General features: G+C 64.0%; 47 protein-coding genes, 1 tRNA gene and 4 pseudogenes (2 of these 52 running past the window's edge). 25 read left to right on the top strand and 27 right to left on the bottom strand.

What is annotated here, in order from left to right:
* Window positions 1-172, top strand: the final stretch of a protein-coding gene (locus METLW3_RS0107235) for a hypothetical protein (RefSeq protein WP_134188041.1). 419 nt of this gene lie to the left of the window's left edge; the window shows 172 of its 591 coding nt (coding positions 420-591); the start codon falls outside the window, past its left edge; it ends in the stop codon at window positions 170-172.
* A 4-nt stretch (window positions 173-176) separates the two neighbouring features.
* A complete protein-coding gene (locus tag METLW3_RS0107240; RefSeq protein WP_024879293.1) occupies window positions 177-1,397 on the top strand; it encodes an AAA family ATPase in 1,221 nt (406 codons plus the stop codon).
* Window positions 1,398-1,420: 23 nt separating this feature from the next.
* Here the strand turns inward: METLW3_RS0107240 and METLW3_RS28140 are convergent, their stop codons facing one another.
* Window positions 1,421-1,930 carry a hypothetical protein gene (locus METLW3_RS28140; RefSeq protein WP_157516528.1) on the bottom strand — a complete coding sequence of 170 codons (510 nt, stop codon included), beginning with the start codon at window positions 1,928-1,930 and terminating at the stop codon, window positions 1,421-1,423.
* Window positions 1,931-2,197: 267 nt separating this feature from the next.
* Here METLW3_RS28140 and METLW3_RS28145 point away from each other — a divergent pair, with 267 nt between their 5' ends.
* Together METLW3_RS28145 and METLW3_RS0107250 are read left to right on the top strand one after the other, a co-directional pair.
* Window positions 2,198-3,562: a hypothetical protein gene (locus METLW3_RS28145; protein WP_157516529.1), complete on the top strand. Its 1,365-nt coding sequence runs from the start codon at window positions 2,198-2,200 to the stop codon at window positions 3,560-3,562.
* A gap of 167 nt (window positions 3,563-3,729) precedes the next feature.
* Entirely contained in the window at window positions 3,730-4,512 is a 783-nt protein-coding gene (locus tag METLW3_RS0107250; RefSeq protein WP_036308732.1) for a hypothetical protein, read from the top strand.
* A 154-nt stretch (window positions 4,513-4,666) separates the two neighbouring features.
* Here METLW3_RS0107250 and METLW3_RS29055 read toward each other — a convergent pair.
* Window positions 4,667-4,848 (bottom strand): annotated as a pseudogene (locus METLW3_RS29055) (IS6 family transposase); the annotation flags it as partial.
* A 416-nt stretch (window positions 4,849-5,264) separates the two neighbouring features.
* Here METLW3_RS29055 and METLW3_RS0107255 point away from each other — a divergent pair.
* From METLW3_RS0107255 to METLW3_RS0107265, 4 genes and pseudogenes are all read left to right on the top strand, one after another.
* Window positions 5,265-6,641 carry a 3' terminal RNA ribose 2'-O-methyltransferase Hen1 gene (locus METLW3_RS0107255; protein WP_024879296.1) on the top strand — a complete coding sequence of 459 codons (1,377 nt, stop codon included), beginning with the start codon at window positions 5,265-5,267 and terminating at the stop codon, window positions 6,639-6,641.
* Window positions 6,638-7,306, top strand: a pseudogene (locus tag METLW3_RS28745) (AAA family ATPase); the annotation flags it as partial. The gene METLW3_RS0107255 and the pseudogene METLW3_RS28745, both read left to right, overlap by 4 nt.
* Window positions 7,307-7,383: 77 nt before the next feature.
* Window positions 7,384-9,201 carry a polynucleotide kinase-phosphatase gene (locus METLW3_RS29060; RefSeq protein ID WP_245267245.1) on the top strand — a complete coding sequence of 606 codons (1,818 nt, stop codon included), beginning with the start codon at window positions 7,384-7,386 and terminating at the stop codon, window positions 9,199-9,201.
* Window positions 9,202-9,542: 341 nt separating this feature from the next.
* Window positions 9,543-10,004 (top strand): annotated as a pseudogene (locus METLW3_RS0107265) (AAA family ATPase); the annotation flags it as partial.
* A 169-nt stretch (window positions 10,005-10,173) separates the two neighbouring features.
* Here METLW3_RS0107265 and METLW3_RS0107270 read toward each other — a convergent pair.
* A complete protein-coding gene (locus METLW3_RS0107270; RefSeq protein WP_024879298.1) occupies window positions 10,174-11,211 on the bottom strand; it encodes an aldo/keto reductase in 1,038 nt (345 codons plus the stop codon).
* Window positions 11,212-11,245: 34 nt separating this feature from the next.
* On the bottom strand, window positions 11,246-12,412 hold the full coding sequence (locus METLW3_RS0107275; protein ID WP_024879299.1) for an MFS transporter: 1,167 nt from the start codon (window positions 12,410-12,412) through the stop codon (window positions 11,246-11,248).
* A gap of 99 nt (window positions 12,413-12,511) precedes the next feature.
* On the opposite strand from METLW3_RS0107275, the gene METLW3_RS0107280 reads away from it, so the two are divergent.
* Window positions 12,512-13,417, top strand: a complete 906-nt coding sequence (locus METLW3_RS0107280) for a LysR family transcriptional regulator (protein WP_024879300.1) — start codon at window positions 12,512-12,514, stop codon at window positions 13,415-13,417.
* Window positions 13,418-13,589: 172 nt separating this feature from the next.
* On the opposite strand, the gene METLW3_RS0107285 is transcribed toward METLW3_RS0107280, so the two are convergent.
* Window positions 13,590-14,633, bottom strand: a complete 1,044-nt coding sequence (locus METLW3_RS0107285; RefSeq protein WP_024879301.1) for an NAD(P)-dependent alcohol dehydrogenase — start codon at window positions 14,631-14,633, stop codon at window positions 13,590-13,592.
* Window positions 14,634-14,734: 101 nt separating this feature from the next.
* On the opposite strand from METLW3_RS0107285, the gene METLW3_RS0107290 reads away from it, so the two are divergent.
* Window positions 14,735-15,658, top strand: coding sequence for a LysR family transcriptional regulator (locus METLW3_RS0107290; protein WP_024879302.1), 924 nt, complete (start codon window positions 14,735-14,737; stop codon window positions 15,656-15,658).
* A 279-nt stretch (window positions 15,659-15,937) separates the two neighbouring features.
* Window positions 15,938-16,956 (top strand): annotated as a pseudogene (locus METLW3_RS0107295) (transposase); the annotation flags it as partial.
* A 667-nt stretch (window positions 16,957-17,623) separates the two neighbouring features.
* Here the strand turns inward: METLW3_RS0107295 and METLW3_RS0107300 are convergent.
* The 4 genes from METLW3_RS0107300 to METLW3_RS0107315 all read right to left on the bottom strand — a co-directional run bounded on the left by METLW3_RS0107300 (window position 17,624) and on the right by METLW3_RS0107315 (window position 23,626).
* Entirely contained in the window at window positions 17,624-20,785 is a 3,162-nt protein-coding gene (locus METLW3_RS0107300; protein WP_024879304.1) for an efflux RND transporter permease subunit, read from the bottom strand.
* Between the two features lie 24 nt (window positions 20,786-20,809).
* Window positions 20,810-22,000: an efflux RND transporter periplasmic adaptor subunit gene (locus tag METLW3_RS0107305; RefSeq protein WP_024879305.1), complete on the bottom strand. Its 1,191-nt coding sequence runs from the start codon at window positions 21,998-22,000 to the stop codon at window positions 20,810-20,812.
* Between the two features lie 118 nt (window positions 22,001-22,118).
* Window positions 22,119-22,787: a TetR/AcrR family transcriptional regulator gene (locus METLW3_RS0107310; protein WP_024879306.1), complete on the bottom strand. Its 669-nt coding sequence runs from the start codon at window positions 22,785-22,787 to the stop codon at window positions 22,119-22,121.
* A gap of 191 nt (window positions 22,788-22,978) precedes the next feature.
* Entirely contained in the window at window positions 22,979-23,626 is a 648-nt protein-coding gene (locus tag METLW3_RS0107315; protein ID WP_024879307.1) for a TetR/AcrR family transcriptional regulator, read from the bottom strand.
* 211 nt (window positions 23,627-23,837) lie between these two features.
* Here METLW3_RS0107315 and METLW3_RS0107320 point away from each other — a divergent pair, with 211 nt between their 5' ends.
* A complete protein-coding gene (locus METLW3_RS0107320; RefSeq protein ID WP_051465389.1) occupies window positions 23,838-24,794 on the top strand; it encodes a nitronate monooxygenase in 957 nt (318 codons plus the stop codon).
* 150 nt (window positions 24,795-24,944) lie between these two features.
* Window positions 24,945-25,262, top strand: coding sequence for an NIPSNAP family protein (locus METLW3_RS0107325; RefSeq protein ID WP_024879309.1), 318 nt, complete (start codon window positions 24,945-24,947; stop codon window positions 25,260-25,262).
* A gap of 372 nt (window positions 25,263-25,634) precedes the next feature.
* Here the strand turns inward: METLW3_RS0107325 and METLW3_RS28755 are convergent, their stop codons facing one another.
* The 4 genes from METLW3_RS28755 to rpe form a co-directional block, all read right to left on the bottom strand.
* Entirely contained in the window at window positions 25,635-26,561 is a 927-nt protein-coding gene (locus METLW3_RS28755) for a hypothetical protein (RefSeq protein WP_198022753.1), read from the bottom strand.
* A 25-nt stretch (window positions 26,562-26,586) separates the two neighbouring features.
* Window positions 26,587-26,661 (bottom strand) — tRNA-Gln (locus METLW3_RS0107340).
* Between the two features lie 80 nt (window positions 26,662-26,741).
* The gene (locus METLW3_RS0107345) at window positions 26,742-28,229 is read right to left on the bottom strand and encodes a pyruvate kinase (RefSeq protein ID WP_024879311.1); all 1,488 of its coding nucleotides are present in this window, start codon (window positions 28,227-28,229) and stop codon (window positions 26,742-26,744) included.
* A 79-nt stretch (window positions 28,230-28,308) separates the two neighbouring features.
* Window positions 28,309-28,995 carry a ribulose-phosphate 3-epimerase gene (gene rpe / locus METLW3_RS0107350; protein WP_024879312.1) on the bottom strand — a complete coding sequence of 229 codons (687 nt, stop codon included), beginning with the start codon at window positions 28,993-28,995 and terminating at the stop codon, window positions 28,309-28,311.
* Window positions 28,996-29,171: 176 nt separating this feature from the next.
* On the opposite strand from rpe, the gene METLW3_RS0107355 reads away from it, so the two are divergent.
* A complete protein-coding gene (locus METLW3_RS0107355) occupies window positions 29,172-29,534 on the top strand; it encodes a hypothetical protein (protein WP_024879313.1) in 363 nt (120 codons plus the stop codon).
* 53 nt (window positions 29,535-29,587) lie between these two features.
* Here the strand turns inward: METLW3_RS0107355 and fba are convergent, their stop codons facing one another.
* From fba to METLW3_RS0107370, 3 genes are all read right to left on the bottom strand, one after another.
* Window positions 29,588-30,670: a class II fructose-bisphosphate aldolase gene (gene fba / locus METLW3_RS0107360; RefSeq protein WP_024879314.1), complete on the bottom strand. Its 1,083-nt coding sequence runs from the start codon at window positions 30,668-30,670 to the stop codon at window positions 29,588-29,590.
* 266 nt (window positions 30,671-30,936) lie between these two features.
* Window positions 30,937-32,937 (bottom strand): transketolase, encoded by a 2,001-nt coding sequence (tkt, locus tag METLW3_RS0107365; protein WP_024879315.1) that lies wholly within the window; start codon window positions 32,935-32,937, stop codon window positions 30,937-30,939.
* Between the two features lie 13 nt (window positions 32,938-32,950).
* Window positions 32,951-33,826, bottom strand: a complete 876-nt coding sequence (locus METLW3_RS0107370) for a phosphoribulokinase (protein WP_024879316.1) — start codon at window positions 33,824-33,826, stop codon at window positions 32,951-32,953.
* Between the two features lie 360 nt (window positions 33,827-34,186).
* On the opposite strand from METLW3_RS0107370, the gene METLW3_RS0107375 reads away from it, so the two are divergent.
* The gene (locus METLW3_RS0107375; protein WP_024879317.1) at window positions 34,187-35,188 is read left to right on the top strand and encodes an adenosine kinase; all 1,002 of its coding nucleotides are present in this window, start codon (window positions 34,187-34,189) and stop codon (window positions 35,186-35,188) included.
* 149 nt (window positions 35,189-35,337) lie between these two features.
* On the opposite strand, the gene METLW3_RS26785 is transcribed toward METLW3_RS0107375, so the two are convergent.
* The 3 genes from METLW3_RS26785 to ubiE all read right to left on the bottom strand — a co-directional run bounded on the left by METLW3_RS26785 (window position 35,338) and on the right by ubiE (window position 38,661).
* Window positions 35,338-36,246 (bottom strand): hypothetical protein, encoded by a 909-nt coding sequence (locus tag METLW3_RS26785; RefSeq protein WP_157516532.1) that lies wholly within the window; start codon window positions 36,244-36,246, stop codon window positions 35,338-35,340.
* Window positions 36,247-36,251: 5 nt separating this feature from the next.
* Window positions 36,252-37,820 (bottom strand): 2-polyprenylphenol 6-hydroxylase, encoded by a 1,569-nt coding sequence (ubiB, locus tag METLW3_RS0107385; RefSeq protein WP_024879319.1) that lies wholly within the window; start codon window positions 37,818-37,820, stop codon window positions 36,252-36,254.
* A 79-nt stretch (window positions 37,821-37,899) separates the two neighbouring features.
* On the bottom strand, window positions 37,900-38,661 hold the full coding sequence (ubiE, locus tag METLW3_RS0107390) for a bifunctional demethylmenaquinone methyltransferase/2-methoxy-6-polyprenyl-1,4-benzoquinol methylase UbiE (protein ID WP_024879320.1): 762 nt from the start codon (window positions 38,659-38,661) through the stop codon (window positions 37,900-37,902).
* A 302-nt stretch (window positions 38,662-38,963) separates the two neighbouring features.
* On the opposite strand from ubiE, the gene thyX reads away from it, so the two are divergent.
* From thyX to METLW3_RS0107405, 3 genes are all read left to right on the top strand, one after another.
* Window positions 38,964-39,644: an FAD-dependent thymidylate synthase gene (gene thyX, locus METLW3_RS0107395; RefSeq protein WP_024879321.1), complete on the top strand. Its 681-nt coding sequence runs from the start codon at window positions 38,964-38,966 to the stop codon at window positions 39,642-39,644.
* A gap of 4 nt (window positions 39,645-39,648) precedes the next feature.
* A complete protein-coding gene (mutM, locus tag METLW3_RS0107400) occupies window positions 39,649-40,521 on the top strand; it encodes a bifunctional DNA-formamidopyrimidine glycosylase/DNA-(apurinic or apyrimidinic site) lyase (protein WP_024879322.1) in 873 nt (290 codons plus the stop codon).
* A 119-nt stretch (window positions 40,522-40,640) separates the two neighbouring features.
* Complete coding sequence (locus METLW3_RS0107405) at window positions 40,641-41,516, top strand: FkbM family methyltransferase (protein WP_024879323.1); 876 nt, start codon at window positions 40,641-40,643, stop codon at window positions 41,514-41,516.
* Between the two features lie 58 nt (window positions 41,517-41,574).
* Here the strand turns inward: METLW3_RS0107405 and METLW3_RS0107410 are convergent, their stop codons facing one another.
* Window positions 41,575-41,823, bottom strand: a complete 249-nt coding sequence (locus METLW3_RS0107410) for a hypothetical protein (RefSeq protein ID WP_024879324.1) — start codon at window positions 41,821-41,823, stop codon at window positions 41,575-41,577.
* A gap of 163 nt (window positions 41,824-41,986) precedes the next feature.
* Between METLW3_RS0107410 and METLW3_RS0107415 the strand changes: the two genes are divergently transcribed.
* The 4 genes from METLW3_RS0107415 (at window position 41,987) to METLW3_RS26790 (ending at window position 45,891) form a co-directional block, all read left to right on the top strand.
* On the top strand, window positions 41,987-42,742 hold the full coding sequence (locus tag METLW3_RS0107415) for an ABC transporter ATP-binding protein (RefSeq protein ID WP_024879325.1): 756 nt from the start codon (window positions 41,987-41,989) through the stop codon (window positions 42,740-42,742).
* Window positions 42,739-43,566 (top strand): ABC transporter permease, encoded by an 828-nt coding sequence (locus tag METLW3_RS0107420; protein WP_024879326.1) that lies wholly within the window; start codon window positions 42,739-42,741, stop codon window positions 43,564-43,566. Before METLW3_RS0107415 ends, METLW3_RS0107420 begins: the two co-directional genes overlap by 4 nt.
* A 166-nt stretch (window positions 43,567-43,732) precedes the next feature.
* A complete protein-coding gene (locus METLW3_RS0107425) occupies window positions 43,733-44,413 on the top strand; it encodes a response regulator transcription factor (protein ID WP_024879327.1) in 681 nt (226 codons plus the stop codon).
* A gap of 56 nt (window positions 44,414-44,469) precedes the next feature.
* Complete coding sequence (locus METLW3_RS26790) at window positions 44,470-45,891, top strand: HAMP domain-containing sensor histidine kinase (protein WP_157516533.1); 1,422 nt, start codon at window positions 44,470-44,472, stop codon at window positions 45,889-45,891.
* On the opposite strand, the gene METLW3_RS0107435 is transcribed toward METLW3_RS26790, so the two are convergent.
* From METLW3_RS0107435 to METLW3_RS0107445, 3 genes are all read right to left on the bottom strand, one after another.
* Window positions 45,852-46,694, bottom strand: a complete 843-nt coding sequence (locus METLW3_RS0107435; protein WP_024879329.1) for a tRNA nucleotidyltransferase — start codon at window positions 46,692-46,694, stop codon at window positions 45,852-45,854. The two genes, METLW3_RS26790 and METLW3_RS0107435, sit on opposite strands and share 40 nt — an antisense overlap.
* A 56-nt stretch (window positions 46,695-46,750) precedes the next feature.
* Window positions 46,751-48,499 (bottom strand): SulP family inorganic anion transporter, encoded by a 1,749-nt coding sequence (locus METLW3_RS0107440; RefSeq protein WP_024879330.1) that lies wholly within the window; start codon window positions 48,497-48,499, stop codon window positions 46,751-46,753.
* A 70-nt stretch (window positions 48,500-48,569) separates the two neighbouring features.
* The gene (locus tag METLW3_RS0107445; protein ID WP_024879331.1) at window positions 48,570-48,839 is read right to left on the bottom strand and encodes a helix-turn-helix transcriptional regulator; all 270 of its coding nucleotides are present in this window, start codon (window positions 48,837-48,839) and stop codon (window positions 48,570-48,572) included.
* A gap of 132 nt (window positions 48,840-48,971) precedes the next feature.
* Between METLW3_RS0107445 and ung the strand changes: the two genes are divergently transcribed.
* The 3 genes from ung (at window position 48,972) to METLW3_RS0107460 (ending at window position 51,704) form a co-directional block, all read left to right on the top strand.
* On the top strand, window positions 48,972-49,637 hold the full coding sequence (gene ung / locus METLW3_RS0107450) for a uracil-DNA glycosylase (RefSeq protein WP_024879332.1): 666 nt from the start codon (window positions 48,972-48,974) through the stop codon (window positions 49,635-49,637).
* Between the two features lie 172 nt (window positions 49,638-49,809).
* Complete coding sequence (locus tag METLW3_RS0107455; protein WP_024879333.1) at window positions 49,810-50,871, top strand: phosphatase PAP2 family protein; 1,062 nt, start codon at window positions 49,810-49,812, stop codon at window positions 50,869-50,871.
* 305 nt (window positions 50,872-51,176) lie between these two features.
* Window positions 51,177-51,704 carry a hypothetical protein gene (locus tag METLW3_RS0107460; protein ID WP_024879334.1) on the top strand — a complete coding sequence of 176 codons (528 nt, stop codon included), beginning with the start codon at window positions 51,177-51,179 and terminating at the stop codon, window positions 51,702-51,704.
* 74 nt (window positions 51,705-51,778) lie between these two features.
* Here the strand turns inward: METLW3_RS0107460 and METLW3_RS0107465 are convergent, their stop codons facing one another.
* The 4 genes from METLW3_RS0107465 to METLW3_RS28155 all read right to left on the bottom strand — a co-directional run.
* Window positions 51,779-52,588 (bottom strand): GDSL-type esterase/lipase family protein, encoded by an 810-nt coding sequence (locus METLW3_RS0107465; RefSeq protein WP_024879335.1) that lies wholly within the window; start codon window positions 52,586-52,588, stop codon window positions 51,779-51,781.
* Entirely contained in the window at window positions 52,543-53,643 is a 1,101-nt protein-coding gene (gene opgC / locus METLW3_RS0107470; protein ID WP_024879336.1) for an OpgC domain-containing protein, read from the bottom strand. Before opgC ends, METLW3_RS0107465 begins: the two co-directional genes overlap by 46 nt.
* Before the next feature lie 107 nt (window positions 53,644-53,750).
* A complete protein-coding gene (gene recF, locus METLW3_RS0107475; protein ID WP_024879337.1) occupies window positions 53,751-54,914 on the bottom strand; it encodes a DNA replication/repair protein RecF in 1,164 nt (387 codons plus the stop codon).
* Between the two features lie 68 nt (window positions 54,915-54,982).
* On the bottom strand, window positions 54,983-56,436 hold the 3' portion of the coding sequence (locus tag METLW3_RS28155; protein ID WP_198022754.1) for a hypothetical protein. Its footprint extends 49 nt past the window's final position; 1,454 of the gene's 1,503 nt are visible here — the last part of the coding sequence; its start codon lies off the right edge, out of view; the stop codon is at window positions 54,983-54,985.

The raw sequence follows: 56,436 nt of genomic DNA on the forward strand, positions 1-56,436 counted from the left end.
GCCGGTCGCCGTAGCGATCCCCTTTCCCTCCGACGGGGTGGCGACGGTCATCGGCGTCGTCGATGGCGGCGGCGGCGGAGTCACCGTCGGTCTCGTCGGGCCGGACGGAGCCGCGCCTCTCGCCGTGCTGAGCGTTGGGCAGCAAATTTCAATCCCGGTGATTTTGGAATAGCGCCATGCAGCGGCTCCTCTCCGCGCTCACGCGTTACGCGCCATTGCTGTTGCTGCCCCTATGGATTTTGTCCACCCTCCAATTGGCGATTCAGTCCGGCGTCACCACGCAATCCGCCAATGCGTTCCTCACACGCGGCTCCTGGTTCTATTTTGCTGTAGCGACAATGGCCTGGGCCGCAGTTGTCGCCGGACTGCTCCACGCCGGGAGGGCGTGGCCTCGCTTTCTATCCCACAGGTGGATCATGGATATTCTCGACCGCCTCACCAACAAAAACGCGCTGGAGCGCCTCGTGGCCGGCGAAAGCCGAATATCGGTGCTGATCGACGCCAATGATCTGAGACAGCGGCTGAAAGCGAAGGTCATCGGGCAGGACGAGGTGTGCGACGACATCGCCGCGCAAATTCGTCGCCGTCTGGCGCTGAGCCTGCGGAACAGGCCGGTCGGCGTTTTCTTGTTCGCGGGCTCGCCTGGAACAGGCAAGACCTATCTCGGAAAATGTCTCGCGGTGGCGTTGGATCGGCCGCTGCTCCATCTGGACATGACGCAATTCTCCTCGCCTCTGGCGTCGACCCAAATATTCGGCTCGCCGCAAGGCTACGCCGGCTCCGACAGCTATGGAAAGTTGACGGCGATGCTGCGCAACCACCCGGAAGTCGTCGTTCTGCTCGACGAGTTCGAGAAAGCGCATGACGAGGTTCACAAGAAATTCCTCACCGCATGGAACGACGGTTTCGTGACCGAGGCGTCGGACGGACGCCAGATCTCGACGACGCGTGCGATTTTCATCGTGACGACCAATGCGGCGACGGAGCAGCTGACGAAGATCGCCAAGGCCGGCGCCGGCGCGCCCGACGAGATCCGCCGCGCCTCGGTGGAGGCGCTGAAAGCTGAAAGCTTCGCGCCCGAGGTTCTCAATCGGATCGATCGGATTTTCGTGTTCGCGCCGCTTCGAGGGCTCGATGTCGCGCGAGTGGCCGCGCTCGAGATCGAGGCGATGATCGCCGGCTATGGCCTTTCGGTCGCCGATGGCGGCATAGATGCGCATCTGCTCTTCGATATCATGCAGCGGCACGAGCGCCTCGGCGCGGCCGCATCGTCGCGCGATCTGGCGCGCGCGATAGAAGACACGATCAGCGATTCTCTGATCGAGGCGAAGCAGCGCAATGCGCAGCGCGTCATGCTCGTCAATGACGGCGGCAGAGTGGTGGTCGAACCCGCATGAGACGTCCGTTTCTCTCGACGCTCTTAGCAGCGCTCGTCGTGGTCCTTCTCGGGCCGGCGCCCGCGAGGAGCGCCCCATCGCCTCCGAAAGAAGGCGATGTCTATGTCGGCGCCATTCGCTTCGGCGACCGTGATTGGCCCCTGCCGGAAGGAAGCTGGGAGCTTCTGGCTTATGTGCCGAAGCTGAATCCCAACGGCGTCCGCGCCTTCCGCGTCGCGCTCGCCCGATATGACGAGCGGCGCAAATTCGAAGCGCTCGTCATGTTCGCCGTCGGCGAAGTCGGCGATCGACCCGGCTCCGATGCGAGCGCCTCGGGGGAATGCGATCCGCCGAAGGCCCGGTATCAAGGCGAGAAAGCGATACGAGACGCAGAAAGCGACTATAGCTGCTGGAAGCTCGGGATAATCGATCGGACGAATTTGCCGCCCGATCCGGTCTCCGATGTCATTCGGCTCAAAATTCCGTCTGAAGAGACGATCGGATTGCTGCCGGCCGTCTCGTCCGTCACCAAGCGAAATGGCGTCATAGCCCATACGTTCGTGTGGCTGCGGACAGAGCGGCTCTATTCGGGCGCTCGCGACGGAAAAGAAATTCCGCCCGCGCTCTGGCCTGGAGGACCACGCTCGAACGACGCATTCGAAGGGCTGAGGCTCAGCATCATGCTGATGCTGCGAGAATGGGCCATTCACTGGGACCATAGGGTGAGAGACGGATTGGCCGGCCCGGCCGCGAGCGCTGCGGAACCGACGGCTGCGCCCCTGCGGCTGCCCCGCCTCCGAAATCCGAGGAGCGACATTCCCATGCTGCCTGACCTGGGAATCCGGGCGGGCGAAGTGTTCTCGGACGTCGCGCCGATCGGCCCCTTTCTCGTGCCGTTGCCGCCGGGGAAGTGGAAAGACGTGCTGCGCAATCCGCAGGTCGATTCAGACGACGCCACCGCGATCGATCAAGTCACACTCGTACGCATCGCCGATCATGCGCTCGAGGGCGTGATCCAGATCGAAGCTCGTTTTCTCGATCCGCAAGAAGAGAGCTTGTGCGCGCAGAAGCGCTCGATCGACCTCGCATCTTATCGTGGCCCCGACGACTATTGCGCGGTCATCAATCCGACCGAGATTTCGCCGGAGGACGCCCGCTTTCCATTATATCGGGAGCTGGTCGCCCGCGGGGTGACGAACGTGCCGCCACAGCTCATCGGCTCCTTTTTCGCGTTTTCCGACAAGCTCATCAGCCTCTACGTCTTCGTCGGATTTTCGCCAGAGCGCGCCGGACTACCAGCGCCCAAATCTTACCGAGCGGGAGCTGTTCCCATCGAATGGACGCCCTTCGTCGAGAAGTGGCGCTGGTGGACGCGCCGCTGGGCGGAGGCGGTGCGCGCCGGACTGAGCGGAGAGCTCGATAACGGGCCGCTCCCCGCGAAATGGCGGAACTTCGATCTCAAAAGCGAAAGATTTCGTCCGGTCGCCAATCCGCGGATCGGCGAAACCTACATCGGCAGCGTGCCGCTCGGCGGCAACCGCTGGCCTCTGCCGCGCGGCGCCTGGACTCTGCTGGCGGCGGTTCCGCAATCCATCGACGACTCGATTGTCGCGGACGAGATCGTTCTGGCGCAGCTGTCGAAGGGCAAGCTCGAAGGCGTTGTCAGCATCGCCTATGCGCGGCCCGATTTGGCTTTACCGGTCGAAAAGGTTCGAAACACCTGCGCGCACGCTTCCGGCTTTTTCAGCGAACGCGAGCGCTTCGAGCTCGGCGCCATTCAGGACTGCTGGGAGATACACATCGACGACGGCGCAGGAATTCGGCGAGCCTTCCGCGGATATGAGGCGATCGAGGCGGAGCTGCGCGCGCGCGGGGTCTCTGCGCCCGAACTAATTTTGAACCCAGTGTTCGAGATCGGCGACCGTGATCGCACGGCGGTCCTGATGTACGGCTTCCCCTCGACCCGGCTCTCGGAAGAGCTGCCCGAGGCGGAGGCGAACGACAAGTCGAAATGGCTGCCGAGCCGAGGGCCGCTCGGCCCACGGCAAAAGGCCGTCTACGCCTCTTTGCGGACATGGATCAAAAGCTGGCACGGTTTCGTCCAAGCGGCTTTCGAGCGAAGGCTCGACGACGCATCCGCGCCCTGGGCCAGGCTCCATCCTCGCGTCCGACGATCGAAACACTGAGGCGGCTCCCCCGCAGAGAACAGGAAATCATGTCGGGCTTCCAACACCTCTGGCGAACCGCGCCCGCGTGGCGGACAGCGTTGATCATCGCGATCTGCGCCTCCGCACTCACTCTCGCCTATCCGCCGAGCTTCACGAGTCTTCGGGCGGGTTCGAGCGGATCGCCAATGACTCCGAGCGCTTATGTCTCGCCGAGCTCCGGCGCCACGCCGGCGACGGAACCGGAGCCGCCCATTTCCACCGTGAAATATGGCGATGTTCTCGAGCGCGAAATTTCTTTCAACGGCCGCGTCATCCCGCTCCCGGCAGGAACATGGCGCGTCGTCGCCTCCCTGCCGGGCACAGACACAAATCACGTCACCATCGATGTGAAGGCGCTGGCGAACGAGTCGGAAGGGAAGCTGCGCGGGCTGGTGCTGCTAATCGGAAACGACGAGACGACGCCGAGCCCGACCGGATTTCGCGCCGACGCCAATTGCGAGAGGAGCGACGTCATCTTCACCAAGCTCGTCCGCAACGAGGATTTTGGCGATCAGCGATGCTATTATGTCGACTTGCTCATCACCGACGCGCAGGAATCCTCGTCGCAGCAGCCAAACACTTTGTTGCGCGCCGCTTTCGGCGACCTCGACGAAAGGCGCGTCACTGTGCCGAGCACAATGCTCGGAGCCATGTTCCGCTATGCGAGCCACGAGCGCCTGCTGATCGCGAAATTCTTTTTCAATCCCGAGGTCGAGGGGATCACGCCATCGACAAAGGTCGCATGGCTGGACAATGACTGGAACAAATATAATCTCGCGCGAAATCTGGACAAATCACGATATGTTCAGCGTCTCGAAGCCTGGGCCGCAAAGTGGGACACTATTCTACAGTTGGTCTGGACAGGGCAGACATCCACAGCCGTAACGGAAACAGACCGCGCATTGCCCAAGAGTCCGCTTCGACCTTGAAAATTTAGCGATCATGCCGGTGCGAGCATTTTTCGGTGAGCAAGCCGGTTGCGGTGCAATTTTTGCCGATAACTACGCGATGGGTGGCCCTTTGATTTTGGCGCAGGTCTCATCGACGCGCCACGATCCGCCAGCCCGGCGCGAAACGGTTCCACCGCTTTTCGACCTCCGGAACGTAGCGCTGAACCCAGCGCATGATGGTCGTATGGGCCAACGACAAGCTGCGCTCCGCATCGTTTCCACGAGATCTCGGAAGCTGAGCTTGTATCGCAGATATCAGCGCACGCAGAGAACGATGACCCATTGAAAAGATCGTTCGCGCTCAGCATCGCCCATAACCCCGGCGTTCGGTTCCGCCCTCGGGGATTATGCCCTGCTCACGCCGTTCGCACCAGAACCCGACGCGCAAGGGCCACGTAGAGCCGACTACCAGCGGACGGCTAAAACATTGTACGGATAGGATTGTTTCGGCGTTACGGCGAGTGGTAGCGGAGGATGGACTCGCTACCAATAGGCGCGTAACATCGTGATTCTACCGGAAAACCCTATCCGGCAACACCGCCGTCCAACGGTGACACTGATACATCATGGTGGCGCCTGGACGCAAGACCGCGGACCATCGGCGTGGTGGTCAGCAGGTCAGCGGCGTCGATCTCCGCCTCTCGTTCGCCGCCCTCGGCCGAGACAAGTCGAAGCTCGCCTGCTATAGGCGTCCGCGCCGAACTCATTGCCGAGCAAACTCGATATCCGCCATGTATTTGTCCATCGCCACCACGCATGCGCCGGCCACCGATCTCGGCTTTCTGCTGATGAAGCATCCCGATCGCGCTCATGACCTCGAGCTGTCCTTTGGACGCGGAACCGTGTTTTTCCCGCAGGCCGACGTGGAGCGCTGCGAGGCGGCGCTGGTCCTCGACCTCGATCCGGTCGCACTCGTGCGCGGCCGCGGCGGCGCCGAAGGGGTCGCGGATCAATATGTCAACGACCGTCCCTATGCGGCGTCGTCCTTCCTCTCGGTCGCGCTCAACAAGGCGTTCCGCACGGCGATGACCGGCGTCTCGCGCGAGCGGCCGGAGCTCGCGGCGACGGCGATCCCGCTCGAGATCGTCGTCGCGCCTCTCCCCGCGCCGCGCGACGGCGATTTGCTGGAGCGTCTCTTCGGGCCGCTCGGCTGGACCGTGGAGGCGCGCCGAATCGAGGGGGCGGACGGCCCCTCGCGCTATGTCGAGCTGCGGCTCGCGGGGACGCTGCGCCTCGCCGATGCGCTCGGTCATCTCTATGTGCTGATCCCGGCGATGGACGCCGATAAGCATTATTGGGTCGGCGACGACGAGGTGGAGAAGCTCGTCGCCAAAGGCGGCGCCTGGCTCGTCGGGCACTCCGAGCGCGAGACGATCGCGCGGCGCTTCTTGAAGAACCGCCGCAGCCTCGCGCGCGCCGCCCTCGCGCGTCTCGCGCCGGACACCGAGGCTGAGGAGGGTCTGGAGGACGAAAAGACGCCGCCGCGCGAGGAGGCGCTGGAGGCGCCGCTGCGTCTGCACGATCGGCGGCTCGACGCCGTCGTCGGCCTGTTGAAAGAGGCGGGCGCGCGCAGCGTCGCCGATCTCGGCTGCGGAGAAGGCCGGCTGCTGCAACGTCTGGTCAAGGAGCGCGGCTTCGAACGTGTGATCGGCCTCGACGCTTCGACCCGCGCGTTGGAGCGCGCCAAGGAGCGCTTGAAGCTCGATCGCGCCGGAGGCCCTTCGATGGAGCGCGTGAGTCTGCTGCATGGCGCGCTCACCTATCGCGACGCGCGCTGGGCCGATGCCGACGCCGTCGCCCTCGTCGAGGTGATCGAGCATCTCGACGCCGACCGTCTGCCGACTTTGGTCGAGATCGTCTTCGGCGCAGCGCATCCGAAGACCGTGATCGTGACGACGCCGAACGCCGAATATAACGCTTTGTTCGATTCTCTGCCCGCCGGCGCCTTCCGCCATCCCGACCATCGCTTCGAATGGACCCGCGCGCAATTTCACGATTGGGCGCAGGTGATCGCCAAGAGCCACGGCTATTCGGTCGCCTTTTCCGGCATAGGCGAGGAGCATCCGGAGCTCGGCCCCGTCACACAGGTTGCGGTGTTCTCGAGATGAATGCGCCTCTCCCGACCCTCCTGGACATTCCCGACTTCTGCCTCGTCGTGCTGATCGGCGCGACGGGCGCGGGCAAAACGAGCTTCGCCTCGCGCTGGTTCAAGCCGACGGAGGTGATCTCCTCGGATCATTGCCGCGGTCTCGTCTGCGACGACGAGACCGACCAATCGGCCTCCGCCGACGCTTTCGCGCTCGTTGCCGCCATCGCCGAGAAGCGCCTGAAGAACCGCCGCCTCGCGGTGATCGACGCGACCAATGTGCGCGCCGCTGATCGCAAATCCTGGGTCGAGCTCGCGCGCCGCTGGCACGCGCTGCCCGTGGCGATCGTCGTCGATCCGGGCCTCGATGTCTGCATCGAGCGCAACAAGGCGCGGCTGGATCGCGATTTCGGACCCGGCGTTCCGCAGCGCATGATTCAGGAGATTCATCGCGGCCTGCGCGGGCTCGCCAATGAGGGCTTTCGGCAGATCTGGAAGCTGTCCTCGGTCGCGGCGATCGAGGCGGCGGTCGTCGAGCGCCGCCCCATGTGGACCGACAAGCGCGACGATACCGGCCCCTTCGATGTGATCGGCGACGTGCATGGCTGCCTCGACGAATTGCGGCGGCTGCTCGAATCGCTCGGCTATGTCGTCGAGGGTGAAGGCGAGGCCGTCGCCGTTTCGGCCCCGCATGGCCGCAAGCTGGTCTTCGTCGGCGATCTCGTCGATCGCGGCCCGGATGTTCCGGGGTATTGCGCATCGCGATGGCGGCTCAGGAGGCAGGCGTCGCCTATGTCGTGCAGGGCAATCATGACCGCAAATTGTCGCGCTGGCTCGAAGGCCGAAAGGTCACGGTCGGCCATGGGCTTCAGGAATCGATCGATCAGCTCGCCGAGGAGCCGGGCGAGTTCCGGGAGCGCGTGAAGACTTTCCTCGCGGATCTCCGCAGTCATTATTGGCTCGACGGCGGCAAGCTCGCCGTCGCCCATGCTGGGCTGAAGGAGGAAATGATCGGTCGCGGCTCGCCCGCTGTCCGCGAGTTCGCTCTGTTCGGCGAGACGACGGGCGAAACGGATGAGTTCGGCTTGCCGGTGCGGCTCGATTGGGCGGCGAACTACCGCGGCCGTTCGGCCATCGTCTATGGCCATACGCCGACGCCGGATGCGGAATGGGTCAACAACACCATCTGCGTCGACACGGGCTGCGTCTTTGGCGGCAAGCTCACGGCGCTGCGCTGGCCGGAGCGGGAGTTCGTCGAGGTCCCGGCGGCGCGCGTCTATTGCGAGCCGGCGCGCCCGCTCGTCGCCGCGCCGGAGACCGCCTTGCAGGCCGAGGCGGATCGGCTTCTCGATCATGCCGATGTGTCGGGACGGCGATGGATCGACACCACGCTGCTGCGGCGCATTCCCATCGCCGAGGAGAATTCCGCTGCGGCGCTCGAAGCGATGAGCCGTTTCGCCCTCGCGCCGCAATGGCTCGTCTATCTCCCGCCGACCATGTCGCCGGTGGAGACGAGCGCGCGCGACGGCTTTCTCGAGCGCCCGGAGGAGGCGTTCGCTTTCTTCCGCGAGCGCGGCCAAAAGGAAGTCGTGCTCGAGGAAAAGCACATGGGCTCGCGCGCCGTCGTTGCGCTCTGCCGCGACGCCGACGTCGCGCGCCGGCGTTTCGGCGTCCTCTCCGGCGAGAGCGGCCAGATCTGGACGCGCTCGGGCCGCGCCTTCTTCGCGGACGCCGCCGAATGCGAGGCGCTGCTCGCGCGGCTACGCGCCGCTTGCGACAGCGCCCGCCTCTGGGAGACGCTCGCGACCGACTGGCTCCTGTTCGATACGGAAATCATGCCCTGGTCCGCCAAGGCCTCGGCGCTGATCGAGCAGCAATATGCGCCGGTCGCCGCCGCGAGCCACGCCGGTCTCGCGCTCGCCCATGACGCCGCCGCGCGCGCCGCCGCTCGCGGCGTTTCTGTAGAGGCGCTGCGCGATCGGCTCGCGATCCGCGCCGAAAAAGCCGCGCGCTATGGCGAGGCCTGGAAGCCCTATGTCTGGCCGGTTCGCTCGCTCGACGATCTGCATGTCGCCCCATTCCATCTGCTGGCGAGCGCAGGCGCGACGCATTTCGACAAGGACCATCTCTGGCACATGTCGATCGCCGAAACATTGGCGGCGACCGGCGCGCAGAATGTGGCGACGACTCGCTGGCTCCGACTCGCTCTGGAGGACGCCTCGGCTTGCGAGAAGGCGACGCGCTGGTGGGAGGAGCTGACGGAAGCGGGCGGCGAAGGTATGGTCGTGAAGCCGCGAGATTTCATCGCGCGCGGCGCCAAGGGGCCGATCCAGCCGGCGCTGAAAGTGCGTGGCCCGGAATATCTGCGCATCATCTACGGCCCGGAATATGACCTGCCGGAACATCTCGAACGCCTGCGCCAACGCGGGCTCGGCAGCAAAAGGACCAACGCCCTTCGCGAATTTGCGCTCGGTCATGAAGCCCTGACGCGCTTTACCGCCGGCGCGCCCCTGCGCAAGACCCATGAATGCGTCTTCGCGATCCTCGCGCTGGAGAGCGAGCCGATCGATCCGAGGCTTTAAATTACAGGGCTTCCAACGCAGAATGGATAATCTCGCCACGTTTTTCACGGGTGATGCCGTCCAAGATGCGCCAGGAGCGCACCCTAGTGCGAGGCTCCAGACGGCTCCCACGCGATGTAAGTATGTATAAACGAAGTCCGCTGGAGAACCTACATGCTTGTGTATGCAAATAGTTTCATCCTCAACCCGGAAGCTGGCTCAAGAGCAGTGATCGATCAGGTTGCAGCGTGGTTCCAGAAAACTAGAAGCTATGTTGATTCTGAGCGGCTTTCGAAAGGGATACGGGAGTTAAGATTTGCTGATGGAGCATCTCTGAGTTCAATCGCGACCCTCGATGTAGAGCTCGCGGCCATGTCGTCGTGGAAGAACCCGGTCGCCGCATCATCGCCGAGGAAACGGCCAGCGGTGGCAGCGCATTGCCGTGGGGCGATCTCGCAATGTTTCTGCGTCGCGCGATCGACATAGCGTTGGCGGACCACGTGGCGGCGGTGGAGCATAAGGGCTGGGTGTTCTTCGATCGCGGCCTTGTCGACGCGGCATCAGCATTGGAAGCTTTGACCGGAGAACCGGTCCTGCGTCCGTTGTGTATGACGCATCGCTATCATCGCCGCATGTTCATGGCGCCGCCTTGGCCCGACATCTATGTGACTGATACGGATCGCAAGCACGGGTTCGATGCGGCGGTGGTGGAGTATCGCCGCCTCATGGAGACCTATCCGGCACTGGAGTATGAGGTGTTGCACCTGCCGAAGAGCACTACGGCGGCGCGTGCCGATTTCGTGCTGGCCTCCCTGGATGGCTGAACGCGGCGGACGGACGAAGCCAAGCGGCATCATAGGACTATCGTGCAGACGTAGTTTTCATCTTCGTCGGACACGGCCCGCCACCCTGCCGATTGCTCTCTATGGCGCGACACCCTGCGCCATGGCTACGCAAACACCGCTGATTTCCGTGCGTTTGGTAATGCATTCTCTATCCCGTGATTGGCGGATTGCGTCGCGCGAAGCCCTCCTGGATCCGATAGGGAAAATGGGGGTAGGGCGGCATGACGGCGCTCGCCGCGTCGAGCCGCGCGATCTGGTCGGGCGCCAGCGTCCAGCCGACGGCCCCCAAATTCTGCCGGAGCTGGGCTTCGGTCCGCGCGCCGACGATGATCGACGAAACCGTCGGACGCTGGATCAGCCAATTGAGCGCGATCTGCGGCACGGCCTTGCCGGTCTCGTTGGCCAGCTCGTCGAGCACGTCGATGACGCGATAGAGGCGTTCCTCGTCGACCGGCGGTCCGAACTGGGCCGTTTCGTGCAGCCGGCTCTCCGCCGGCAACGGCGCGCCACGCCGGATCTTGCCGGTCAGCCGTCCCCAACCGAGCGGGCTCCAGACGAGGGCTCCGAGGCCCTGGTCGGCCCCCAGCGGCATCAGGTCCCATTCGTAGTCGCGGCCGACGAGCGAATAATAGACCTGATTGGCGACATAGCGCGGCCAACCGTGGGCATCGGCGACGGCCAGCGATTTCATGATCTGCCAACCCGCGAAATTCGACACGCCGACATAGCGAACCTTGCCGGAGCGAACGAGCGCATCGAGCGTCGCCAGCACTTCCTCGACCGGCGTTCCGGCATCAAAGGCATGGAGTTGTAGGAGGTCGATGTAGTCGGCGCCGAGCCGCGTCAGCGCCGCTTCGACGGAGCGGATCAGGCGAAGCCGCGACGTGCCGGCGTCGTTGGGCCCGTCGCCGATTGGCAGGCCGATCTTGGTAGAGATCAGCACGGCGTCGCGTCGGCCCTTGATCGCGGCGCCGAGCACTTCCTCGGAAGCGCCATTGGAATAGACGTCGGCCGTGTCGAACAGGTTGACGCCGGCCTCGAGGCAAATGTCGACGAGGCGACGCGCCTCGATTGCATCGCTCGTGCCCCAATTGCTGAAAAGCGGACCGCTGCCGCCGAATGTGCCGGCGCCGAAGCTGAGGACCGGGACCTCGAGCCCCGAGCGGCCGAGAAAGCAAGTCTCCATGGCATGTCTTTCCTGAGAGGTGAAGGTGATAGATTCAGCAGGTGACGCGCCTGGCCGCGCGCTCCTCGCTAACCGCGAGACTTGCGACGAGGATCGCCGCGAGCGGAAACAGCGCCGCCCATAGCGGTATGGCGGCGAGACCGGCGCCGTGATCAATGACGAAGCCGCCGGCCCAGGCGCCAATGGCGTTGCCGAGGTTGAAGGCGGCGATGTTGAACGAGGAGGCGAGGCTCTGGCCGGCGCCTTCCGTCTTCGACAAGACCCACATCTGAAGCGGCGCGACGGTCGCAAACGCTGTTGCACCGAGCAAGCCGACGAGGACGACGGCGGTGAATGGCGACCGCAGGCCAGGCGCCATCAGGGCCAACACAACGGCGAGAGCGGCGAGCGTCGCGAAGACGGTCGGCACTAGCCAGCGATCCGCCAGCTTGCCGCCGAGGAGATTGCCGGCGACGAGCCCACCGCCGAAGACGAGGAGGATCGGCGACACGGCGACTTCCGAGAAGCCGCTGATCCGCGTCAGCATCGGCGCAATATAGGTGAAGACGGCAAAGACGCCGGCGTAGCCGAGAGCCGTTGTCGCAAGGCCGAGAAGGACGGGCGCCCGCAAAATGGCGGCGATATCCGCCCGCCAGTCGCTCGCCTCGACGGGGCGGTCGTCCTCGGGTACGAGGGCGGCGATGATGGCGAGCGCAATCAGTCCGACCACCGCCACCGCCCAGAAGGTGGCGCGCCAGCCCAGATGCTGACCGACAAGCGTGCCGAGCGGCACGCCGAGGATCGTGGCGACCGTCAGGCCGGTGAACATCACCGCGATGGCGGTGGCCTTGCGATCCGCGGCCACGAGGCCGGTCGCGACCACCGAGCCGACGCCGAAGAAGGCGCCGTGCGCGAAGGCGGTCAGCACGCGCGCCGCCATGAGGAAGCCGTAACTCGGCGCGATCGCACAGGCGGTGTTGCCGGCGACGAAGATCGCCATCAGCACGATGAGCACGGTCTTGCGCGGCAAGCGCGCCGTGACGACCGTCAGGACCGGCGCGCCGATGACGACGCCGAGCGCATAGCCGGAGATGAGCAGGCCCGCTGCGACGATCGTCACGCCGAAATCGGCGCTGACCTCCAGCAGAAGCCCCATGATGACGAATTCGGTGACGCCGATGCCGAAGGCTCCGGCCGTCAGGGCATAAAGCGCCAAGGGCATGATTTGTCCCGCGATGGTGTGTGTCGGGACAACAGATAGATGTTCGGCTTCAGGTGATATAGAATGCGGATTGGAACATCATTTATGAATTGAAAGACAATGGCGCGACCTGAGATCAATCGTTCCGGCGAGATGGAAGTCTTCACCCGCGTGGTCGAACGCGGTGGCTTTTCCGCCGCCGCCCGCATCTGCCGCATGACGCCGTCAGCCGTGAGCAAGCTCGTCGCACGGCTCGAGGCGCGGCTCGGCACTCGGCTCGTCAACCGATCCACGCGCGCCTTCCAGCTCACGCCGGAGGGCTGCGTCTTCTATGAGCGGGCGACCCGCATTCTGGCGGACATCGAGGACGCCGAGCGCAATGCCGGCGCCGGCGAGCGGCCGGTCGGCCGCATCCGGCTCAACACCAGCGCATCCTACGCCACCCATATCCTCGCGCCGATCCTGCCTGAGTTCCTGGAGCGTCACCCCGGCGTGACGCTCGATCTCGTCGAGACCGATCAGATCGTCGATCTCCTGGCGGAGCGCACGGATGTGGCAGTGCGCGCGGGGCCGTTGAAGAGTTCGAGCCTCGTCGCCCGCAAGCTCGGTGATACCGCGATGGTGATCGTCGCTGCGCCGTCCTATCTCGCCCGTGTCGGCGAGCCGAAGACAATGGAGGATCTCGACAGCCATAATCGCATCGGCTTCGGTTATGTCCGCTCCGTCGATGGCTGGCCGTTGAAGAGGGGCGGCGAAATGATTGTCGTGCCGACCGTTGGCCGCGTGCAGGCGAGCGACGGCGAGGCGCTGCGGCACTTGGCGCTCGGCGGCAGCGGACTTGCCCGTCTCGCCGCTTTCACGGTGCGCGACGACATCGCCGCCGGCCGTCTCGTGCCCGTGCTCGGTCACCTCAACCCTGGTGACCGCGAGGCCTTCCATGCCATCCATATCGGCCAGGGCGGACCGTTGCCCTCACGCGTCCGGGCGCTGCTCGATTTCCTCGCGGAGTGGGGGAAGGTCGAATAGCTCGAGACAGGCAGAAAGAGGGGCGTAGAGGGTTATAGCGTAGACGTAGCTCTCATCCGGGTCCCGCGTGGCCCGCCAGCCCCGCCGATTGCGCGCTGTGGCGCGATATTCTGCGACATAGCTATGCAAACGCCGCCGATCACCGCACGCCACGGCAAGGCGGAATTGAGAATCAGCTTCCAATTTCACTCTTGAGTCGAACCACAACCTTGCCGAACGGCCCGCGTTCGAGATGATCGAACGCCGCGCGCACGTCCTCAAATCCGTAGACCCTGTCGATCACCGGCTTGATGCCGTGTTCGTCGGTGGCGCGGTTCATGTCCTCGAATGCCCTCCTGTGGCCGACTGAAATGCCCTGGATAATGGCCCTCTTCAGCATCATGGGAACCGCCGACAGCACGATCTCCGATCCCTTCATGAAGCCGATCTGGGCGATACGCCCGCCACTCGCCAGTGCGCCGGCCGACTGGCTGATATTGTCGCCGCCGACCAGCTCGAGCACATGATCGACGCCCCGCCCGTCGGTCAGGTCCAGCGCTGCAGCGGACCAGTCCGGGTTTGCACGAGTATCGATCACGCCGAAGGCGCCGAGCGCCTTTGCGCGTTCAAGCTTCTCCGCGCTCCGGGAGGTGACGATCACGCGGGCTCCGAACGCCCGTGCAAACTGGAGCCCGAACAGGGCGACGCCGCCCGTGCCCTGCACCAGAACCATCTGGCCCGCTTTCAGATGACCGGTCTCGATCAGGGCGAACCATGCCGTCAGCGCCGCAACCGGCAAGGTGGAGGCTTCCTCGTCCGTCAGCGATGCGGGCGCCTTGACGGCGACGACCTCGCGAAGGCTCACATATTCGGCCAGCATGCCCGGAAGCGGTCCGCCGAGCGACAGGCCATGCCGGGTCATCTCCCGCGGTGGCTCGCCGTCGATCCATTGCGTCCAGAAGTTTCCGAGCACCCGGTCGCCGACCTTGAATCGTGACACATCCGCGCCGGTCGCCACGACCTCGCCCGCCATGTCTGATACCGGAACGAACGGCATGGTTGGCCTGTCGGGTAGTAACTCGCCTTCGACCACCAGCTTGTCGCGATAGTTGAGGGAGACCGCCGCAACCCGGATCAGCAGATCTTTGCTGCCCGGCGCCGGCACCGGCGCTTCGGCCAATTGCAGGTTCTTCACTCCGAATGACGGCAGCTGCCATCGTTTCATTATCTCGCTCATTGTCGATCCTTTCACGTGTTAAGCGAGGGATCTTATTGACAATCATATGGATTGTATTGTGACGTATTTTGCGAACATTTCCTCCATTTGGTCTTCAATTGATGAGCCTGAACATTCATTCCCACCTTCAAGGCATTTCCGCCTTCGTCCATGCGGCGGAGACAGGCAGCTTCACGGCAGCAGCCGCACGCATGGGCATGTCGAAGTCCGCGACCGGTAAGAGCGTCGCTCGCCTTGAAGAGCGTCTCGGTGTCCGGTTGCTGGACCGCACCACCCGCAGCCTGAACCTGACGGCCGAAGGGCAGGCCTATTACCAGAGCTGCCTCAAGGTCCTGGAAGAACTCAACGCAGCGGAGACGCTGCTGGCCTCACAAAAGCGCGTCGTATCGGGAACCTTGCGGATCAACCTGCCGATCTCGTTCGGCCGCTTGTGCGTCATGCCCGTCCTCAAGGAGGTCGCGGACAGGAACCCCGATCTCAATCTCGATATCTCATTCACGGACCGCCAGGTCGATCTCGTCGAGGAAGGCATCGACCTTGTGGTGCGGCTTGGCGATCCCGGAGATCACGCGAGCCTGATCGGGCGGCGCATTGGTGCGCAAGGGTCGATCATCTGCGCCGCACCGGCCTATCTGGACCGTTGCGGGCGTCCGGCCTCCGTAGAAGAACTCGTCAATCACGACTGCCTCGCCTTCGCCAAAGATGGCCGCCCGCTGCCATGGGCGGTTTGCGGCCCAGACGGAACGGTCAGGTGGTTCGTCATCCAGCCGCGCCACACCATCAGCCATGGCGAAGCCCTGCGGGACGCGACTGTGAACGGGTTGGGGCTAGCCTACCTTTCGACCTGGCTCGCGGCGGACGATCTCCGCAGCAGGCGGCTTGAAGTGGTGCCGATTCCCACCCCTGCGGAAGACGTCCCCATTACCGCGCTTTGGCCTCGCTCGCGGGACCTGGCGCCCAAAGTACGGGTGGTGGTAGATGCCCTCGTCGAGGCGTTCATACCTACGCACCTGACCGGCTCGTGAGAAAGGGCGGCGTTAGAGGGCTTTAGCGTAGACGTAGTGCTCATCTTCGTCGGGCGTGGCCCGCCATACCCGCCGATTGCCCTCTATGGCGCAATATTTTGCGCGGTAACTACGCAAGGATCGCCGCACTGGCTTATGAGAACGGAGGCTCGTCGGGCGCGCCGTCAAAACGCGGTTCGTCGTTTGGCATGGACCGCTTGACCACAAATTCCGGCACAGGCTAAATGGTTGTATGACACAACGTTTTGCGTCTATGCTCCCATGTCTCTAATGCGTTCCACCGTCGATTCTATCCGCGCCGCATCTCGGCAGCTTGTTCGAGAACTTGGCTTCTTGGGCGGCACTTTCGCCGGAACCGACTTGCCGCCTTCCGCCGTCCACGCCCTGATCGAAATCGACGCCAGAGACGGGATCTCAGCGCGCGATCTCGGCGGAATTCTCCGCCTTGAAAAGTCGAGTGTCAGCCGGATGCTGCGTAAGCTCGTCCTCTCTGGCGATGTCCTGGAGGAGCCGGACGCGGAGGATGCGCGCACCAAGAAGCTCTCTTTGACCGATCCAGACGGTCGATGGCGACCAGCGGCAAGGGCACGGGTATCGTCGGCTATAATGTTCAGATCGCCGTTGACGCCGAACACCATCTGGTCGTCGCGCACGAGGTGACCAATGTCGGCGCCGACCGCTCGCAACTGGCGGCTATGGGCGGCAGGGCGCGCGATGCGACGGGATGCGAGGAAGTCACCGTACTTGCAGACCGGGGCTATTACAATGGCGAGGAGGTGCTGGCTTGCGAGGGAAAGGGCGTGCTGCCTTACGTTCCCAAGACCCAGACCTCAGGCAACGCCAAACGCGGCCTCTTCACCGTGCAGGATTTCATCTACGACGCCGAGAACGACCGGTACGCCTGCCCGGCGGGCGAGTTTCTGACCAAGGGAAAAATACGCTCAGACCGCCGTGACGATATGGACCACTACCGCAACCTCACGGCGTGCCTGACCTGCGGGCTCAAACCCCAATGCACGACTGACAAGGTCAAACGGCAGAAACGCTGGGAGCACGAAGCGGTGCTCGACCGGATGCAAGCCAGGCTCGACCGCATGCCTGAGGCCATGATCATTCGTCGACAGACCGTCGAGCATCCTTTCGGAACCCTCAAGGCGTGGATGGGCAGCACCCATTTCCTGACCAAGACCCTTGAAAAGGTCAAAACCGAAATGAGTTTGCATGTGCTCGCCTATAACATGAAGCGGATGATCAATATCTTCGGCGTGAAGCCGCTCATGCAGGCCATCGCCGGCTGAACCCGTCGGCCGAATGCACGCGGCATCGTTTCTCGTGCCGGCCCGTGGCCAATATCCGGCAATCAGCTCACGCATCGCTTCAGAGCGCACCGAATTTTTCAGGTTAGATTACAGCGCTCTATTGGACTATGCGAGGGCGGCCAACGCGATCCGAACGGTTTCGGACTGAACGGCTGCACGGTCGTCCGGGCGAAGATAAAACATGGGTTGCCGCGGCCTGTATCACGCTTGGCGACAAACGCATTTTCATATCGAAGTCTTTCCTGAACTCGCCGGCTCGCGCGCCGTCGGACACAATCTTTAGAATATGCTCGAAGATGTCTTTGTGCTGCTCGGGAGGCGCTTCTGGATGGTTGTTGGTAAAGACCGCCTGACCCACGACGGCGCGGTAATTCCCGACCGCAAGCCAATTCAAAATGTGATCGCCCACCAAAGTGAGATGGTCCCGTGCCGGCAGGGCCCTCGCTGCGATTTCAGCCACGGACGAGGAGCATGAGGCGGGCATCGAAATCCGGCGTATCGAAGCCGGATTGGATTTACGCCGATTTCGCAATGCCGACGTATCAGTCGTCCAAGACCTAGAGATCGCCAGCATACGCGCGATGCGTCGACGTCGATGAGGCTCGAACCTCAGCGAGGCCTGCGCCCGTTTTGGACGGGCTAACCTTCACCATGAGTGCTCGCTCGATATTTCCCGCGTCACGGGAGCTCGAGGCTCGACAATTCGGTTCGGTCTGACCCGAAAAGCGCTCGAGACCGAGACGAAGAACGCCGGTACGAAAAAGATCGCGAGAAGCGTCGCGCTGAGCATGCCGCCGACGACCGCCGTGCCGATCGCGATGCGGCTGGCCGAACCGGCGCCGGTCGCGAAGACGAGAGGCAGAGTGCCGGCGACGAAGGCGATGGACGTCATCAAAATCGGCCGCAGCCGCTCGCCGGCGGCGGCGATCGCGGCCTCCGCCAGCGTTGCTCCATTGTCGAAGAACGCTTTTGCGAATTCGATGATGAGGATCGCGTTCTTCACCGCGAGGCCGACCGTCGTGAGCAGGCCGACCTGAAAATAGACGTCATTGGCCAGTCCGCTGCTCAATGTCGCCGTGATCGCGCCGATGACGCCGAGGGGAACGACCAGTATGACGGAAAGAGGGATCGCCCAGCTCTCGTAGAGAGCTGCGAGACAGAGCACGACGACCGTCAGGGAGATGGCGTAGAGCGCGGCTGTCTGCGAGCCGGATTTCTGTTCTTCATAGGAGAGGCCGGTCCATTCGTAGCCGACTCCCGGAGGAAGCTTCTCGATGAGGCGCCGCATCGCCGCCATGGCTTCACCAGTGCTGTGGCCGGGCGCGGGGGCGCCGAGAATTTCGAAGGATGTGAGACCATTGTAGCTTTCTACTTTTTGTGGGCCCAATGTCCATGCGCCGTCGAGGAAGGCGTCGAACGGAACCATTTTTCCCGACGAGTTGCGCACGCGCCAACGCGCGAGGTCGCTCGGCGACATTCGCGAAGCTGTGTCACCCTGGACATAGACCTGCTTCACACGTCCCGCTCGCAAGAACTGATTGACATATTGCGAGCCGAGAGCGCCCTGTATTGTCGCGTTGAGGTCGCTCACCGAGACGCCGAGCGCATTGGCTTTTTCGCGGTCGATCTTCAGCCGATACTGGGGCGCGTCTTCGAGCCCGTTCGGGCGCACGCCCGCAAGTGTAACGTCCTGTGCGGCCATTCCGAGCAGTTGGTCGCGCGCAGCGAGAAATTTGTCACGCCCGAGTTGGCCCCGGTCTTCGAGCTGGAGGTCGAAGCCTGTCGCATTGCCGAGCTCCATCACCGCCGGTGGCTGGAAAACGAAGACTCGGCCGTCGCGACTCCCGGCAAAATGTTGCATTGCGCGACCGGCGACGGCTGCGCCGCTCTGTCGGGGGCTCGGTCTTTCCGACCAATCCTTCAGCTTGATCGCCGCGAAGCCGGCGTTCTGGGCCTGACCGGCGAAATTGAACCCCGAGACGGTCAGCACCGATTCGACATTCTCCTTTTCGGCGGTCAGCAGGTAATCGGCCATCTGCTTGTTCAATGCCGCCGTTTGTTCGGCTGTGGCTCCAGGCGGCATCGTCACTTGGCCGAAGAGGAGCGCCTGATCCTCATCGGGAAGAAAGCCGGTGGGGATTCGGTTGAACAGCACGACCGCCGCCACGGTGATCGCCATGAAGATCAGACGGAACGCGCGCGGGCGCGCGATCAGATTGTGGACGCCATTTTTGTAGCGCTCGGTGAGGCGAGCGAATGTGCGATTGAACCATGCGAAGAAGCCGGCCCCGGGACCGCTTTCCCGCGCCGTCTCTTTCAACAGCGTCGCGCAGAGCGCCGGAGTGAGAATCAATGCGACCAGCACGGAGAGCGCCATTGCCGACACGATCGTGACCGAGAACTGACGATAGATCACGCCGGTCGAGCCGCCGAAAAAGGCCATAGGCAGAAACACCGCCGAGAGCACCAGAGCGATGCCGACGAGCGCTCCCGATATCTCGTCCATCGACGCGCGCGTGGCGTCTCGAGGCGACAAACCTTTTTCGCTCATGAGCCGTTCGACGTTTTCGACGACGACAATGGCGTCATCGACGAGGAGGCCGACGGCGAGCACCATTGCGAGCATCGTCAGCGTATTGATCGAATAGCCGAGAGCGGCGAGCACGCCGAATGTGCCGAGCAGCACGATCGGCACAGCGATCGTCGGAATGAGCGTTGCGCGAAAGTTTTGCAGGAAGACGAGCATGACCACGAAGACCAGCGCGACGGCCTCGAAAAGCGTCTTCACCACCTCCTCGATGGAAAGCGTGATGAAGGGCTCGGTGTCGAGCGGATAGGCGAGCTTGAGGCCGGGAGGGAAAAATTTTTCGAGGCGGTCCAGCTCGGCGCGCACGGCTGCTTCCGTGGAAAGCTGGTTGGCTCCCGGGGCGAGCTTGAGCGCGAGAGCGCCGAAGGGCTTGCCATTATAGAGCGATGCCGTCGAATAGGACTGCGCGCCGATCTCGACGCGCGCGACGTCCTTTAATCTCACCTGTGAGCCGCTGGGGTTCACTTTGAGCAGGATTTCCTCGAATTGCTCGGGCGTTTCGAGCCGGGCCGGTCCGATGATTGCGGCGTCGAGCCGATTGCCGCTGCTGGCCGGCAGTCCGCCGAGCTCTCCTGACGAGACTTGCACATTCTGCGCGGTGAGCGCGCTCGTGACATCGCCGACGGTCAGCGAATATTTGTTGAGCTTGTCCGGATCGAGCCAGATGCGCATGGCATATTCGGATCCGAACGAGGTGAAGTCGCCGACGCCGGTGATGCGCGTCAACGGATCCTTGAGGTTGGAAGAGACATAGTCGTCGATGTCGACGGCCGACATCGCGCCGTCGTCGGAATAGACGCCGACGATCATCATGAAGCTTTTGACCGATTTGTTGACCTTGATCCCCTGCTGGGTGACTTCGGTCGGCAGATTCGGCTGGGCGAGAGACAGCTTGTTCTGAACTTGCACCTGCGCGATGTTCGGATCCGTGCCTTGCACGAATGTCAGGTCGATTTCCATCGATCCATTCGATTGGGCGGTCGAAAGTAGATATTCCAAGCCATCGAGGCCCGACATTTGTTGGAGAATGGGTCTTACCACAGTATCCATGACCGTCTGAGCGGAAGCGCCTGGATAGGTGACCGTGATCGAGATTTGCGGCGGAGCGATGCTGGGATATTGCGCGATCGGCAACCGAAAGATCGAGATGCCGCCGAGCAGCATCACGATCAGGCCGAGAACCCATGCGAAGACCGGACGGTCGATGAAGAAGCGTGACATCGATGGAATCCCCGTGGCGAAACGTCAGGACCGTTTGTCGGCGCGGATCGCCGCGTCTTCGACCGCGGCGGGTCGAACGACATCGCCGGGACGTATGTTCTGCAATCCATCGACGATCACGCGCTCGCCCGCGCGGAGGCCGCCGATGACGATCCATTGATCGCCGATCGCTTGACCTGTTTGTATGATGCGCAGGCTCGCCTTGTCGTCGTCTCCGATCAGTAGGACGGTCGCGTCTCCATGCGTATTGCGGGAGACTGCTTGCTGCGGTATCAGAACGCCGTTTCGATCCACCCCTTCCTGAAGGGAGGCATGTACATACATGCCCGGCAACAGGAGGTGTTTGGGGTTGGGGAAAATCGCCCGCATGAGAACCGTGCCCGTCCCCTCGTCGACGGTGACCTCCGAAAATTGCAGCTTTCCCGCGACATCATATGTGCTGTTGTCTTCGAGCTTCAAAGTGACCTTCGCCGCGCCATTGCCGATGCTTTCGAGCCCGCCGCTCGCCAGCGCTTTCCGCAGACGCAGTAGTGTTGTCGCCGATTGCGTCACATCGACATAGATCGGGTCGAGCTGCGTGACCGTCGCGAGAACATTGCTTTGGTTGGCGATCACGAGCGCGCCCGGCGTGACTGTGGATCGACCGATACGGCCGGAGATGGGCGCCAGAACTTTCGTATAGGAAAGATTGATCTTCGCCTGGGAGATGCTCGCTTGGGCGATGGCGATATCGGCCTCCGCTTGTTGGGCTGTCGCCACGGCGTCCTCGACGTCTTGCTTGCTCACGGCTTTCATGGCGGACAGCGACTTGTAACGAGTGGCTTTCGCGTTTGCCGCTTGATAGGTCGCCCGATTGCGCGCCAATGTGGCGACCGCGCTGTCATAGGCCGCTTGGTAGAGAGCGGGATCGATCTGATAGAGTTGCTGGCCTTCTTTGACTTCGCTGCCTTCGTCGAATAGCCGTTTCAGGACGACCCCATTGACTTGGGGGCGCACCTCCGCGGTCAGGACAGCGGTCGTGCGGCCAGGCAATTCCGTCACGCGCGTGATCGGTTGGAGATGGACGACGACATAGCCCGCCTGCGCAGGCGGACGCGTCGGCTCGGCGGCCAGCGCTTGTTCGCAGCTCGCAGCGACCGCAATAGACAGCAGCGCGAAGAAAGCGCCGAACAGCCCTGCTGCGGCCGAGCGCGAAATCGGTGCTTCGGGTGTCATGACAATCGAGGGCGACAAAGAGACACGGTGACGCGTCGGTATCATGTGCGGCTCCGCTCGAGAGAGTGGGGAAAACATAGCGCTTTTCGTCGTAGGGCTTCGGAGAGGCCGAGGCCCCTCATTCGCCGCCTTTCTGGGTCTTCGCGGGCGATCCGCGGGAGGGCGGCGCCGAAACGGCTCGACCGAACATGTCCGCGAACTGTTCCAGAAGCCGTCTCGTCATTTCGGGGGAGGTCTCGAGAATCTCGCGATGGACGAAACCCAGCTCGAAGCCCAGACTGAGCAGCATTTCGGCGGCGGAGCCGACATCGAATTCAGGTTCGGCAATTCCAGCGTCGACGTAGCGAGCGAGCCGCGCTTCGAGGCCGCTCCTGATTTCTTCACGGATCCAGATGCGGTTCAAATGCGTTTTGAAGGCTCGATCGAGCAGGGCTCTCGAGATCACGATGCGAATTCGGTCCGAACGTTCCGAGATTTTCTCGACCAAATGCGCGAGCATCTCGCGCGCTTCTTGCGCCATGGTCGAACAAAGCGGGCGCCCCAGGAAGAGCGCCGCGTCGGAGCGGTCATCCTCCTTGTCGAGCACCGCGAGCAGCAGGCCTTCCTTGCCGCTGAAATATCGCTGGATCAGGGCCTCCGAGCATCCTGCGGCGTCGGCGATGGCGCGCGTCGTCGCTCCCTCGTAGCCGCATGCGGCGAACGCCGTCGCTGCGGCCGCGATCAGAGCGTCGCGAGTGGCTTGGCGGTCGCGGGCTCGCGGCTTGCGGACCAGGTCGTCGGAGTGCATATCGCCTCGTAAGTAAGTATGTGAACACATACTTACGGGGCATGAGCTATCGGGTCAAGAGCCTCGGCGCAAGAAATGCGGGCGAGTTCGCGCTATCGCGGCAAGTCGGAAACGTCAGGTCGTTCCAAGCCGGTCGGCTCGGAACAGCGGGCGTGCCGCCGGTCTCGATGGAGAGGCCTCGTAGTCGATGATCAACTCTCTCGAAAAGGCTCCGGCTGAGCATAGGCGGCGAGAAAAACGCCGACTCCGGTGGTGATCGTGCGGTTGCGCTCGGTCGCCGACAATGCCGACTCGTCGCCGAGCATAGCCCGCAACTGAAGGTCGCCACGGATCAGGCCGATAAAATGCTTGGCGACGTCGCGGGGAACGGACCGGCGGAGCGAGCCTGCCGCCATTGCGGTCTCGAACACCTCCGCCAGTCGCGCGATCAGCCTGTCCGGCCCGTTCTCGTAAAAGAGCTTGCCGAGTTCGGGAAAGCGCGGGGCCTCGGCCGCGACGATCCGGTTCGTGGCCACCACGTCGGGAGACAGCAATAGATCGAGCACCGCGCCGGCAAGACGCTCCATTTTGCTTCTCAAATCCGCGGCGCCCGTCACCCCTGACACCAGGCCGGATGAAAACCGGTCGCCGGCCGCCCAGATCACAGCCGTGAACAATTCATCCCGGCTGCCATAATGCGCGTAGAGCGTCGCCTTGCTGACGCCGGCTTCCTGAGCGATCGCCTCCATCGATGTTTCGGCGAAGCCTCGGCTGAGAAACAACCGATGAGCCGCCTCGACGATGCGCTCGACCGTTCGCGGCCCTCTCGTCCTTACTTTCGGCCTGTCGGGCTCCGCCATTGCGATCCTCATTCGATATCCGTAACTGAACGACATCGTTCAATAGTTGACGGTTCGCATGGTTATTGATAGCCTTTTGCGGTGGAAATGCAAAACCAACCCGTTCATTTGAGCGGGGCGCGATGTTTCGGAAGAAATGGTCGCGGCGCTGCGCCCGCCCGTCCAATCCCACAAAGCACGCCGTCGCCGTCAGGGTAGGCGAGAGGGGATCATGAGCAACATTGTCTGCGACAAGCTCGGCATTCGCTACCCGATCCTGCAAGGGCCGATGGCCTGGGCGTCGGACAGCAAGCTCGCCGCGAGCGTTTCCAACGCCGGCGGGCTGGGAATCATGGGGCTCGGCTTTTGCCCGCCGGCCGTCTTCGAGGCCGAGATCCGCGCGGCCCGAGCCCTGACGGAGGCGCCTTTCGGCCTCAACATCATCACCTGCCTGCCCGACGCCGACAAGCTGCTGGAAATCACCCTGCGCCAAGGGATCAGGGTCGTCGAGATCGAGACGTTCCCCGCCTATTTCGACACGCTTCCGCGTTACGTCGAAGCGCTCAGGAGCCACGGCGCCGCGACGATCGGCAAGGCGTCCTCGGTGTCGGAGGCCAAAGTGTTCGAAGCGGCCGGGGTCGATTTCGTTTCGGTCAAGGGGTACGACGGCGGCGGTCACATCTTCGGCCTCACCGGCACATTCTCCCTGATACCCCAGGTCGTGGACGCCGTTTCCATCCCCGTGATCAATTCGAGCGGCGTCGCTGATGGACGTGGCGTCGCCGCTTCGTTCATGCTCGGCGCCGCCGGCGTCGAGGTCGGAAGCCGCTTCCTGGTCGCCGAGGAATGCCCGATCCACGCCAACTACAAGAACGCCATCGTCGCCGCCGGGGAGGGCGACACCGTTCTGACCGGCGTCAGCGCCGGCGACGGGGTGCGTGGCGTCAAAAACCGGCTGACGGATGAAATGCTGCGCCTCGAACGGGAACTGCCGCCCGACGACGCCGCGGAGCGCATCCGCGAGATCGGTCGTGGCGTCTTGCGCGCGGCGGCCGTCGACGGCGACGTCGAGAACGGCAGCCTCGTCGTCGGCCAGAACCTCGGGCTGCTCGACGCCATCTTGCCGGCGAGCGTCATCATGCAGGAATTGATCGCCGGCTATTCGAGGGTCGCGCCTCGAGCAACGTGAACTGGGCAAGTTCGAACTGCTCCGCAAACGAGCGTCCGGGGAGACGAGTCGGCGTTACCGCCGCCCGTCGAGCGACGAGGCGTTGCCTCCATGGCCCGGACCGTTGTCGTAGCGAGCGTCCGATCACGCGTCATCGAGCGGAGAAAATCCATGACGACCTATGAAATGCGCATCTACACGCTGAAATCCGTCGAGGCCGCCACGGCCTATCGCAAGATCTGGATCAAGCATATCGAAAGCCTGAAAGCATTCGGGATCGTCACGCATGGCGTGTTTGCCGTTGCGAGCGATCCGGCGAAAGTCGTCGCACTCGTCGGCTATCCCGAAGGTGTCGATCCCAAGGCGGCCTCTGATCGCTATATGGCCAGCGATCTGTTCAAGGCGGACATGGCGGGTTTCGACATCGCCTGGCTCTCCTGCGTGGAGACGATATTGCTCACCCCCGAGACATTCTCTCCTCTCCGGTGACGAAACTCTCGAAATCGCTCCGAAGCCTTCCAGCTTCTGAAAGACCGCTTTGAGCCGGTCGCGCCGGACGAGGGTCCGTGGAGACGTGGGCCATTAGAAATGCGCGACGAACCAGTCGCGCGCCGCCGGACAGGATTGGGCGAAGCTCTCGCAGTAAGGAGCGAATTGACCGCAGGGTAGCGTCGCAAATTTCTTTGGTTCGCCGGCCCGTTCGAATACTTGGCGCGAGACCTCGAATGGCATCAGCGTAAGCAAAAGCATTTTCTCTTGAGCGACGCGATCCCGCAGCCGCTGCAGGACGCCCGGCCCGGGAATGTCGCCTTTCGGCGCAACCCGACGTTGGGCCTGTCGGCGCGACAGGTCTGCAAGGGGTCAACAGCGGTCTGGTTCGCCCTTTATTTTTCTCGCCTGCCTGGGTCTCGGACCCGCGCCTTCCGCCTCCCTCCGCTTCCGCGAGAACGGCGGCGGCAGTTTTTCCTCCACCCATGGCAGCAGGCGGATCGGGTGAGGCTGTAGATGCGCCGTCACGATCGGAATCTTCATGATGCTCGGCAGCATTTTGGCGAGCGCAATCGCGTCGCAGTAGATTTCCTCGCTCGGAGTGGCGCCCGAATGCCCCATGATGTCGCCCCGAATTTCGCTGTGTATTCCCTCCTGCTTCAATCTATTGCCGAAAGACTTGCGCATGGAATGGATGACCTTCTTGCGCTCCTTGGCGTCGGGAATGGCTTGGTGTAGCCCGTCGATCAGCTCGTCATAGAGCCGATCGCCCAGAGGTGACGAGGATGTCGGCGATTTGAGATCGGGGAAGACCATCTCATAGCCGAGCGCTCTCACGGCTGCGACATAATCGAGAAAGCCGAGGCAGATGAGCTCTGGATGCAGGACGACCGAGCGCTCGGAATACAGATTCTTGATGCGCCGAACTTCGCTCGTTCTGATCGTTATATAATGGAGGCGCTGCGTCGAGGCAGCCGCGTGAAGACGACGCGGAACACCCTCTGGATTTGCGGCTGGGAGAGGCGACTGGTCATGGCGGCCGGAAAGAAACAACGATCGGCGAGCGCGGAAATCTGGCCCGCGAGGTAGCGCGCTCTCCCGGGGTTGCTGGCGCCCAGGCCGAGAATCAGGGTCGCAGAATTTCTCGATTCGGCAAGGGCCGATGGCAGTCGCCGCCGCCAATAATAGTACGCGCCGCGACGCACGACATGGGGGATGGCGGGCACGAAAATCTCCGTGGTGTACCAGCCATGTGTCACAAGGGATGTGGAAACTCGCCCCAGCTGAGGCGATTTTCAAGCGATTCCAACGATTTGCGGAATTCTGGCTGGGGCGGGAGGATTCGAACCTCCGTATGGCGGAATCAAAATCCGCTGCCTTACCACTTGGCGACGCCCCAATGCGCCGACCAGCCGAGTCGCCGGGCGGCGGCTATCCCATAATGCCCCGGCGTCGCCTCCGCAACTTTTTCGCGCGCCTCTAGTCCCAGGCGCGCAGCGGCGTGAAGCGGGCGAATTTTTTCGATTGATGGCGATCCATGCGGGCCAGCACGTCGCGCAGGAATGTCACCGCCTCGGCGAGATATGGCCCCTTGTTCAGCATCACGCATTCGGCGCGCTGCGCCATGGCGGCGTCTGTGGTCTCGGCCCGGCTCGGCGCGCCGTCCTTGATGAACTGGTCGAGCACCTGCGTCGCCCAGATCACCGGCACATGGGCGGCCTCGCAGAGCCATAAAATCTCCTCCTGCATCTCGGAGAGCCGGGCGAAGCCGAGCTCGACCGCGAGATCGCCGCGCGCGATCATCACCGCTGTCGGATGATGCAGCGCCGAGCGCAGAATGAGCCGCGGCAGATTGCGCACGGCGAGCGGCGTCTCGATCTTCAGCACGATCGTCTGCTTGGGCAGCGCGCCGCGCCGCGCCGCGAGATGGTCCTGGAGGAGATCGACGTCGGCGGGCTCCTGCACGAAGGAGAAGCCGACGAGATCGGCCTCGGCCGCGACGAAATCGAGATCGCGGAAATCTTTTGGCGTCAGCGGCGGCAGGCGCAGATCGATGGTGGGGAAATTGAGGCCCTTCTCGACCTTCAGCCGCTCGCCCTTGCCGCGGGCGCTGAACACTTCCAGCTCTACGGCGCCGGCGCTCACGGCGACGACCCGCGCGCCGATCTTCCCGTCATTGATCCACACCTCGGCGCCGGGCGTGAGCTGGTCGATCGCCTCGGGAAAGGAGGGCCGGATCGCGACCGGCCCGCCGGCGCGCGGATCGAGCGTCGCGACCATGGCGAAGCGGTCGCCGCGATAGAGGCGCAGCTTCTCGGGCGCGCGCAATTGCTCGATCCGGCATTTCGGCCCGGCGATGTCCATCAGCACGCGGCAATTGCGGCCGAGCGCGCGCTCGGCCGCGCGTATGTTGGCGATCATCGCTTTCCAGGCGGTGGCGTCGTCATGCGCGCAATTTATGCGCGCGCAGCCCATGCCGGCCTCCATCAGCCGACGGATCAGCTCGGGCTCGCTCGCCGCCTCACTCGGCAGCGTGACCATCACGACAGCGTGCGGCGTCGTGGGGACTGCGCCGAAAATCCGATCGCGCGCGGCGCTTATGGCGTCCTCGCCGGCGCGCATGGCGGCGGCGGTGGGGTAGGGGGCGTCTGCCTCGCCGGCGAGCCGCCGCAGCGTCGCCAGAAGCGCGTCCAGAGCCTCCATCACCTTGGCCTCGCTGCGGCCGAGCGACGAGAGGCCGAATGCCGAGAGGCGCGATTGCAGATCGCTGAGATCGCGGCGGCGCAGGGCGAGGTAATGGGCGAGATTTTCCGCCGCCGGCGCGGCTTCGGCCGGAAACGGTCCGCCCAAGCTCTCGATAAGCCTCTGGCCGTCGGCGACGACCTCCTCGCGCAAGCGCGACAGGGCGGTCAACAATTCATGGAGATCGGCGCGAGCTTCGCTCGCCTGCCTGAATTCGTCGTTCATTCGGGTCCACTCGCGGCGGGGGCCAGAAGCTTTCTCCCTCCATCGTGACGCTTTCGCAACGCCTCTGTGCGGCGCGCCGTCACACGGCCAGCGCGCCGGCGGCGGCGGCCGCGCCGCGCAGGGCGGCGATATTCTCGCGATAGTCCGAGGCGCCGCTGCCGGCGAAGACGGCGGAGCCGGCGACGAGAACATCGGCGCCGGCCTCGACGATCGCCGTGGCCGTCTGCCGCGTCACGCCGCCGTCCACCTCGAGGAATATTTCGCGCCGGCCGATCATCTCCCGTATGCGGCGGATCTTGTCGATCTGCGAAGGAATGAAGCCTTGGCCGCCGAAGCCGGGGTCGACGCTCATCACCAGAATGAGATCGACATCGTCGAGCACATAATCGAGCGCGCGCTCGCTGGTGCCCGGATTGAGCGAGACGCCGGCCTTCTTGCCGAGCGAGCGAATGAGACGCAGCGAGCGATGCAGATGCGCGCCCGCTTCGGCATGCAGGGTGATGATGTCGGCGCCCGCCTCGGCGAAGGCCGCGACATAAGGATCGACCGGCTCGATCATCAGATGCGCGTCGAAAATGCACGACGCGTGCGGGCGCAGCGCCTTCACTACGCCGGGGCCGAAGGTGATGTTGGGCACGAAATGCCCGTCCATCACATCGAGATGAATCCAATCGGCGCCGGCGGCGACGACATCGCGCACCTCCTCGCCGAGCCGCGCGAAATCGGCGGAGAGAATGGAAGGGGCGATGATGATGTCACTGGTCATATGAGGGGCTCCGTCGCAGCCGGCAGTCGAGTTGGTGGCGGGTCCCGCCGAGGGCGAATGCGCTCCGGGGGCCGCGTCGGGCGTCACGCAGATTTCGTAATGACCGTGCACCAGTGGGTTGGCGGGGCGCGCCCTGAACCGCGCGTCCGCCGCACATCACATAGAGGGGGGATCCCATGAAAAAAGCCATTGCTCTCGGAGCGCTGCTGGCGCTGTCGCTCACGAACGCTTTCGCCGCCGATTGCGTCGTTCACATCAAGCGCACGGCCTGCGCCGGCCAGGAGGCGGAATCCTACAAGAAGTGCAACGGCAAGCAGGAGTGCGACACGCAGGAATCCGCTGAGAGCGAAGCCGAATGCTCCGCGTCGGCGTTGAAGCACTGCGACAACTCCCGCCTGGACATCACGAAATACAAGGTCGTGACGGCGACCTTCAAGGGCGCGGCGCTGACGGGCGGCTTCGCCTCCAGCGGCAAGCCCAGCTCGAAGGGCACGAATTTCTGCGCCGCCGATCGTCCCGACCTCAATCAGTGCAAATAAGCGCGAAGCGCGCATCGGCGCGCCCGATATTTGCGGGCGCGCCGGTTTAGACCTCACTCCGCGGCCCTCTTTTCCGAGAATTGCGGATCGAGCGCGCCGCTAGCGTAACGCTTGGCCATGTCGGCGAGCGGGATCGGCTTGATCTTGCTCGCCTGGCCCGCGGCGCCGAATTCCTCATAGCGCTGCTTGCACACTTTGCGCATCGCCTCCTGCGCCGGCTTCAGATATTTGCGCGGGTCGAACTCGCCCTTGTTCTTCAGCAGCGTCGCGCGGATGGAGGCGGTGACGGCGATGCGGCAGTCGGTGTCGATGTTGATCTTGCGCACGCCGAATTTGATGCCGCGCTGAATCTCTTCCACCGGCACGCCCCAGGTCTGCGGCATCTCGCCGCCGGCCTCGTTGAACGCGTCCTGCAAATCCTGCGGCACGGAGGAGGAGCCGTGCATCACCAGATGCGTGTTCGGCAGGCGATTGTGAATCTCCTCGATCACATGCATCGCGAGAATGGCGCCGTCGGGCTTGCGCGAGAATTTGTAAGCGCCATGCGAGGTGCCCATGGCGATGGCGAGAGCGTCGACCTTGGTGCGGGCGACGAAATCGACAGCTTGGCTCGGGTCGGTCAGCAGCTGGTCGTGGCTGAGCTTGCCCTCGGCGCCATGGCCGTCCTCTTTCTCGCCCTCGCCGGTCTCCAGCGAGCCGAGCACGCCGAGCTCGCCCTCGACCGAAGCGCCGACCCAATGGGCGAGATCGACGACGCGGCGCGTCACCGCGACATTGTAGTCATAGCTCGCCGGCGTCTTGCCGTCTGCCTCCAGCGAGCCGTCCATCATCACTGAGGTGAAGCCGAAGCGAATGGCGCTGGCGCAGGTCGCTTCGCTATTGCCATGGTCCTGATGCATGACCAGCGGAATGTCGGGATACATGATCGCCAGCGCCTCGATCATCTTGGCCAGCATCACGTCATTGGCGTAGGAGCGGGCGCCGCGGCTCGCCTGGATGATGACCGGAGCGTCGACCGAGGCGGCGGCCTCCATCACCGCGAGGCCCTGCTCCATATTGTTGATATTGAAGGCCGGCACGCCATAGTCGTGCTCGGCGGCGTGGTCGAGCAATTGTCTCAGGGTGATGAGCGCCATTTGCGGTGTCCTCCCAGTGCCGGAATTCGATTAAAGTCTACGGCGGCGGCGCCAGAGCAATGCGGGGGGCGCAGGCCGATTCCGCTGATAGCGATATAGCGGAGCGCGGGAGATGTCATCACCTCCCGCGGCCGCTCGCCGAGAATTGCGGCGCCCTCTCGCGAGGGTTTCTCTTGGTCTATTCGTTCGAGCTCGAAATCGACTATTCATTCCCTGCCGGCGCGACGCCCGCGAAGCCGCGGGCGCCGTTCCGATTACGCCGATCGTCAGAGCAGCGCTTGCGCGGTCCCGGCCACGCCTTCGGCCGTTATGCCGAAGCGGGCGTAGAGCGCATCCGCCGGCGCGCTCGCGCCGAAGCCGGTCATGCCGACGAAAGCGCCACGCTCGCCGATCCAGCGGTCCCAGCCGAGGCGCGCGGCGGCCTCCACGGCGACGCGCAGCGCCGAGCCGAGCACGCTGGCGCGATAGGTCGGCGATTGCGTCTCGAACAGCTCCCAGCAGGGCATGGAGACGACGGCGGCGCGCACGCCCCGCGTCCACAGAAGATCGGCGGCGGCGAGCGCGATCTGCACTTCCGAGCCGGTGGCGATGAGCGTTACATGGCGTCCGCCGCTCGGCTCGCGCAGCACATAGGCGCCGCGGGCGGTGAGATTCTCGCCGAGCGGCCGCTCCAGCGTCGCCAAATTCTGACGCGACAGGCTCAGCACGGAGGGCGTCGTCTTCGCATTGAGGGCGATTTCCCAGCTCTCCGCCGTCTCGATCGCGTCCGCCGGGCGGAACACATAGAGATTGGGCAGAGCGCGCAGCGAGGCGAGATGCTCGATCGGCTGATGCGTCGGCCCGTCCTCGCCGAGGCCGATCGAATCATGCGTCAGCACATAGACGACGCGTTGGCCCATCAGCGCGGAGAGGCGGATCGCGCCGCGCGCATAGTCCGAGAAGACGAGAAAGGTTCCGCCATAGGGAACGAAACCGCCATGCAGCGCAATGCCGTTCATCGCCGCCGCCATGCCGTGCTCGCGCACGCCATAATGAATGTAGCGGCCGGCGAAATTCTCCGCCGAGACGGAGCCGAGCCCTTTGGTGATGGTGAAGTTGGAATGGGTGAGATCGGCGGAGCCGCCGATCGTCGCGTCGGTCGCCGCATTGATGACGCCGAGCACGGTCTCGGAGGATTTGCGCGTCGCCACCTTGGGCCGCTCAGTGGCGAAGCTCTCGCGCAGCGCGCGCAGCGGCGCGGCCACCGCGCAGGAGACGTCGCCCTTCAGAAAATTCTCGAATGCGTCGCGCTTGGGCGAAGCGGCGAGTCGCTGCTCCCAGGCGAGCCTTTCGCTGGCGCCGCGGCGGCCGGCGGCGCGCCATGCCTCCAGCGTCTCCGCCGGAATCTCGAAGGGCTCATAGGGCCAGCCGAGCTCGGCGCGGGCGAGCTCGATCTCCGATGCGCCGAGCGGCGCGCCGTGAACCGTCTCCTTGCCCTGCTTGCCGGGCGCGCCATAGCCGATGACGCTGCGGCAGGCGATCAGCGAGGGGCGCGCGTCCTGCTGCGCCTGCGCGAGCGCATCGGCGATCTCCGCCGGCGCATGGCCGTCGACGCGCTGCACATGCCAGCCGGAGGCGGCGAAGCGCGCCAGCTGATCGGTGGAGGTGGAGAGCGTCGTCGGCCCGTCGATGGAAATGCCATTGTCGTCCCACAGCACGATCAGCCGGTCGAGCTTCAAATGGCCGGCGAGATCGATCGCCTCATGGCTGACGCCTTCCATCAGGCAGCCGTCGCCGGCGATGACATAGGTGCGATGGTCGACGATCTCGTCGCCGAAACGCGCCGCCTGCAGCCGCTCCGCAATCGCGAGTCCGACGGCGGTGGCGAGGCCCTGGCCGAGCGGGCCGGTCGTCGTTTCGACGCCGATCGTGTGGCCGAACTCGGGATGGCCTGGGGTCTTGGAGTCGAGCTGGCGGAAGCTTTTCAGATCGTCGATCGAGACGCCCGGATAGCCCAGCAGATAGACGAGGGCGTAGAGCAGCATGGAGCCATGCCCCGCCGACAGCACGAAGCGGTCGCGGTCCGCCCAGTCCGGCGCCGAGGCGTCGAATTTCACGAACTGACGAAACAGCACCGCGGCGACGTCGGCCATGCCCATGGGCATGCCGGGATGGCCGGATTTGGCCTTCTCCACCGCGTCCATCGCCAGCGCGCGAATGGCGTTGGCGGCGCGGCGCTCGTCCTCGGCCGCGGCGACTTCGACGACAGTTTCCAAGACATTCGACATCGGGTTCGTTTCCTCAGGCTTCGCCACGTTTGCGTTTCATCAGCTCCAATATCCGCGGCGTGAGTATGAGCTGCATGGCGAGATCGAGCTTATTGCCCGGAATGACGATGGAATTGGCGCGCGACATCCAGCTGCCGGCGATCATCGTCACGAGATAGGGAAAATCGACGCCGCGCGGATCGCGAAAGCGAATGACGACGATCGATTCGTCCGGGCTCGGGATGGAGCGCGCGACGAAGGGATTGGAGGTGTCCACTGTCGCTGCGCGCTGGAAGTTGATGTCCGTCTCCGAGAATTGCGGGCAGATGTAATACACATAATCGTGCATCCGGCGCAGGATCGTCTCGGTGACGGCCTCGGTGGTGTAGCCGCGCGTGTTGCGGTCGCGATGGAGCTTCTGCGTCCATTCCAGATTGATGACCGGCACGACGCCGATCTTCAGATCGGCGTAGCGCGCGACATTGACCTCCTCGGTCACGACTGCGCCATGCAGGCCTTCGTAGAACAAAAGGTCGGTATTGGCGGGCAGCTCGCGCCAGGGCGTGAAAGTGCCGGGCGGCGAGGCGAGCACGGCGCCCTCGTTCGCGTCATGGACATAATGGCGATATTGCCCGCTTCCGGTCTCGCCATATTCTTTGAACAGATTTTCGAGCTCGCCGAGCAGATTGGCCTCGGGACCGAAATGGCTGAAATGCTGATTGCCCTGCGCCTGAGCGTCGCTCATGGCGGCCTTCATCTGGTTGCGGTCGTAACGATGGAAGGAATCGCCTTCCACATAGGCGACCTCCACCTTCTCGCGGCGGAAAATCTGCTCGAATGTCTGCTTGACCGAGCTCGTGCCAGCGCCGGACGAGCCGGTGATCGAGATGATCGGATGCTTGATCGACATGACGACGCTCACCGCAGGCCGGAACGGGACGCGCAGGCCGGGAGGGCCGCGCGCGGTTTGCGCGGCCGCCGTCTTTCGCCGACGCGGCCGCGCAGCAATTCTCCTACAAGAAAAGCCGGGCGTTTGCTCGGCCCGCGCAAAAAATAATCTCGGCCGCCGCTGCCGGCCGTCCCATGCGCCGGGCTGGATTTTATTTTATTATTATATATCAGTAATTTATGTTGGTATCTCGGTTTCCCTCCCTCCGGCCGTCGCCACGGCCCTGCGGTGGAGCGGTCGAGCGCTCGGTTGACCTCCCGGCGGGGTCGATTAGAGAGAGCGCTCCGGCGCTCGCGCCCCCGTTCTGCAGCAGGTGATTTCATGTCCGCCACCTATGACGTCCTCGGCGTCGGAAACGCCATTGTCGACACACTCTCGCGCGCGGAGGACGATCAGCTGGTCGCCGCCGGTCTCCACAAGGGCGCGATGCAGCTCGTCGATGAAGCCCGCGCCGCCGAGATCTACGCGGCCATGGGGCCGACGACTGTTATGTCCGGCGGCTCGGCGGCCAACACTCTGGTCGGCGTCGCCGGCTTCGGCCTGGCCGCCGCCTTCATCGGCAAGGTGAAGGACGATGACGCCGGGCGTGAGTTCGCCCATGACATTCGCAAGGCCGGCGTCGCCTTCGACACGCCTGTCGCCGCCGATGGCGCGGCCACCGCGCGTTGCCTCATTCTGGTGACGCCGGACGGCCAGCGCACGATGAACACTTTCCTCGGCGCCTGCCAGGCTCTCGGTCCGGAGGACATCGACGAGGCGCTCGTGCGCTCGTCCAAAATCCTCTATCTCGAAGGCTATCTCTGGGATCCGCCGGCCGCCAAGGAGGCTTTTCTGAAGGCCGCCAAGGCCAGCCGCGCCGCCGGCAATCGCGTCGCGCTCTCGCTGTCCGACGCGTTCTGCGTCGACCGCTATCGCGGTGAGTTCTTGGGGCTGGTGCGCGACGGCCTCGTCGATATTCTCTTCGCCAATGAGAGCGAATTGCATTCGCTCTATGAGACCGCCGATTTCGCGACGGCGGCCAAGGCGCTCGGCGCCGAGGCCAATCTTCTCGGCGTGGTCACGCGCTCCGAGAAAGGCGTCGTCGTCGTCGAGGGGAAGAAATGCGTCACCGTTCCGGCCTATCCGGTGACGGAAGTGGTGGACACCACCGGCGCCGGCGATCTCTTCGCCGCGGGTTTCCTCGCCGGCCTCGCACGCGGCGCGCTCTATGAAGGCGCGGGCTCGCTGGGCGCGCTGGCGGCGGCGGAGATCATCGCCCATGTCGGCGCGCGGCCGCAGAAGGATCTGCTCCAGCTCGCCCGCGACCACGGCCTGCTGGCCTGAAGCGGCGCGCGCTTTTACCTCCCCCTAGAGGGGGGAGGTCGAGCGCGAATGCGCTCGGGAGGGGGTGAAACCCCCGAGTCTTTGTCGTTGAACCCCACCCCGGACCGCTTTGCGGTCCGACCCTCCCCCTAGAGCGGAGGGTGGCGCCCTCAGCGCTTCGTCGCGGCCAATTTGTCGGCGAGCGCCTGCGCTTCCTGCGTCAGCGCGGCGAAGAATTTCTCCGATTTCGCATGTTCGGCGAAGCAGTGGCGGAAGGCGGAGGAGCCTTCCTCCTGCAGCTTCGAATATTTCTCGAAATCCTTCTCGTCGGCGAGGCCGGAGGCGGAGTAGGAATCCATCGCCTTCTTGGCCTTGGCCTGATGCTCGCTCCAGATTTTCTCGCAGGCGGGCGCGGATTCGATCTTCGCCTTGGCCGGCGTCGAGGCGATATAGAGCCGCCCTTCGCTGGCGACGGCGACGATGATCTCGTCCGGCAGCGTTCCGCCGGCGTCGTCCTGGCTGCGCAGATCGAGGAGGGCGGTCGCCAGCGTCGCCGCTGCGGGCTTGGCGATGGGGAGGTCGGCGTATTTCTCGACGCCCGCATCCGGGCTCACCGCCAGAGTGTAGAAATAGGGCGAAGCCAGCGCCTCGCCGAGCGACTGCGGCGGCTTCTCGCCCTTCAGCCAATTCTTGCGATGGGCGCGCAAAAAGGCCTCGGCGAGGCCCTGTGTCGAGACGGTGAGCTGCGATTTGTCGTCGTTGCCGGAGAAGGCGAGGCCGTCGAGCTGATCGGCGCCGACGCCGTCGAATAGAGTCTCTATGCTGTATTTGCCAAGCTTCTGAAAACCGGGAACCGAGACGGGGCCGATGATCGCCTCCATCTTCTCGCCGAGCTCTTTGAGCGTCTTCTGCTCCTCCGCCTCGGCCGCTCCGGCGGCTTTGCCGGCGGCCTCCAGCTTGCGGAGCTTGGCGGTCGAGCGGTCGCGGAGGGAAATATAGGCTTCCTCCGGCGTCGCGGCCGTGGCGGCGAGGGGCGTGAAGGCGAGCAGGAGCGCGAGCGAAGCCGTTTTCGCCATCATCGATCTCACCTCATCCAGTGAATGGCCAGCAGCGCCACCAGCACGACGGCCAGCATGAACCAGCGATCCGACCGCCGCCGCGCCCGCGCCAGACCTTCGAGCGAATCTTCCGACAGCCGCAGGCCCTTCGTGCCGGCGGACGCCAGCATTTCGACGGCCGCCTCGGCGTCATTGAGCAGCTTGGGCAGGCGCGTCGTGAATTTGGCGACCTCGATCGCCGCGCGGCCGGCGTCCTCGAGCTTGGCCTTGGGGCCGAGATTATCCTCGATCCAGCTGCGCACGACCGGATCGGACGTCCGCCAAATATTCAGCGTCGGATCGAGCGAGCGGGCGACGCCCTCGGCCACCACCATGGTCTTCTGCAGCAGCACCAGCTCCGTGCGGGTGCGCATGTCGAACAGCGCCGTCACCTCGAAGAGCAGAGTGAGCAGCCGCGCCATGGAAATATCTTGCGCATTCACCGTATGCAGCGGCTCGCCAATGGCGCGCAGCGCCTGCGAGAATTCCTCGACCGAGTGAATCGGCGGCACATAGCCGGCCTCGAAATGCACCTCGGCGACGCGCTTGTAATCGCGCGTGATGAAGCCGAACAGGATTTCAGCCAGAAAGCGCCGCTCCTTGAAGCCGAGCCGGCCCATGATGCCGAAATCGATGGCGACGAGCCGTCCCTTGCGATCGACGAAGAGATTGCCCTGATGCATGTCGGCGTGGAAGAAGCCGTCCCGCATCGCCGTGCGCAGGAAGGACTGCAGCACCTTGCGGCCCAGATCCTTCAGATCATGGCTCATGGCGGCGACGCGCGCGATGTCCGACAGCGGCGCGCCGTCGATCCATTCCAGCGTCAGCACCTCGCGGGTCGTGCGGTCCCAATCGACGCCGGGGGCGCGAATGTCTGGATCGTCGGCCACATTGTCGCGAAATTCCGAGGCCGCCGCCGCCTCGAGGCGGAAATCGGTCTCGAGCTTCACCGAGCGGGCCAGCGTGTCGACGACCTGGATCATCCGCAGCCGCCGCGCCTCTGCCGAGAAACGCTCTGCGGCGCGGGCGAGAATATACATATCGGCGAGATCGCGGCGGAACTGGCGTTCCACATCCGGCCGCAGCACCTTCACCGCGACCTTGCGCTCGCCCTCCGCATAGGCGACGCGGGCCGGATGCACCTGGGCGATGGAGGCCGCCGCCACCGGCTCGCCGAAGGAGAGGAAAATCTCGTCGATCGGCTTGCCGAAGGCTTTTTCGATGATCTCGACCGCGGCCTTGCGGCCGAAGGGCTCCATTCGATCTTGCAGCGCGGTGAGCGCGTCGGCGATCTCGCCGCCGACCACATCGGGGCGCGTGGCCAGAAACTGGCCGAGCTTCACATAGGAGGGGCCGATCTGCGCGAAGGCGCGCACCAAAGCCTGCGGCGCGCCGCCGGCGCTGCTGCCGGGCTTGGCCAAAAGATTGCCGAAGCGCAGCAGAAATTGCGCCGGGACGGGCAGTATGGCCGGATCGACGCTCTTGAACACGCCTTCGCGCGCCAGAATGAAGCCGGCGCGCGCCAGTCGGAAGAGATGCCCGAAGCCGATGAGCACGAAGAGCCGCCGTTCGTATTTGAGAGCGTTTCCAGCCGAAATGGATGCCGGTTCGGCGTTGGAAACGCGTCGGGAAAGATCAGAGCTTCCAGCCGGAGTGGATCGCCACCACGCCGCCCGTCAGCCGCTCGAAGCCCGTGCGGCGGAAGCCGGCGCGCCGGATCATCCGCTCGAACTCGTCCGCGCGGGGGAAGCGCTGAATGGATTCGACGAGATAGCGATAGGGCTCGCCGTCGCCGGCGACGAGCTTGCCGATCGCCGGGATCACATTGAAGGAATAGGCCTCGTAGATCTTGTCGAGGCCCGGAATCGCGACCTGCGAGAATTCCAGGCACAGGAACCGCCCGCCGGGCTTGAGCACGCGATGCGCCTCGGCGAGCGCCACCTCGATCCGCGGCACGTTGCGAATGCCGAAGGCGATCGTATAGGCGTCGAAATGCGCGTCCGGGAAGGGCAGGGATTCGGCGTTGGCCTGGACGAATTCCAGCTTGTCGGAGAGGCCGCGCTCCTGCGCGCGGTCGCGGCCGACGTCCAGCATGTCGCCGTTGATGTCGAGAACGACGATCTCCGCCTCCGGCCCGGCGGCCTTGGCGATGCGGAAGGCGATGTCGCCGGTGCCGCCGGCGACGTCCAAATGGCGGAAGGGGCCACGGCGGGCGGGCCGCACCTTGGCGGCGAAGACATCCTTCCACAGCCTGTGCATACCGCCAGACATCAGATCGTTCATAATGTCGTAGCGGCGCGCCACCTTGTGGAAAACATCGTCCACGAGGCCTTGTTTTTCGTCCAATCCGACTTCGGAGAAACCGAAATGGGTCGAGGTCTCGCGCTCAGAGGTCATAATCTCTCGGGTCCGGTGGCGTTCCGGGCGATATAACGCGCCTTTGCGCCTATGGCTATGGCTGGGGGCGAAAACCACCCTCTCCTAGGGGAGGACTATCACATTCACGCATCTCATAAGGTTCCAATGTCGTCCTGGCCGGGACGAGCCCGGCCAGGACGTCGTGGGTGAATTGGAAGATATGTGAATCTGCAAGCCCTGCGAGGGGCGCGCTGCCCAAAACATGTTATCGATGGGCGAGGCTCGGTTTCCATCCGCCACGGAACGCGGGGGCGAGCCGGGGAGGGGCGGAACGGCGTCGTATGTCAAATCAGATCAAAGTCCTGGACCATGGTTTCGTCCGCCTCGTCGATCATATGGGCTCGGACCTCTCCATCGTGCGCGCGGCCCGCGTCTCCTATGACGCCGCCTGGCGCGCCGGCGAGAATGAGGGCTCGGACAAGAAGCTCATCGATTACCTCTGGAAGAACCGCCATACGACGCCCTTCGAGGCGGTGGAGTTCCAATTCGAGGTGATGGCGCCGATCTTCGTGCTGCGCCAATGGCACCGCCACCGCACCTGGACCTATAATGAGCTGTCCGGCCGCTACCGCGAATTGCCGGAGACCTATTACCTCCCTGATCCGGAAAACATCGGCGAGCAGGCGGTCGCTAATAAGCAGGGCCGCCAGCCCGGCGGCGATCTCGAGGCGCGCCGCGCCGAGGTGGAGAAGCTGCGCGCCGGCTTCGAGGCCGCCTTCGCCACCTATCGCGAGCTGCTGGCCGCCGGCTGGCCGCGCGAGCTGGCCCGCACCGTTCTGCCGGTCTCCACCTACAGCCATATGTTCGCAAAGGTCAATTTGCTGAATTTGTTCAAGTTTCTGTCGCTCCGGGCCGATCCGCACGCGCAATATGAGATCCGCGTCTACGCCGAGGCGATGGAAAAGCTCATCGAGCCCATTGTCCCGGTCGCCGTCGCGGCCTGGAAAGCGGGGCGGTTCTGAGCCCATGCCCGAGCTGCCCGAGGTCGAGACGGTCCGGCGCGGGCTCGAGCCCGTCTTCACCGGCTCGGGCCTCGAGCAGGTGGAGCTGCGCCGCGCCGATTTGCGTTTTCCCTTTCCGCCGGGCTTTGCCGCGCGGCTCGCGGGACGGCGCGTCGAGGCGCTGAAGCGGCGGGCGAAATATCTCCTCGGCGAGCTGGACAGCGGCGAGACGCTCATCATGCATCTCGGCATGAGCGGCTCCTTCCGCATCGACGCCGACGACCCCGAGGGCGCCTATCATCGCGCCGTCACCACAAAGCCGGCGCATGACCATGTCGTGTTCCATTTCACGAGCGGCGCGAGCGTCACCTATAACGACCCGCGCCGTTTCGGCTTCATGCTGCTGGTCCCGCGCGGCGAGATGGCGGCGCATCCGCTGTTCAATGGTCTCGGAGTCGAGCCGCTGGGGCCGGAGCTGACGCCGCAGCGTCTCGCCGAGGAGCTGCGCGGCCGCAAGGCGCCGCTGAAAGCCGCTCTGCTCGATCAGCGCATCATCGCCGGCCTCGGCAATATTTATGTCTGCGAGGCGATGCACCGCTCGCATCTCTCGCCATTGCGGGCCGCCGGAACGTTGGTCGACGCCAAGGGCAAGCCGAAGCGCGGCCTCGTCGATCTCGTCGAGGCAATCAGGCAGGTTCTGGGCGAGGCGATAGAGGCGGGCGGCTCCAGCCTGCGCGACCATCGCCAGACTGATGGCTCGCTCGGCTATTTCCAGCACTCTTTCCGCGTCTATGACCGCGAGGACGCGCCTTGTCCGACGCCCGGCTGCCGCGGCCATGTCTCGCGCGTGATCCAGAGCGGGCGCTCGACGTTTTTCTGCCGCGACTGCCAGAAGTGAGCGCGCCAGTCCCGCGCAAGCGGCGGCGCTCAAAGCTCGCTCATACTCGCGGATGATTCTGAGCGCTCCGTCCTCGCCGATCGACGCGCCGGCCATCGGGCGCAGCGGAGGAGAGTTTCATGGATAATGCGGACGCGCTCCCTCCTTTCATCGAGCTCGCCGGGGCGAGCGTCCCGCATAAGATCATCGACATTGGCGCGCGCCATATCAGCGGCGAGCCGGTCTATGCGCCTCTGCTGCGCGGCGGGGAGGCGACCATCGTCGGCTTCGAGCCCGACGAGGCCGCCGTCGAAGAGCTGAACGCGCGCAAAAATCCGGGCGATGTCTATCTGCCGCACGCGGTCGGCGATGGCGGACGCCATACGCTGCACATATGCGCCGCGCGCGACATGACCTCGCTGCTGAAGCCCAACCCAGCGGCGATGGAGATGTTCCACGGCTTTCCCGTCTGGTCGGAAGTCGTCGCGACGCAAGAGATCGACACTGTGCGGCTCGACGATGTGGCCGAGACCGAAGGCGCGACATTTCTGGAATTGGACGTGCAGGGCGCGGAGCTGATGATCCTGCAAAACGCCGTCGAAAGACTGCGGCGCGCCTATGTTCTCCATATCGAGGTCGAGTTCCTGCCGCTCTATGAAGGCCAGCCGCTATTCTCGGAAATAGAGCTGTTTCTGCGTACGCAGGGCTATGTGCTGCATCGCTTCACGCCGATGATGAGCCGCGTGCTGAAGCCGCTGATGCTCGGCAATGATATTTTCGCGGGCATGAGCCAGATCGTCTGGAGCGACGCCATTTTCGTGCGCGACTTCATGCGTCTCGATCTGCTCGCCGATGACGAGCTGATCGGCGTCGCGCAGATCGCGCATGATTGCTATCGCTCTGCCGATCTCGCTCTGCGCCTGCTCACCGAGCATGATCGCAGAAGCGGCCGCAATCTGGCGCGCGCTTATATGTTCGGCCTACGCCATCGGGCGCCGCGCGAGGCTGCGGAGTAGGCGGTAGCGGTCGCGTGACTTCGAGGAGGGGCGAGCGCCCCTCCGCGTCCTTTCAGCGTCAGAAGCCGAAGAATTTCTCGCGCAGCGCGTCCTCATAGTCTTCCTTGGCGGCCAAGGCTTTGTTGCGGGCCTCGTCCTCGTCGAAATGCGCCTGCTCCCATTTGTCGACCTCGGCCACGGAATGCGGCGCGACAGTGACGAGCGCCTCTTCTTTCCGGATCGCCGCGATCCACTCCTCCATCGCCGCTTTGTACAGGGTCTGCAACTCGTCGAGCTCGGCGAATTCTTCGGCGGCCTGTTCATTCATGTCCGTCGTCCCTTTCCCGCGTTTGGGGAGTTGCAGGATAGGCGGTCCAAATGAAGGGACTGCGACGAGCGACGCTCGCGGGATTTCCCGCGCGCTCGACGGAATTTGCTTTCCCGACGCATTTTGCCGATAAGAAGCCGTCCTCCGCAACCCCCCGCACATCATGTCGCTCGAAACCGTTCCCGTCCTTCGCGTGGATGGCGTCTCCAAAACCTACGCCGAGACCGTGGCCGTGAAGCCGCTGAGCTTCGCGCTTCCCGCCGGCTCGGTGACGGGTCTGCTCGGCGGCAATGGCGCCGGCAAGACGACGACCATCGGCATGGTCATGGGCCTCATCGAGCCGACGACGGGAACCATCGAAATCTTCGGCCGTGATTTTCTGAAAGACCGCTATCACGCGCTCGGCCGCATGAATTTCGAGAGCCCTTATGTGGATATGCCGCATCGTCTCACCGTGCGGCAGAATCTCACCGTCTTCGGCCGGCTCTATGGCGTTCGCGGCGTCGCCGACAAGATCGAGGAGCTGGCCGCCGATCTCGCCTTGAAAGAATTTCTCGATCGTCCGAGCGGGCGTCTCTCCGCCGGGCAGAAAACACGCGTCGCGCTCGCCAAGGCGCTCATCAACGAGCCGGAGCTGCTGCTGCTCGATGAGCCCACCGCCTCGCTCGATCCCGACACCGCCGATTGGGTGCGCGGGCATCTCGAGGATTATCGCCGGCGGCGCAATTGCGCGATCCTGCTCGCCTCGCACAATATGGCGGAGGTGGAACGTCTCTGCGATCGCGTGATGATGCTGAAGGAGGGAAGCCTCGTCGACGACGGCTCGCCCGCCGAGCTGCTCGCGCGCTATGGCCGCGGCAATCTCGAGGAAGTGTTTCTCGATGTCGCGCGCGGCCGTGGCAATGGAGGCGCCGCATGAGCGCGTCTTTGGAATTCTCGATCGCGCGCGTCGGCGCGATGACCTTGCGCTATTCCTATCTGCTGCGCTCCTCCATGCCGCGCATGCTGGAGATGATGTATTGGCCCACGGTGCAAATGCTCACCTGGGGCTTTCTACAGACCTATCTCCTGCGCGCGCCCGGCGGTCTCGCGGGCGCCGATAAGACGACGATCGCCGCCGGCTCGCTGATCGGCGCCGTGCTGCTGTGGGACATTTTGCTGCGCGGCCAGCAGGGATTTTCTTTCTCCTTTCTCGAGGAGATGTGGTCGCGCAATATCGCCAATTTGTTCATGAGTCCGTTGCGGCCGGCGGAATTCGTCGCCTCCATGATGGCGATGAGTCTCATTCGTCTCTTCGTCGGCATGGTTCCGGTGACGATCCTGGCCATTTGGTTCTTCGGCTTCAATCTCTGGGCGCTCGGCTTCGCTTTCGTGGCCTTTTTCGCCATTCTCATCATCTTCGCCTGGAGCGTCGGACTCTTTGTGTCCGGCCTGTTGCTACGTTACGGACTCGGCGCGGAAAGTCTCGTCTGGTCGCTGATGTTCGTCATACAGCCGCTCGGCTGCGTCTATTACCCGGTCTCCGTTCTTCCCGGCTGGCTGCAGCCGATCTGCTGGGCCTTGCCGCCGACCTATGTGTTCGAGGGGCTGCGCGCTGTGCTCGGCGATCACGCGCTGCGGCTCGATCTCATGTTTTATGGCTTGGCGCTGGATGCGGCGCTGTTCGTCGCGGCGGCTTTCGCTTTCGTGCGCCTGCTCGCTGCGGCGCGGCGCGCCGGGACGCTGCTGCAGACGGGCGAATGACGCGCCTTTCGGCGGCCTGTCTCGTCCGGCGCTAAAGCGGATTTCCTGTTGCGGCATGACTGCCGGCGCTCGATAATGGATCGACAGCCGCTCGTTCGGCGCGCCGACGCTCGGCGCGCGCGCCTTCGCTCCTCGCCTGTCGATGTTCGATGGGAACAGCAGCTCGATGCGTATTCTGATCGTCGAAGATCAACCCGATATCTCCACGCTCATCGCCGATCGCGTTCGGCGCGCCGGCTATGCTCCCCATTGCGTCCAGGCTCTGGCCGATATTCCCGAGGCGCTCGGCGCCTGCGATTATTCGGTGATGCTGCTCGACCGGCGCTTGCCCGATGGCGATGGCCTGTCGATCGTCGCCGCGGCCAAGCGCATTCGCCCTGGCATACGCATTCTGGTGGTGACGGCGGCCCGCTCGATCGAGGATCGCGTGGACGGGCTCGACGCCGGCGTCGATGATTATCTGACCAAGCCCTTCTCGACCGAGGAGCTGCTGGCGCGCATTCGCGCCAGCCTTCGGCGTCCTGGCGGCGAGCCGGCGCCGCCGGTCGTCGTCGGCAGGCTCTCCTTCGATCTCAATTCGGAGAGCGCCTCCGTCGGCGGGTTTCCGCTCGTCGTGCCGCGGCGGGAGCTGGTGCTGCTCGGCGCGCTGATGCGCCGCGCCGGACGCGCGGTCACTTTCTCGGCGCTGCTGCAAGAGATCTACGGCTCGGACGAGCATAAGCACATTGGCGCGCTGAAGATGGTGGCGATGCGATTGCGTCATCGCTTGGACGAGCAGGACGCCGGCGTCGAGATTCACGCGCCGCGCGGCATCGGCTATCTCATCCGCGAGGCGCGCGGGCCGTGAGACTCCGCGCGATGAGGCCATGGCCTTCGATGCCGCCGTCATCGAGGCTGCAATCGTTGTCGTCGCGATTGATCGTCTATGCGATCATCGGCTCCATTCTCGGCTATCTCATTCTGCCGCCCGTGATCGTCGTCGCCGTCCTGGTCTTGGTCCGGCCGGGAGGCGTCGCGGCTCTCGACGAGCTGCTGTGTCCGCGTGTGCAGGAGATGATGCTCGCGGCGCTGCGCAAGGACGCAGGCGGCGCAGGATCGATCACGATGACCGACGCATTGCGGGATTTTATTTCCGAGCACCCGGATTTTCGTTTTGGCGCCTTCGATCCGCGCACGGGGAAAGCGCTGTCGGGATCGTCGCCGGAAATGGCGGAGGCGTTCGAAGGCGTCGGCCGGCTCAAGCTGTCGAGATCGCCTATTCAAATCATTGTGGACAAAGCGGCGCGCAAAGGCGAGTCCTTCGTTCTCGACTCGCAGGTCGGCGAGGTCGTCGTCGCAACCGGCGGAGCGCAGTATCGATGGCGTGATTTCATGCGCTTGCCCTTCTATACGGCCACCCTGCCCGGCGCGATGTTCTTCCTTCCGAATTGGGTGGCCATGTGCCTCATCGCGCTCTTCGTCGTCCGTCGCGGTCTCGCGCCCATGCGCGCGGCGGCAGCGAAGATCGCGACGATCGACGTGAATTCGCTGAAGGAGGGCGTCGATCCCGACGAGGCGCCGTCGGAGATGCGGCCTTTCGTCGAGGCGGTGAACAAGGCTTTCGAGCGGGTGCGGGAAGGCGTCGAGCGCCAGAGGCGCTTCTCCGCCAATTCCGCGCATGAGCTGCGCACGCCGATCACCATTTTGCGCGCGCGCCTCGGCAAGATGGAGGAGGGGCCGCTCAAAGCCGAGATCGAGCGCGACGTCTTGCGCGTGCAGACGGTCGTCGAACAGATGCTGCTGCTCGCGCAGATCAGGGAGCGCGGGCCGATCGCGCCGCAAAGGATCGATCTGCACGATATCGTGCTGAGCGTCGCGGCCGATTATGTGCCGATCGCGATCGGCGATGATCGCGACATTCAGCTCGAGGCGCCGTCGCGCCATGTGATCGCGCTCGGATTGCGCTGGAGCGTCGAGAGCATCGTCGCCAATCTCATCGCCAATGCGGTGCGCGCCGAGCCCAGAGGCGGCGCCGTCGTCGTTCGCGTGCTGCCCGATTGCGTGATCGAGGTCGTCGATCACGGGAGCGGCGTCGCCGAAGCCGATCGCTGCCGCATTTTCGAGCCCTTCTGGCGCAAGGACGAGACGACGCCCGGCACGGGGCTCGGCCTGTCGATCGTCCGCGAGCTGGTCGAGCTGCAGGGCGGCGAGCTCGGCGTCGTGGAGACGCCGGGCGGCGGCGCGACCTTCCGTTTGCGTCTCCCTGCGGCCAGCGCCGAGTCGGAGCCGGCGGCGACCGGCGCCGTTCAGCCCTCGCTCGACCAGCGCTGCGAGCGTAGCGCCTGAGCGATCGCCTCGGCGCGCGCCTCGGGCGTCGCGGGCTCGATCGGCAGGCAGGCGTTGCGCGCCGTCTCCAGCAGCACAGCCTTGGGATAGGCCTCGCCGGAGCGCCCGGAATGGGCGGTGAAATCGCAGCTGCACACTTCCATCAGCAGCGCGAAGCTCTCCGGCGCGTCGAAGGCGCCGAGCCGCTCCAGCATTTGCGCCACCGGGCCGGCGCGCACTTCCGAGGCGCGATGCACGCGCTCGCATTCGGACAGCGCCGTCAGCGCCAGCGGGACGCAATCGGCGGGGACGCCGAAGCGCTCGGCGATCCCGCTTATGCGCGGGCCACCACGGTCTATGTGCTTGTAATGATGCGGCAGATGCTCACGCGGGGAGTCTCCCTTGCCGACATTCATCACCAGCAGGGCGAAGCGCACGGGAAGCGGCGCGTCTCTGCGTCCGGCCTCGTCCAACGAACGCAGCAAATGGGCGCCGAGATCGACCTCGTTCTGGCCGTCCGACAATTGCGGCACGCCGAACAGCGCGTCGACCTCGGGCAGAACGATCTGCAGCGCGCCGCAGATGCGCAGCACGCGGAACGCCTTGCCGGGCGCCGGTCCGCCGAGCGAGAGCAGCAGCTCCGGCCAGACATCGGCCGGATCGAGGCCGGCGAGGCAGCCGCTCTCGACCTGCTCGGCCATGAGATCGAGCGTCTCCTCGCCGGGATCGTCATCCGTCTCGGCGAGCAGCGCCGCCATTCGGAGAAGGCCGAGGCCGGGGTCGGTCTGGCCGAATTCGGGCAGGAAAAAAGGTTCTGAGGGCATGAGGCTTCGCGCGTGAGTGGTCCGCTGACGGCCTAGCAAACCGCTTGCCGCGCGCCTCACGCGCGGCCGGGCAGGGCGGCGCCGGTCATCCGCGGGGCGCGATTCTCGGGTGGCTTGGGCGCCGTGGCGCGGCTGCGCGCGTCGGCGACCGTGCCGGCATAGAGCGTCTCCGGCTCGTGCAAGCCGGCCGAGAGCAGCGCCCGCCGCACCGCCGGCCGCGCCCCGGCGACGCAAACCACCGTTCCCGCCTTTCGCAGTCGTGCGACAAAGCTCTCCAGCGCCCGAGCCGCCGTGCTGTCCACCAGCGGCGCTTCGCTGAAATCGAAGATGAAGACGCGCGGGTAGCGGCCGATCTCGTCCAGCGCCGCGCTCACCGTCGCCGAGGCGCCGAAGAAGATCGCGCCGCTGATCTTATAGACCATCACCTCGGCGTCGGAGGCGGCGGCGGAATCATAGGCGGGACGATGGCCGCCGTAATCATCGGCCTGATCCTCATCGAGAAAGGCCTCGCCGGTCTGCACCTCGACGCTCTCGGCGAGGCGATGCAGGAAGAGGAAGGCGCCGAGCGTCACGCCGACGCCTATGCCGATCGTCAGATCCTCGAAAATGGTGAGCAGAAAGGTCGAGACCAGCACCAGAGCGTCGCCGCGCGAGGCTTTGAAAAGAGCTGCGAATTCCTTTTTCTCCGCCATGTTCCAGGAGACGACGGCGAGCACCGCGCCGAGCGCGGCGAGCGGAATGAAAGCCGCCAACGGAGCGGCGATCAGCATGAAGCCGAGCAGGAACAGCGCATGCAGCATGCCCGCGACCGGACCCTTGGCGCCGGAGCGCACATTGGTGGCGGTGCGGGCGATGGTTCCCGTCACCGGAATGCCGCCGAAGAGCGGCGCGACGACATTGGCGACGCCCTGCGCGGCGAGCTCGCAATTGGAGCGATGGCGCCGCCCGCTCATGCCGTCGGCGACGACGGCGGAGAGCAGCGACTCCATGGCGCCGAGCACGGCGATGGTCAGCGCGTCCGGCAGCAGCGCGCGCAGCCGCGCGAGATCGAAATGCGGGACCGCCGGCGCCGGCAGTGTGCTCGGCACGCCGCCGAAGCGTGAGCCGATCGTCTCTATGTCGAGATGCAGCGCCGCCGTCGCCGCCGCGCAGACCGTCACGGCGATCAGCATTCCCGGCCAGCTCGGCCGCCAACGCCGCAGGCCGAGGATGATCGCCAGCGCCAGCGCCGAGACGCCGATCGTCGCCGGCTTGAGCGTGCCGCGCGCCTCCCACAGAGCCGTGAGCTTGGGGCCGAGCGCGGCCGGCTCCTGCGCGATGGAGAGGCCGAAAATCTCCTTGAGCTGGCTGGCGAAGATAATGACCGCTATGCCGGCGGTGAAGCCGACCGTCACCGGAAAGGGGATGTACTTTATGTAGGTGCCCCAGCGCAGCAGGCCGATGGCGAAGAGAATGACGCCCGCCATCATCGTGGCCAGCGCCAGCCCGTCATAGCCCTCGCGCTGCACGATGGCGAAGACGAGAACGATGAAGGCGCCCGCCGGCCCGCCGATCTGGAAGCGGCTGCCGCCGAGCATGGAGACGAGAAAGCCGCCGATGATCGCGGTATAGAGTCCGCGATCCGGGCTGAGCCCCGAGGCGATGGCGAAGGCCATGGAGAGCGGCAGCGCGACGATCGCGACAGTGAGGCCGGCGATGGCGTCGGCGCGCAGATCCGCGAGGCCGTAGCCCTCGCGTAAAATGGTGACGAGCTTGGGCGTGAACAGCTCGATGAAGCTGGGCTGGCGAAAACGTCGATCTCTCAACACTGGCTCCTTAGGTCGAGGAGCGGCGGGATCGTCGGCGCGAAGTCGGCGGTCGTCGTCGCGATTTATCCTATGTCGTCGGATTGGGCGGACCAGGGCGGCGCATCCTCACGCCGCGTCCGCCGCCCTCGCTGCGGGCGTTCTCGCCGAGCAGCTCGACGCCGGCCCCATTCAGCGCCTCGACGACTTTTGTGAGCGTCTCGATCACGCCGCGGACATTGCCCTCGCTCGCCTCCATGCGCTGAATCGTCGGCAGGGAGACGCCGGAAAGCTCGGCCAGCTTCTTTTGATCTATGCCGAGCAGCGCCCTCGCGGCGCGCAATTGAGCGGCGGTGATCATCTCATATGCTCACGCTTATTATATTAGCAGGCATGTTTTATCTCGCCAAGATGATGTTTAGAACATCATTCTCGCGCTTTTGCGACATGGCCGGGTTCTCGCCCGGCGCCGACGCATGTTAGCTTGGCGGATATGAACAAACCCGTTCAAATCGACGAGAGCTGGAAGCTGCGCCTCACGGCGGAGTTCGAGCAGCCCTATTTCGACGCATTGCGCCAATTCGTGCGCGAGGAATATGCGCGCGGCCCGGTCTATCCGCCGGCCAAGCAGATTTTCCGCGCCTTCGACGAATGCCCATTCGACGCCGTGGAAGTGGTGATCCTCGGCCAGGATCCCTATCACGGCCGCGGCCAGGCCAATGGCCTGTGCTTCGCCGTCGGCGGCGACATTCCGCCGCCGCCCTCGCTGCAGAACATCTTCAAGGAGATCGAGAGCGACCTCGGACGGCCTGCCTCGCGTGATCCCGATCTTTCGCGCTGGGCGCGGCAGGGCGTGCTGCTGCTCAACGCCACGCTCACTGTGCGCGACAGCGCCGCCGGCTCGCATCAGGGCAAGGGCTGGGAGCGCTTCACCGACGCCGCCGTGCAGGCGCTCTCGCGCGAGCGGGAGGGAATCGTCTTCCTGCTCTGGGGCAATTACGCGCGGCAGAAGGGCGCGGGCGTCGATCGCTCGCGGCATCTCGTGCTCGAGAGCGCGCATCCCTCGCCGCTGTCGGCGCGCGGCTTTTTCGGCTGCAAGCATTTCTCCAAGGCCAACGCCTATCTCGAATCGAAAGGACGCGCGCCGATAGACTGGTGAGATGCCTATATTACTGGAAGACATTATAAAATTAGTCGTTTACCGAAATGTAACCGCGGTTTCGTAGCTAAGTATTTATTGGAGCGCCGATGCGAGTCGGCATATTTCAGGGGCGTTTTCGTCGAGTTCGGCGGCGCGTCTCCAAATCATTTCGAGACGCGAGTTTTCGAGCATGCATTCTACGTTCTTTTGCAAGGCTGTTCATATTTCACGCCGATTTTACGACCTTTGTCTCGATCATCTGCGATCACGCTTCGTAGCGGTTCCATCGGCCGCCGTGCGCCTCAGCCTCGCGATGATGGCGAGCGCCTATGTCGGCGCAAAAGCGACGGGGCTGACGCTGCCATCCTTCCCGGACCCGAGCCTTTTCGTCGTCGCGGTCGTCGCTCTCGACCTCTATTGCCGCTTCGCCTCGCCGAGCTTCGTCTCGCGCGTCGCGCCGATATTCGTCTATTCGCTGATCTATATCGTGGCGACGTCGCTCGCAGGAATTTTCGCGAGCTATGCGACGCAGCGTCTCGCCATGCCGCTGCAGGACGAGCTGTTTCTCTCGCTCGATCGATGGCTCGGCGGCGATTGGCTGGCCTTCGCCCATTATGTCGACGATCGCCCCTTATTGGCGAAGTGGCTGCGGGAAGCTTATTCGAGCATGGCCATGCAGATCATCGCGCCTGTGGTTCTGCTGGTCGCGCTCGAGCGCATCGGCGAATTGCGCGTCTATCTTCTCGCATTCGCAATCGCGCTCACGGCGACGATCGTCATCGCCGCCTTCCTGCCGGCCTCGAGCGCTGTCACTCTCGTCGATAATTCGCTGTTTCACGAGCTTCGTTTCGGCGGTCGGACGCCGCTCGATCATCTGACCCGCCTACGCGAGTCCGCGCCGTTGAACCTCGAGAGCAGCACGATCGGCGGCCTTTTGAGCTTTCCCTCTTTTCACGCCGTGGTCGGCGCGCTGACGCCGCTGAGCCTGCGAACCGTGCGCCCGGCCTTCTATTTCTTGTGCGTCGTCGATATCGCACTGATGGCGGGCACGGTGACGGAAGGTGGGCATTATTTCGTAGACCCGATCGGCGGCGTCGCGCTCGCCTATCTGTCCTATCGATTGGCGCAGCGTATCGAGAGACGACGGCGTCGATCCATTCTATGTATCGGCGATACATTAGGATATCGCGCCGAGCGTCTCATGATAGAGGGTGGGCATCCGTCGCCGCTTTGCTTCGAGCTCGAGCGGTGAGGACGCCGACGCTCGTCGCTACTGCGGCGCAAAAATTGCTTTGTTCCTCCTGAGGAGCGACGAGCGTCGTCGTGCGGATCGAAAGCCGACATTTTTGTCGGCTCCGCGTCAGCGACAATGGAACGAATCGCACTCGCTCGATCTTTCGAGAGCGCTCCTTTTTCGTTTTCCTCGATGATCGACCTCGCGACGCGTCCGCTGGCTTGCGGGCCGTCGATTGCGAGTCCCGTCTCATCTATCCCCCAGGAAAATCGACCGTCACGGTCTCGAATGTTTCGAGAAGGGGCGGATAGCGAAAGCCGAACATGACGTCTATCGAAACGACCGCCTTCCAGCGCCTGGAGGCAGAAGGCCGGCTTTTGAAGCCCAGCCACAAGGGAGCGACGCATCACGCCGGCCGTTTCGGCTTTCGCGGCGAATTCGCCGTCACGCTCGATCCGCTGCTCGCATTGGAAGGCGTTCACGCCACTGCGGAGGAAGGCGACGCCGCACTGTCGTTTCTCGCCGGATCGCTCGCCTCGTTTCGTGAGCTTCCCGCTCTCGTCGCGGCGCTCGGCGCGAGCGCGAAGCCGGAGGGCAAATATTTCATCTATGTCTCCGATCTCGACCGCGCCTCGCGCTATGAGATCAGCATAGACGGCGTGCCGCTCTATGTTCTGCCGATCGACGACACCTCCGTCTACAATGAGCTGATCGAGCTTCTCTATCTCGATAAGACGAAGATGAAGAAATATGACACGGCCGAAAAGATCGACACGCTCGCCGATGGCGCGGCCAAATATGATCAGCGCTTCGAGTCCATCAGCTTCGAGGAAGGGTTGAAGCGCCTCTGAGCCTTCGGCGCTCGTCGACGCAGCGGCTTTCGCCCTGGGCCGACGCGCGCCTTCAATTCCCGCTCGGGCGGCGCTCAGTTCCCGCTCGGGCGGCGTTTGGCGAACACGCCGACGATCACCGCGCGCGCGATATGCTCGGCCATGCATTGATAGCCGAGATCGTTGAGATGGAAATTGTCGCGCGCCATCATCTGCAGATTGGCGTGGTTCTGCGCGATGAAGCGCATCGCGTCATAGCGGCGCACATAGGCGACATTCTCCGCCGTGGCGACGCGCTGCAGAACGTTGCGGATCGCGAAATATTCCTCGTCGCGCGAGAAGCGCGAGCTATATTGCAGGCCGACGAGAACGACGTCGATCTCATTGGCCTTCAGCCAGCGAATGGTCGAGCTCACCGTATTCTCGAACTCGTCCGGCGCGATGCGCACCAGCGCGTCATTGGTGCCGAGCTGCCAGAGCAGGAGATCGGGCTTTTCCCGCGCCACCTCGCTCTTGATGCGTTCGGCGGTGACGGCCGCCACCTCACCGGAGACGCCGCGATTGGCGACCACGACATCGACGCCCTTCAGCGCCCCTTCCAAAATCGCCTCGAGCTGGGCTGGATAGCTCTTGGCGTCGGAGGTGGCGCCGACGCCGGAGGTGGAGGAGGAGCCGATGGCGAGAATGCTCGCCGTCTTGCGCTCGCGCAGCGCCTTGGCGAAATGCGGCAGCGAGGCGGGCGCGGCGATATCGCCGGCCGGCGCCTCGCAGGCGGGACTGAGCGGCGGCGCCTCGGACGGCGGCGTGGACTCTGGCGCGCGTTCTTGCGCGAGCGCGAGCGACGCCGCGAGCGCCAGCGCTATGCAGGAGCCCGCGCCGATTTTGCCCGCAACCTTTCGCGCCATTCCGAAGCCCATGCGGTCGCCCCCATCGCAGCGATGCCGAACATAACGATAAAAGCGTCGCTTACAACATCCCCGCTATAGGCGAAGCGGAAGATCTGCCCGGCGAGGCTCAGCAGAGACCCGGCGCAGAATACATTGAGCGAATTGCGGCCGAGCGAAGAAAGAAAATCCGCGATGCGCGGAACGCCTCGCGAGATCGCGGCAAAAGAGCCCGCGAAGACAGCGACAATGGCCAGATTGGAGAGCAGCCGCGCTGGCGAGAGAAAGGTCTTGTCGAAGACGAAGAACAGCTTGGGCTCCGGCAGAGCGATCGGCGAGGGATCGAATTCCGTCCGCGCCGCGGCGACGCCGAGCAGCACGAGCGGCAGCGCCGCCCACCAAAGAGGCTTGCGATAGCGGCGCACGAGGCCGCCGACGCCATCCTCGCCGGCCAGCAGAAAGCCGAGCACGAAGACGAGCTGCCAGGCCAGCGGATCGAAGAACCAGGCGCCTTCGACCGGCCACGTCGGGAAATTGACGCCGAAGGCCAGCGCATAGGCCCAGATGGCGAGCGAGGCCGGCAGCAGCAGCGCTCGCGCATGGCGATAGGCGAGGGCGATCAGCGGCGAGACCAGCATCAGCACGACATAGAGCGGCAGAATGTCGAAATAGCCGAGCTGAAAGGTGAGCAGCACGAGGCCGAGATTGGCGCGCACCGGATCGGAGAAAATCGCCGAGGCGTTGTTCCAGTCGAGCAGAAAGGGCGCGTCCAGCAGCAGCGAGGCGCCGGCGAGCAGCGCGACGGCCAATTGCGCGATCACCAGCTGCGCCAGATAGACGGTGAAGGCGCGCCCCTCGAGCCGCAGGATCAGATAGCGCGCCGAGAGCGGCTTCGCAGGGCCGTCCACCAGCTTGCGCAGCGCCCAGCCGGCGAGAAAGACGAACAGTTCGGCCGAATCGGAGATCGCCACATTGCGAAAGGTGAAGCGCTCGAAAAAAATCCCCGGAATATGATTCACGAAAATGGTGACGAGAGCGAAGCCGCGCCAAAAATCGATTTCATTCGGCTCGCGCATGCGCTTCTTCAATGGTTCAGCGGCTTCGTGTCCCACGGAGCCGAGGGGCCGGGGCGCGCTTGTTCAGGGCCTCGAATGCGGCCTTTTTTGGGAGCATTGCGAAAGACTCACATCGTGCGCTCGACGCGCCCTGGAAAGACGCGCAGGAGCTGCGCCCGGCCGCCCAGCGTGGCGAAGACTTCCGGATCGGCGCCCGTCATCCACACTTGTCCGCCGATGCGCGCAAGCTCGGCGTAGAGCGCCTCGCGCCGCAGCGGATCGAAATGCGCTGCCACCTCGTCCAGCAGCAGCAGCGGCGCGCGCCCCGTGGTCGCCGCCACCAGCCTCGCATGGGCGAGAACGAGACCGGCCAGCAGCGCCTTCTGCTCGCCGGTGGAGCAGGCGCGCGCCGCCTCGTCCTTGGGGCCGTGGCGCACGGAGAGATCGCTCGCCTGCGGGCCTTCCAGCGTGCGGCCGGCGGCGGCGTCGCGGCGGCGCGAGGCGGCGAGCCGCGCGCGATAGCGATCCTCCACCTGCAGCGCCGGCTCCTCGCCGATCATGCGCTCCAGCTCCCCCTCTATCGAAACCTGCGCCCAGGGAAAGGGCGAGCTGTCGTCGCGCTCTCTCGCGATGAGCGCGCGCAGCCGCAGCACCGTCTCGCCCCGCGCCGCGGCGACGGCGACGCCGAGGGCCGCGATCTCGCGCTCGGCGGCGTCCAGCCAGCGGGCGTCGGCGGTCTCCTCGGCGAGCAGCCGGTTGCGATTGCGCAGAGCGCGCTCGAGCCTGGCCGCGCGCGCGCCATGCTCGGCGTCGACGCTCAGCACCAGCCGATCCAGAAAACGCCGCCGATCGCCCGCCGGCCCGGCGAATAGCCCGTCCATCGCAGGCGTGAGCCACAGCGGGCGCAGATGATCGGCGAAAGCGCGGGCGGAGGAGACCGGCGCCCTGTCGATGCGAAAGCGCCGCGCCGCGCTCTGCTCGCCGCTGGCCGGCTCCAGCCCATGGCCGAGCTGCGTGACGACGCCATCGGCGACCAGCTCGATCGAGACGGCGAAGCCGCCGGAGCCCTGCCGCCGCGCGCAATCGGCCAGCTCCGCCCCGCGCAGCCCGCGCCCGGCCGAGAACAGCGACAGCGCCTCGAGAATATTGGTCTTGCCGGCCCCATTCTCGCCGGTGAGCGCCACTAGCGGCGCCTCTATCGCGCAATCCAGCGCGGCATAGGAGCGATAATCGGCGAGCTGCAGCCGCCGCGCCATGGGGGCGAGAATCGCGGGGGAGGGGCCGGACGTCATGCGGGACGCTTTGCCACGGCGGGGGGCGGAGGGCTAGCGGGGGTGCCGTCGGCCTAACGAGAGACGATTTATTTCTCCGAGGATGGATCGAACTCCGGATCTTCTGCTGCCACGTCTCCTTCATATGATACAAGTTGACGTTGCATAATTCTTTCGATCCGGGCATCAACGATAGTATATTCATTCGCTGGTTTCCCGCCGAGAACGCCTTCTGCGGCACGAGTGCCAGACAGCTTTATTATCCCTGCACTTTCCCAGGATTGAATGCGCGTACGCGCAGATTGAGGGCCAACTTTAAACGTGATCTGCACATCTCTATTTGAAAATGTTGATTTGTTAAGTCTAAATATTTGCGCAAGAAGGCGCTCTCCATAAATCGATGAAATTCTATCTTTTACATAGCTATCGATCCCAGATTGAGCAGATTCTTCATTTAAAAGGAATGTTTCAGGTTTTTCGACATGAACAATATCGTGTTCACGGATGATAACGTCCATAATGCGAATTACCTCACGAGGAGATCGCATACAAATGCGGACTAATTCATTTCTGATCGTATCGATGTCCACATCACGAGCAAATAATCCAGAAAACTTCATGTTTCCGTCAGAAAAGAACTCCATTCGTTTGTCCAGCATCAAAGCAAAGAATTCGTTGCTCCAAGAGACAGTTGCGTGACCAATTTTATCTAGTCTTACTGGATATTTGTCTCCCTCAAAAATTGTCTTTACACTTTTCCACAAAAAGAAAATCCAAGAAAACGATTGAATTTCTAACAACTGAACTCTAGAAAGCAAGGGGTAAATAAGCTCAGCCGTTTTATCTGCGGAATTATTTGTGGCATCTGTTTCATCAACTTTATCAATTAATATTGTAATTCCTGAAAAGTCAAATATTGAAATAAGTTCAACTAGCTTTCTCAATACAAGAATAGAATCAAATCTGGTATCGGTTGGGCCTGTGAGCGCTGCCGTGACGTCGCTGGCAACGTTTACTTTCACATCAGCGATGCGCTGAACAAAGGCATCGCTGATGCTTCCTATGAGCTTTGCGATCGGTTCCCACCTCTTTTCTACCCAAAGCTTGCTTTTTGCTAAGAATGCTTGATTAAAAAGAATCATGGCTTCGCGTGCAGAACGCTGCCGCTTTTGATCAGGGCGACAAAGATAGAAGTCACGCAGCATCTCGTAGCAAAGCGTAGATTCGCCGGAATCTAGAGCTTCAAGGTAAACCTTGCGGTCATCTTCCTCAAGAGAGCTGAGCCAAGTTAGTAGGCTCTCCAAAACCAAGAAAGCCACTTCTTGAATTAACGAGCTTTCTGTTGCGTTGTTAAGCTGCCGTCCGTTAATGGCAACTGAAAAATCGGTCATGTTAATCGCAAGCGGCACTTTTTCGCCATTTGCCTTTTCCTTCCAGAGCTCCTTAAAGATAGTCAATCGGGTGGCGCTTTTCCCCGCGCCTCGATCTCCAAAGAGTATGAATGAAGAAGTGTTTTTTGCTCGAGCGCCAATTGCCTCGAAAT

The sequence above is a fragment of the Methylosinus sp. LW3 genome, from assembly GCF_000527115.1.
Taxonomy (GTDB): Bacteria; Pseudomonadota; Alphaproteobacteria; order Rhizobiales; family Beijerinckiaceae; genus Methylosinus.

Excerpts from the sequence above, each read along its gene's own strand:
- METLW3_RS0107240 (WP_024879293.1), top strand. The coding sequence starts at position 177 with ATGCAGCGGCTCCTCTCCGCGCTCACGCGTTACGCGCCATTGCTGTTG.
- METLW3_RS28140 (WP_157516528.1), bottom strand. The coding sequence starts at position 1,930 with ATGGGCTATGACGCCATTTCGCTTGGTGACGGACGAGACGGCCGGCAG.
- METLW3_RS28145 (WP_157516529.1), top strand. The coding sequence starts at position 2,198 with ATGCTGCCTGACCTGGGAATCCGGGCGGGCGAAGTGTTCTCGGACGTC.
- METLW3_RS0107250 (WP_036308732.1), top strand. The coding sequence starts at position 3,730 with ATGACTCCGAGCGCTTATGTCTCGCCGAGCTCCGGCGCCACGCCGGCG.
- METLW3_RS0107255 (WP_024879296.1), top strand. The coding sequence starts at position 5,265 with ATGTATTTGTCCATCGCCACCACGCATGCGCCGGCCACCGATCTCGGC.
- METLW3_RS29060 (WP_245267245.1), top strand. The coding sequence starts at position 7,384 with ATGGCGGCTCAGGAGGCAGGCGTCGCCTATGTCGTGCAGGGCAATCAT.
- METLW3_RS0107270 (WP_024879298.1), bottom strand. The coding sequence starts at position 11,211 with ATGGAGACTTGCTTTCTCGGCCGCTCGGGGCTCGAGGTCCCGGTCCTC.
- METLW3_RS0107275 (WP_024879299.1), bottom strand. The coding sequence starts at position 12,412 with ATGCCCTTGGCGCTTTATGCCCTGACGGCCGGAGCCTTCGGCATCGGC.
- METLW3_RS0107280 (WP_024879300.1), top strand. The coding sequence starts at position 12,512 with ATGGCGCGACCTGAGATCAATCGTTCCGGCGAGATGGAAGTCTTCACC.
- METLW3_RS0107285 (WP_024879301.1), bottom strand. The coding sequence starts at position 14,633 with ATGAGCGAGATAATGAAACGATGGCAGCTGCCGTCATTCGGAGTGAAG.
- METLW3_RS0107290 (WP_024879302.1), top strand. The coding sequence starts at position 14,735 with ATGAGCCTGAACATTCATTCCCACCTTCAAGGCATTTCCGCCTTCGTC.
- METLW3_RS0107300 (WP_024879304.1), bottom strand. The coding sequence starts at position 20,785 with ATGTCACGCTTCTTCATCGACCGTCCGGTCTTCGCATGGGTTCTCGGC.
- METLW3_RS0107305 (WP_024879305.1), bottom strand. The coding sequence starts at position 22,000 with ATGACACCCGAAGCACCGATTTCGCGCTCGGCCGCAGCAGGGCTGTTC.
- METLW3_RS0107310 (WP_024879306.1), bottom strand. The coding sequence starts at position 22,787 with ATGCACTCCGACGACCTGGTCCGCAAGCCGCGAGCCCGCGACCGCCAA.
- METLW3_RS0107315 (WP_024879307.1), bottom strand. The coding sequence starts at position 23,626 with ATGGCGGAGCCCGACAGGCCGAAAGTAAGGACGAGAGGGCCGCGAACG.
- METLW3_RS0107320 (WP_051465389.1), top strand. The coding sequence starts at position 23,838 with ATGAGCAACATTGTCTGCGACAAGCTCGGCATTCGCTACCCGATCCTG.
- METLW3_RS0107325 (WP_024879309.1), top strand. The coding sequence starts at position 24,945 with ATGACGACCTATGAAATGCGCATCTACACGCTGAAATCCGTCGAGGCC.
- METLW3_RS0107345 (WP_024879311.1), bottom strand. The coding sequence starts at position 28,229 with ATGAACGACGAATTCAGGCAGGCGAGCGAAGCTCGCGCCGATCTCCAT.
- rpe (WP_024879312.1), bottom strand. The coding sequence starts at position 28,995 with ATGACCAGTGACATCATCATCGCCCCTTCCATTCTCTCCGCCGATTTC.
- METLW3_RS0107355 (WP_024879313.1), top strand. The coding sequence starts at position 29,172 with ATGAAAAAAGCCATTGCTCTCGGAGCGCTGCTGGCGCTGTCGCTCACG.
- fba (WP_024879314.1), bottom strand. The coding sequence starts at position 30,670 with ATGGCGCTCATCACCCTGAGACAATTGCTCGACCACGCCGCCGAGCAC.
- tkt (WP_024879315.1), bottom strand. The coding sequence starts at position 32,937 with ATGTCGAATGTCTTGGAAACTGTCGTCGAAGTCGCCGCGGCCGAGGAC.
- METLW3_RS0107370 (WP_024879316.1), bottom strand. The coding sequence starts at position 33,826 with ATGTCGATCAAGCATCCGATCATCTCGATCACCGGCTCGTCCGGCGCT.
- METLW3_RS0107375 (WP_024879317.1), top strand. The coding sequence starts at position 34,187 with ATGTCCGCCACCTATGACGTCCTCGGCGTCGGAAACGCCATTGTCGAC.
- METLW3_RS26785 (WP_157516532.1), bottom strand. The coding sequence starts at position 36,246 with ATGATGGCGAAAACGGCTTCGCTCGCGCTCCTGCTCGCCTTCACGCCC.
- ubiE (WP_024879320.1), bottom strand. The coding sequence starts at position 38,661 with ATGACCTCTGAGCGCGAGACCTCGACCCATTTCGGTTTCTCCGAAGTC.
- thyX (WP_024879321.1), top strand. The coding sequence starts at position 38,964 with ATGTCAAATCAGATCAAAGTCCTGGACCATGGTTTCGTCCGCCTCGTC.
- mutM (WP_024879322.1), top strand. The coding sequence starts at position 39,649 with ATGCCCGAGCTGCCCGAGGTCGAGACGGTCCGGCGCGGGCTCGAGCCC.
- METLW3_RS0107405 (WP_024879323.1), top strand. The coding sequence starts at position 40,641 with ATGGATAATGCGGACGCGCTCCCTCCTTTCATCGAGCTCGCCGGGGCG.
- METLW3_RS0107410 (WP_024879324.1), bottom strand. The coding sequence starts at position 41,823 with ATGAATGAACAGGCCGCCGAAGAATTCGCCGAGCTCGACGAGTTGCAG.
- METLW3_RS0107415 (WP_024879325.1), top strand. The coding sequence starts at position 41,987 with ATGTCGCTCGAAACCGTTCCCGTCCTTCGCGTGGATGGCGTCTCCAAA.
- METLW3_RS0107420 (WP_024879326.1), top strand. The coding sequence starts at position 42,739 with ATGAGCGCGTCTTTGGAATTCTCGATCGCGCGCGTCGGCGCGATGACC.
- METLW3_RS0107425 (WP_024879327.1), top strand. The coding sequence starts at position 43,733 with ATGCGTATTCTGATCGTCGAAGATCAACCCGATATCTCCACGCTCATC.
- METLW3_RS0107435 (WP_024879329.1), bottom strand. The coding sequence starts at position 46,694 with ATGCCCTCAGAACCTTTTTTCCTGCCCGAATTCGGCCAGACCGACCCC.
- METLW3_RS0107445 (WP_024879331.1), bottom strand. The coding sequence starts at position 48,839 with ATGATCACCGCCGCTCAATTGCGCGCCGCGAGGGCGCTGCTCGGCATA.
- ung (WP_024879332.1), top strand. The coding sequence starts at position 48,972 with ATGAACAAACCCGTTCAAATCGACGAGAGCTGGAAGCTGCGCCTCACG.
- METLW3_RS0107455 (WP_024879333.1), top strand. The coding sequence starts at position 49,810 with ATGCATTCTACGTTCTTTTGCAAGGCTGTTCATATTTCACGCCGATTT.
- METLW3_RS0107460 (WP_024879334.1), top strand. The coding sequence starts at position 51,177 with ATGACGTCTATCGAAACGACCGCCTTCCAGCGCCTGGAGGCAGAAGGC.
- METLW3_RS0107465 (WP_024879335.1), bottom strand. The coding sequence starts at position 52,588 with ATGGCGCGAAAGGTTGCGGGCAAAATCGGCGCGGGCTCCTGCATAGCG.
- opgC (WP_024879336.1), bottom strand. The coding sequence starts at position 53,643 with ATGCGCGAGCCGAATGAAATCGATTTTTGGCGCGGCTTCGCTCTCGTC.
- recF (WP_024879337.1), bottom strand. The coding sequence starts at position 54,914 with ATGACGTCCGGCCCCTCCCCCGCGATTCTCGCCCCCATGGCGCGGCGG.